General features: G+C 60.4%; 52 protein-coding genes (1 of these 52 cut by a window edge). 25 read left to right on the top strand and 27 right to left on the bottom strand.

The genetic code is table 11. The annotated features are described in order from the left end of the window. The 4 genes from ABTV87_RS26635 to rpsU form a co-directional block, all read right to left on the bottom strand. Window positions 1-641 carry the 5' end (the start) of a bifunctional diguanylate cyclase/phosphodiesterase gene (locus ABTV87_RS26635; protein WP_007959886.1) on the bottom strand. It extends 3106 nt beyond the left edge of the window, so only the first 641 of its 3747 coding nucleotides appear in the window; it begins with the start codon at window positions 639-641; its stop codon lies beyond the left edge, outside the window. Between the two features lie 126 nt (window positions 642-767). Then, on the bottom strand, window positions 768-2615 hold the full coding sequence (gene rpoD, locus ABTV87_RS26630) for an RNA polymerase sigma factor RpoD (RefSeq protein ID WP_007959889.1): 1848 nt from the start codon (window positions 2613-2615) through the stop codon (window positions 768-770). 67 nt (window positions 2616-2682) lie between these two features. Continuing rightward, window positions 2683-4650, bottom strand: coding sequence for a DNA primase (dnaG, locus tag ABTV87_RS26625; RefSeq protein ID WP_433898606.1), 1968 nt, complete (start codon window positions 4648-4650; stop codon window positions 2683-2685). Window positions 4651-5130: 480 nt separating this feature from the next. Next, window positions 5131-5346, bottom strand: a complete 216-nt coding sequence (gene rpsU, locus ABTV87_RS26620) for a 30S ribosomal protein S21 (RefSeq protein WP_002551877.1) — start codon at window positions 5344-5346, stop codon at window positions 5131-5133. A 199-nt stretch (window positions 5347-5545) separates the two neighbouring features. Between rpsU and tsaD the strand changes: the two genes are divergently transcribed. Then, the gene (gene tsaD, locus ABTV87_RS26615) at window positions 5546-6571 is read left to right on the top strand and encodes a tRNA (adenosine(37)-N6)-threonylcarbamoyltransferase complex transferase subunit TsaD (protein ID WP_039768071.1); all 1026 of its coding nucleotides are present in this window, start codon (window positions 5546-5548) and stop codon (window positions 6569-6571) included. Window positions 6572-6594: 23 nt separating this feature from the next. Here tsaD and plsY read toward each other — a convergent pair whose 3' ends face one another. After that, window positions 6595-7164, bottom strand: a complete 570-nt coding sequence (gene plsY, locus ABTV87_RS26610; protein ID WP_007959895.1) for a glycerol-3-phosphate 1-O-acyltransferase PlsY — start codon at window positions 7162-7164, stop codon at window positions 6595-6597. Window positions 7165-7238: 74 nt separating this feature from the next. On the opposite strand from plsY, the gene folB reads away from it, so the two are divergent. Both folB and folK read left to right on the top strand, forming a co-directional pair. Next, window positions 7239-7595 carry a dihydroneopterin aldolase gene (gene folB / locus ABTV87_RS26605; protein WP_085697719.1) on the top strand — a complete coding sequence of 119 codons (357 nt, stop codon included), beginning with the start codon at window positions 7239-7241 and terminating at the stop codon, window positions 7593-7595. Further along, the gene (gene folK, locus ABTV87_RS26600) at window positions 7586-8104 is read left to right on the top strand and encodes a 2-amino-4-hydroxy-6-hydroxymethyldihydropteridine diphosphokinase (RefSeq protein WP_433898605.1); all 519 of its coding nucleotides are present in this window, start codon (window positions 7586-7588) and stop codon (window positions 8102-8104) included. Before folB ends, folK begins: the two co-directional genes overlap by 10 nt. 39 nt (window positions 8105-8143) lie before the next feature. On the opposite strand, the gene ABTV87_RS26595 is transcribed toward folK, so the two are convergent. The 11 genes from ABTV87_RS26595 to ABTV87_RS26545 form a co-directional block, all read right to left on the bottom strand. Next, window positions 8144-9373, bottom strand: coding sequence for a multifunctional CCA addition/repair protein (locus ABTV87_RS26595; protein ID WP_221534128.1), 1230 nt, complete (start codon window positions 9371-9373; stop codon window positions 8144-8146). A 63-nt stretch (window positions 9374-9436) separates the two neighbouring features. Further along, window positions 9437-11008, bottom strand: coding sequence for a SpoVR family protein (locus ABTV87_RS26590; protein WP_007959904.1), 1572 nt, complete (start codon window positions 11006-11008; stop codon window positions 9437-9439). Next, complete coding sequence (locus ABTV87_RS26585; protein ID WP_007959907.1) at window positions 11005-12276, bottom strand: YeaH/YhbH family protein; 1272 nt, start codon at window positions 12274-12276, stop codon at window positions 11005-11007. The genes ABTV87_RS26590 and ABTV87_RS26585 overlap by 4 nt, the downstream gene beginning before the upstream one ends. Window positions 12277-12482: 206 nt before the next feature. Beyond that, window positions 12483-14405, bottom strand: a complete 1923-nt coding sequence (locus ABTV87_RS26580) for a PrkA family serine protein kinase (RefSeq protein ID WP_007959909.1) — start codon at window positions 14403-14405, stop codon at window positions 12483-12485. A 297-nt stretch (window positions 14406-14702) separates the two neighbouring features. Next, on the bottom strand, window positions 14703-15032 hold the full coding sequence (glpE, locus tag ABTV87_RS26575) for a thiosulfate sulfurtransferase GlpE (RefSeq protein WP_007959911.1): 330 nt from the start codon (window positions 15030-15032) through the stop codon (window positions 14703-14705). Window positions 15033-15065: 33 nt separating this feature from the next. After that, window positions 15066-15947 carry a symmetrical bis(5'-nucleosyl)-tetraphosphatase gene (locus tag ABTV87_RS26570; protein ID WP_433898604.1) on the bottom strand — a complete coding sequence of 294 codons (882 nt, stop codon included), beginning with the start codon at window positions 15945-15947 and terminating at the stop codon, window positions 15066-15068. Beyond that, complete coding sequence (gene apaG, locus ABTV87_RS26565) at window positions 15947-16327, bottom strand: Co2+/Mg2+ efflux protein ApaG (protein ID WP_064380341.1); 381 nt, start codon at window positions 16325-16327, stop codon at window positions 15947-15949. Before apaG ends, ABTV87_RS26570 begins: the two co-directional genes overlap by 1 nt. A 116-nt stretch (window positions 16328-16443) precedes the next feature. Then, the gene (gene rsmA, locus ABTV87_RS26560; protein WP_007959916.1) at window positions 16444-17262 is read right to left on the bottom strand and encodes a 16S rRNA (adenine(1518)-N(6)/adenine(1519)-N(6))-dimethyltransferase RsmA; all 819 of its coding nucleotides are present in this window, start codon (window positions 17260-17262) and stop codon (window positions 16444-16446) included. Further along, window positions 17259-18248 carry a 4-hydroxythreonine-4-phosphate dehydrogenase PdxA gene (gene pdxA, locus ABTV87_RS26555; RefSeq protein ID WP_433898603.1) on the bottom strand — a complete coding sequence of 330 codons (990 nt, stop codon included), beginning with the start codon at window positions 18246-18248 and terminating at the stop codon, window positions 17259-17261. Before pdxA ends, rsmA begins: the two co-directional genes overlap by 4 nt. Continuing rightward, window positions 18245-19561, bottom strand: coding sequence for a peptidylprolyl isomerase (locus ABTV87_RS26550; protein ID WP_433898602.1), 1317 nt, complete (start codon window positions 19559-19561; stop codon window positions 18245-18247). The genes pdxA and ABTV87_RS26550 overlap by 4 nt, the downstream gene beginning before the upstream one ends. Then, window positions 19542-22340, bottom strand: coding sequence for an LPS-assembly protein LptD (locus ABTV87_RS26545; RefSeq protein WP_433898601.1), 2799 nt, complete (start codon window positions 22338-22340; stop codon window positions 19542-19544). Before ABTV87_RS26545 ends, ABTV87_RS26550 begins: the two co-directional genes overlap by 20 nt. Before the next feature lie 130 nt (window positions 22341-22470). On the opposite strand from ABTV87_RS26545, the gene ABTV87_RS26540 reads away from it, so the two are divergent. From ABTV87_RS26540 to ABTV87_RS26530, 3 genes are read left to right on the top strand one after another with little or no spacing between them, the layout of a single operon-like run. Continuing rightward, a complete protein-coding gene (locus ABTV87_RS26540) occupies window positions 22471-23490 on the top strand; it encodes an aminoglycoside phosphotransferase family protein (protein WP_433898600.1) in 1020 nt (339 codons plus the stop codon). Continuing rightward, window positions 23487-24158 carry an N-acetylmuramate alpha-1-phosphate uridylyltransferase MurU gene (murU, locus tag ABTV87_RS26535; RefSeq protein ID WP_262159016.1) on the top strand — a complete coding sequence of 224 codons (672 nt, stop codon included), beginning with the start codon at window positions 23487-23489 and terminating at the stop codon, window positions 24156-24158. The genes ABTV87_RS26540 and murU overlap by 4 nt, the downstream gene beginning before the upstream one ends. Window position 24159: 1 nt before the next feature. Next, window positions 24160-24927 carry a TerB family tellurite resistance protein gene (locus ABTV87_RS26530; protein ID WP_433898599.1) on the top strand — a complete coding sequence of 256 codons (768 nt, stop codon included), beginning with the start codon at window positions 24160-24162 and terminating at the stop codon, window positions 24925-24927. A 60-nt stretch (window positions 24928-24987) separates the two neighbouring features. On the opposite strand, the gene ABTV87_RS26525 is transcribed toward ABTV87_RS26530, so the two are convergent. Then, entirely contained in the window at window positions 24988-25977 is a 990-nt protein-coding gene (locus ABTV87_RS26525; RefSeq protein WP_433898598.1) for an alpha/beta hydrolase family protein, read from the bottom strand. A gap of 73 nt (window positions 25978-26050) precedes the next feature. Between ABTV87_RS26525 and ABTV87_RS26520 the strand changes: the two genes are divergently transcribed. From ABTV87_RS26520 to trpE, 10 genes are all read left to right on the top strand, one after another. After that, window positions 26051-28450, top strand: a complete 2400-nt coding sequence (locus tag ABTV87_RS26520; protein WP_433898597.1) for a PAS domain-containing sensor histidine kinase — start codon at window positions 26051-26053, stop codon at window positions 28448-28450. Then, complete coding sequence (locus tag ABTV87_RS26515; protein WP_007959929.1) at window positions 28451-29080, top strand: response regulator; 630 nt, start codon at window positions 28451-28453, stop codon at window positions 29078-29080. Between the two features lie 218 nt (window positions 29081-29298). Beyond that, a complete protein-coding gene (locus tag ABTV87_RS26510) occupies window positions 29299-30423 on the top strand; it encodes an ABC transporter ATP-binding protein (protein ID WP_007959931.1) in 1125 nt (374 codons plus the stop codon). A gap of 48 nt (window positions 30424-30471) precedes the next feature. Continuing rightward, complete coding sequence (locus tag ABTV87_RS26505) at window positions 30472-31515, top strand: ABC transporter substrate-binding protein (protein ID WP_007959933.1); 1044 nt, start codon at window positions 30472-30474, stop codon at window positions 31513-31515. 141 nt (window positions 31516-31656) lie between these two features. Then, window positions 31657-32904, top strand: coding sequence for an ABC transporter permease (locus ABTV87_RS26500; RefSeq protein ID WP_433898596.1), 1248 nt, complete (start codon window positions 31657-31659; stop codon window positions 32902-32904). 12 nt (window positions 32905-32916) lie between these two features. After that, window positions 32917-33741: an ABC transporter permease gene (locus ABTV87_RS26495; RefSeq protein ID WP_011336198.1), complete on the top strand. Its 825-nt coding sequence runs from the start codon at window positions 32917-32919 to the stop codon at window positions 33739-33741. A 195-nt stretch (window positions 33742-33936) separates the two neighbouring features. Further along, window positions 33937-35085, top strand: a complete 1149-nt coding sequence (locus ABTV87_RS26490; protein ID WP_011336197.1) for an iron-containing alcohol dehydrogenase — start codon at window positions 33937-33939, stop codon at window positions 35083-35085. 114 nt (window positions 35086-35199) lie between these two features. Next, complete coding sequence (rpe, locus tag ABTV87_RS26485) at window positions 35200-35874, top strand: ribulose-phosphate 3-epimerase (RefSeq protein WP_007918813.1); 675 nt, start codon at window positions 35200-35202, stop codon at window positions 35872-35874. Beyond that, window positions 35871-36689, top strand: coding sequence for a phosphoglycolate phosphatase (locus tag ABTV87_RS26480; RefSeq protein ID WP_085609099.1), 819 nt, complete (start codon window positions 35871-35873; stop codon window positions 36687-36689). The genes rpe and ABTV87_RS26480 overlap by 4 nt, the downstream gene beginning before the upstream one ends. Before the next feature lie 71 nt (window positions 36690-36760). Continuing rightward, window positions 36761-38239 (top strand): anthranilate synthase component I, encoded by a 1479-nt coding sequence (gene trpE / locus ABTV87_RS26475; protein ID WP_007956307.1) that lies wholly within the window; start codon window positions 36761-36763, stop codon window positions 38237-38239. Between the two features lie 69 nt (window positions 38240-38308). Here trpE and estP read toward each other — a convergent pair whose 3' ends face one another. After that, window positions 38309-40219: an esterase EstP gene (gene estP / locus ABTV87_RS26470; RefSeq protein WP_433898595.1), complete on the bottom strand. Its 1911-nt coding sequence runs from the start codon at window positions 40217-40219 to the stop codon at window positions 38309-38311. Between the two features lie 403 nt (window positions 40220-40622). Between estP and ABTV87_RS26465 the strand changes: the two genes are divergently transcribed. The 4 genes from ABTV87_RS26465 to ABTV87_RS26450 all read left to right on the top strand — a co-directional run bounded on the left by ABTV87_RS26465 (window position 40623) and on the right by ABTV87_RS26450 (window position 43942). Beyond that, window positions 40623-41216 (top strand): aminodeoxychorismate/anthranilate synthase component II, encoded by a 594-nt coding sequence (locus tag ABTV87_RS26465; protein ID WP_007956309.1) that lies wholly within the window; start codon window positions 40623-40625, stop codon window positions 41214-41216. A gap of 9 nt (window positions 41217-41225) precedes the next feature. Continuing rightward, the gene (gene trpD, locus ABTV87_RS26460; protein WP_007956310.1) at window positions 41226-42275 is read left to right on the top strand and encodes an anthranilate phosphoribosyltransferase; all 1050 of its coding nucleotides are present in this window, start codon (window positions 41226-41228) and stop codon (window positions 42273-42275) included. Next, window positions 42272-43108 carry an indole-3-glycerol phosphate synthase TrpC gene (gene trpC, locus ABTV87_RS26455; RefSeq protein ID WP_007956311.1) on the top strand — a complete coding sequence of 279 codons (837 nt, stop codon included), beginning with the start codon at window positions 42272-42274 and terminating at the stop codon, window positions 43106-43108. Before trpD ends, trpC begins: the two co-directional genes overlap by 4 nt. A 135-nt stretch (window positions 43109-43243) precedes the next feature. Continuing rightward, window positions 43244-43942, top strand: a complete 699-nt coding sequence (locus ABTV87_RS26450) for a lipoate--protein ligase family protein (protein WP_258712428.1) — start codon at window positions 43244-43246, stop codon at window positions 43940-43942. 10 nt (window positions 43943-43952) lie between these two features. Here ABTV87_RS26450 and crp read toward each other — a convergent pair whose 3' ends face one another. Then, the gene (crp, locus tag ABTV87_RS26445; RefSeq protein ID WP_007956313.1) at window positions 43953-44597 is read right to left on the bottom strand and encodes a cAMP-activated global transcriptional regulator CRP; all 645 of its coding nucleotides are present in this window, start codon (window positions 44595-44597) and stop codon (window positions 43953-43955) included. A gap of 236 nt (window positions 44598-44833) precedes the next feature. On the opposite strand from crp, the gene ABTV87_RS26440 reads away from it, so the two are divergent. Both ABTV87_RS26440 and speD read left to right on the top strand, forming a co-directional pair. After that, window positions 44834-45256: an OsmC family protein gene (locus ABTV87_RS26440; RefSeq protein ID WP_003228794.1), complete on the top strand. Its 423-nt coding sequence runs from the start codon at window positions 44834-44836 to the stop codon at window positions 45254-45256. 237 nt (window positions 45257-45493) lie between these two features. Continuing rightward, a complete protein-coding gene (gene speD / locus ABTV87_RS26435) occupies window positions 45494-46288 on the top strand; it encodes an adenosylmethionine decarboxylase (RefSeq protein WP_007956315.1) in 795 nt (264 codons plus the stop codon). Window positions 46289-46349: 61 nt separating this feature from the next. Here speD and coq7 read toward each other — a convergent pair whose 3' ends face one another. The 6 genes from coq7 to hemJ form a co-directional block, all read right to left on the bottom strand. Further along, window positions 46350-46997: a 2-polyprenyl-3-methyl-6-methoxy-1,4-benzoquinone monooxygenase gene (gene coq7, locus ABTV87_RS26430; RefSeq protein WP_007956317.1), complete on the bottom strand. Its 648-nt coding sequence runs from the start codon at window positions 46995-46997 to the stop codon at window positions 46350-46352. A 107-nt stretch (window positions 46998-47104) separates the two neighbouring features. Beyond that, window positions 47105-47443, bottom strand: a complete 339-nt coding sequence (locus tag ABTV87_RS26425; RefSeq protein WP_007956318.1) for a histidine triad nucleotide-binding protein — start codon at window positions 47441-47443, stop codon at window positions 47105-47107. A gap of 81 nt (window positions 47444-47524) precedes the next feature. Further along, window positions 47525-48313, bottom strand: coding sequence for an SDR family NAD(P)-dependent oxidoreductase (locus ABTV87_RS26420; RefSeq protein ID WP_007956321.1), 789 nt, complete (start codon window positions 48311-48313; stop codon window positions 47525-47527). 61 nt (window positions 48314-48374) lie between these two features. Continuing rightward, on the bottom strand, window positions 48375-49325 hold the full coding sequence (locus ABTV87_RS26415) for a DUF805 domain-containing protein (protein ID WP_221534143.1): 951 nt from the start codon (window positions 49323-49325) through the stop codon (window positions 48375-48377). A 70-nt stretch (window positions 49326-49395) separates the two neighbouring features. Beyond that, window positions 49396-50364, bottom strand: a complete 969-nt coding sequence (locus ABTV87_RS26410) for an NAD(P)H-dependent flavin oxidoreductase (RefSeq protein WP_007956326.1) — start codon at window positions 50362-50364, stop codon at window positions 49396-49398. 33 nt (window positions 50365-50397) lie between these two features. Next, on the bottom strand, window positions 50398-50826 hold the full coding sequence (hemJ, locus tag ABTV87_RS26405; protein ID WP_007956328.1) for a protoporphyrinogen oxidase HemJ: 429 nt from the start codon (window positions 50824-50826) through the stop codon (window positions 50398-50400). 135 nt (window positions 50827-50961) lie between these two features. Here hemJ and argC point away from each other — a divergent pair, with 135 nt between their 5' ends. Then, the gene (gene argC / locus ABTV87_RS26400) at window positions 50962-51996 is read left to right on the top strand and encodes an N-acetyl-gamma-glutamyl-phosphate reductase (protein WP_115079390.1); all 1035 of its coding nucleotides are present in this window, start codon (window positions 50962-50964) and stop codon (window positions 51994-51996) included. 168 nt (window positions 51997-52164) lie between these two features. Then, window positions 52165-52515 (top strand): iron-sulfur cluster insertion protein ErpA, encoded by a 351-nt coding sequence (gene erpA / locus ABTV87_RS26395; RefSeq protein ID WP_003228776.1) that lies wholly within the window; start codon window positions 52165-52167, stop codon window positions 52513-52515. A gap of 72 nt (window positions 52516-52587) precedes the next feature. On the opposite strand, the gene ABTV87_RS26390 is transcribed toward erpA, so the two are convergent. Together ABTV87_RS26390 and ABTV87_RS26385 are read right to left on the bottom strand one after the other, a co-directional pair. Then, on the bottom strand, window positions 52588-53679 hold the full coding sequence (locus ABTV87_RS26390) for an anhydro-N-acetylmuramic acid kinase (RefSeq protein WP_433898594.1): 1092 nt from the start codon (window positions 53677-53679) through the stop codon (window positions 52588-52590). 3 nt (window positions 53680-53682) lie between these two features. Next, window positions 53683-55107 (bottom strand): peptidoglycan DD-metalloendopeptidase family protein, encoded by a 1425-nt coding sequence (locus ABTV87_RS26385; RefSeq protein WP_433898593.1) that lies wholly within the window; start codon window positions 55105-55107, stop codon window positions 53683-53685. Between the two features lie 210 nt (window positions 55108-55317). On the opposite strand from ABTV87_RS26385, the gene tyrS reads away from it, so the two are divergent. After that, window positions 55318-56517, top strand: coding sequence for a tyrosine--tRNA ligase (gene tyrS, locus ABTV87_RS26380; RefSeq protein WP_433899877.1), 1200 nt, complete (start codon window positions 55318-55320; stop codon window positions 56515-56517). Window positions 56518-56649 lie beyond the last annotated feature (132 nt).

Raw genomic sequence — 56649 nt, 5'->3', positions numbered from 1 at the left:
GTCTCGCCGCTGACGTATAAGCCGTCGAGCTTGAGCTGACGCAGGCTCCAGACACTGGAGGCCAGATCGCCGACCACCGCGTCGACTTCATCGGTGGCCAGGGCCTGCAACGCGGAGCTGACGTTGGGCATTGCCACCAGGTTCAGGTCAGGATGATGGGTGCGCAGCAGTTCATGGGGCGCGTAGTTTTCGACAACGGCGATTTTCAGGCCGTAAAGATCCTCGAGCTTGCGCGGTTGTGGGCCGCCGACGTGGGCGAGGATGACGATCGGAAAGTCGAGATAAGGGCGGGTGAACGACAAATAACTCTGGCGCTCCGGGGTGGACATGATGCCCGGAAGCAGGTCCAGCGTGCCGTTTTTCGCCTGTTCGAGCACGACGGTCCAGCTCACCGGCTCGATGGGGGTGAGTTTGATCGCCAGGCGTTGGCGAATCACATCGATATAGTCCGCTGCCAGGCCCTGATAGCGGTTCTGGTCGTCGCGGAACTCGAAGGGCGGCCACGACGCATCCACACCCAGGCGCAAGTCCGGGTGAGCCGCCAGCCAGCTACGTTCTTCATCGGTCAGAGTCAGCGCGTCAGCCGTTGCGGTCCAGATCATCAGTGACAGCAAAAAAAGCACGGACGCCAGTCTGGGCATAACGGTCTCGTTATGGCTCGGGGGAATGTTTCGAGTGTAGACGGGCTGTGCGCGGGGGGAGGGTGGAGCGGGGTATTTAATCTGCCCTATAAACAAAACCCCCGGCCTGGGCCGGGGGTTCTGGTATCACTCGTCGAGGAAGGAGCGCAGATGCTCGCTTCGCGTCGGGTGGCGCAGCTTGCGCAGCGCCTTGGCTTCGATCTGACGGATCCGCTCACGGGTCACGTCAAACTGTTTGCCGACTTCTTCGAGCGTATGGTCGGTGTTCATGTCGATACCGAAACGCATGCGCAGTACCTTGGCTTCACGGGCAGTAAGGCCGGACAGCACTTCGCGGGTCGCTTCTTTCAGGCTCTCAACAGTGGCGACATCGATTGGCGACTGCATGGTCGAGTCTTCGATGAAGTCACCCAGATGGGAGTCTTCGTCATCACCGATCGGGGTTTCCATGGAGATCGGCTCTTTGGCGATCTTCAATACCTTGCGGATCTTGTCCTCAGGCATTTCCATGCGTTCACCCAGCTCTTCCGGGGTCGGTTCGCGACCCATTTCCTGCAGCATCTGGCGGGAAATACGGTTGAGCTTGTTGATCGTCTCGATCATGTGCACCGGAATACGGATGGTGCGGGCCTGGTCGGCGATCGAGCGAGTGATCGCCTGACGGATCCACCAGGTGGCATAAGTCGAGAACTTGTAACCACGACGGTATTCGAACTTGTCCACCGCTTTCATCAGGCCGATGTTGCCTTCCTGGATCAGATCGAGGAATTGCAGGCCGCGGTTGGTGTACTTCTTGGCGATGGAGATCACCAGACGCAAGTTCGCTTCAACCATCTCTTTCTTCGCGCGGCGGGCTTTCGCCTCACCGATCGACATGCGACGGTTGATGTCCTTGATCTCGGCGATGGTCAGGCCGGTCTCGGTTTCCAGCGCAGTCAGCTTCTGCTGGCAACGGATGATGTCCGGTTGCACGCGGGCAATGGCTTCGGCGTACTTGCTCTTGCCTTTGGCCAGGGCGTCGGACCAGCTTTCGTCGACTTCGTTGCCAGGGAACTGACGCAGGAAGTCGGCGCGCGGCATACGTGCATCACGTACGCACAGTTGCATGATCGCGCGCTCTTGCTGACGCAGACGATCCAGGGCACTGCGAACACGCTCGACCAGGGCTTCGAATTGCTTCGGCACCAGTTTGATCGGCATGAACAGCTCGGCCAGGGCCAACAGTTCGGCAATCGCCGCCTTGTTGTTGCGACCGTGCTTTTTCAGGGCCTTGCGGGTGATTTCCATCTGATCGGCCACGGCGCCGAAGCGCTGTGCGGCAATGACCGGATCCGGACCGCTTTCGGCTTCTTCTTCGTCATCGGAAGCTTCGGCGTCATCGTCCTCGGAATCGTCGTCCGCTTTCGCGGCTTTCGCGTCGATCGGTGGCGGGACTTCGGCGGCAGGCGGCGTGATGCCGTCGTCCGGGTCGATGTAACCGCTCAGAACGTCGGACAGGCGACCACCTTCGGTGGTGACGCGAGTGTACTCGGAGAGAATATGGTCAACCGTGCCAGGGAAGTGCGCGATGGCGCTCATCACTTCACGGATGCCTTCTTCGATACGCTTGGCGATTTCGATTTCGCCTTCACGAGTCAGAAGCTCGACCGTACCCATTTCACGCATGTACATGCGCACCGGGTCAGTGGTGCGACCGATATCGGTCTCCACCGCCGCCAACGCAGCGGCTGCTTCTTCCGCAGCGGCCTCGTCGGTATCGGCGTCGGCCAGCATAAGGGCGTCCGCATCCGGAGCACTCTCGTGTACGGGGATCCCCATGTCGTTAATCATGCGGATGATGTCTTCCACCTGCTCCGGATCTGAAATATCCTCGGGCAGGTGGTCGTTGACCTCGGCGTAAGTCAGATACTTCTGCTCACGACCCAGTTTGATCAACTCAATAATACGAGACTGCTGTTGCGCTTTTCCGGACATAACACCCTATCCACTGAAGGTCTTGGCGGGCAAAAAACAAGCCGAGGATTATACCTGAGCTATGACCTCACGCGCCAGTTGAGGTCGGGTTTGATGCGGAAACATTGCGACTTAAAAGGTCGCGCAGTTGATTTTTCTCTTCGGCGCTCAGTTCGCTTTGACGCGCTTTCCTGAGCAGTTGTTCCAGATTTCGCTCGCGTTGGCGGGCTGACAAGCTAGTAATGGTGTCGAAAAACTGTTGTTCAAGGTTGTCTCCGTCAATCAGCCATTCCTTTTCCGCCAGCGCCTTGAGCAAGCGGCCCTGTTCGGTTCCGTGCCATCGCGCGATCAACTGAAATGAGTTTAGCTTGGGATTCTTCTGTACGGCTTCGAGCAGTGCCACCAGCAGTTGTGCGTTGGTCTGGTTCTCGTCCGCGAAGTGCCCGGCATCCTCGACCTTTTCCGCCAGTTGCGGGTGATGCAGCAAGGTTCTCAGGGCGGCGAGGGTCGGTGGTTCGACGGCGGCCGGCACGCGTGGGGCACGCGGTTGATCGCGATCACCGCCACGTTTGCCATTCTTGTCCCACGGTTTCTTGTCCCATTTCTTGCCGCCGGCGCCGGATTTCTTCGGCGTCCATTCCTGCTGCGGCACATACATGTCCTGTGCCTGCGGCTGATGGTAGTCGCTGTAGTCCGGCATGGCGTCGTAATCGATGCCCGGGTCGTAGGCCGGCGGCGCTTCCTGCGGAGCGCTCTGGGCCAGCTGGCTGACGCTTTCGCTGCTCAGGCCGGTGATCTCGGTCAGGCGCTGGCGCATCAGGATGCGCAGGTTGGCGCCGGGGACCTTGTCGATCAGCGGTGCCGCGAGCGTGGCCATATGGGCCTTGCCCTCCAGCGAGCGCGGGTCGGCTTCTTCGGTCAGTTGCTGGAAGAAGTAGTCCGCCAGCGGTTGTGCGTGCTGATTGATCCGGGCGCGGAAGGCATCAGTGCCCTCGGCGCGAATCAGCGTATCCGGGTCTTCGCCTTCGGGCAGAAACAGGAAGCGTGCACGACGCCCGTCCTGCAGGCTGGAAAGCGTTGCTTCCAGCGCACGCCAGGCGGCGTTGCGACCGGCCTGGTCGCCGTCGAAGCAAAACAGTACGTTCGGCACGACGCGAAACAGGCGCTTGAGGTGTTCTTCGCTGGTCGCGGTGCCCAGTGTCGCGACGGCATTGCGCAGGCCTTGCTGGGCGAGGGCGATGACGTCCATATAGCCCTCGACGACGATGATTTCGTCGAGGTTGCGATTGTTCTTGCGGGCTTCATAGAGGCCGTAGAGTTCCTGGCCTTTATGGAAGACCGGGGTTTCAGGCGAGTTCAGGTACTTTGGCTTGTCGTCGCCGAGCACTCGGCCACCGAATGCGATGATTCGTCCACGGGTGTCGCGAATCGGGAACATCACGCGATCGCGGAAGCGGTCATAGCGTTTGCCGGTTTCGGCGTTCTCGATCAGCAGGCCGGCGTCGATCATGGCTTTCTGCTGCAAGGTGTCGCTGCTCAAGTGTTTGAACAGGTTGTCCCAGCCCGGCGGTGCGAATCCGAGACCGAAGTCCCGGGCGATTTCGCCGGTCAGGCCGCGACCCTTGAGGTAATCCACTGCTGCCTTGCGTGCCGGATGGCTCTTGAGCGCCTGCCGGTAAAAGTCGGCAGCGGCGGTGAGCAGCGGGTACAGCGGTGAATCGGTCGGCTGGCGCGGTTTGTTCGAGCGGCCGCCTTCTTCACGCGGCACTTCCATGCCGGCGGCTTTGGCCAGATCTTCGACAGCCTGGGGGAAGTCCAGGTTGTCGTGATCCATGAGAAAGCCGAGGGCGTTGCCGCCGGCGCCGCAGCCAAAGCAGTAATAGAACTGCTTGTCGGGGCTGACGCTGAACGACGGGGTTTTCTCTTTGTGGAACGGGCAGCAGGCGGTGTAGTTTTTACCGGCCTTCTTCAATTGCACGCGCGAGCTGACCACATCGACGATGTCGGTGCGGTTCAGAAGGTCGTCAATGAAGCTCTGGGGAATCAGCCCGGCCATGGCGTTCTCGTCTGCGCTGTAATGGATCCGATGCGAAAGGCGGCCGGACGCGGGTCATTGAGTGATGCGCGCACGTGAGGCGGCTCGACCGGTGTCGTTTGCGTAATCGCTGTCGGGAAGTGTATCTGCCGAAAATCCACTGACGTTAGTACTCATCAGTTTTCGACTATTCGAAAATGTTGCGCTGAATCCGCTGACGGCCTGTAATCGGCCTCGGATAGCTCATGAAGCGGGCACGCAAGCAGGTGCCTTGGGCTGATCGTCGTAAGAGGAATCAGTGGGTGTGCTCGTCAGTAGCCTTGAAAGGCTCGTCAGAAAAGACGTGCACCGCTGGCAAAAGAGCCAGGCCTGACGCGGTGAAGCGGGTTTGTCTCGGTCGCATCTGCGGCTTCGACGGTGAAGCATCAAGCGTTTTACGCAAATGCCATTAGCCCGGCTGAGGGCCGGGCTTGGCAGAAGCTTGCTACGATCGTCTGTGTATTAGTACAGACGAACGGCGCGGCGCTGTTCGCGCTGAACTTTCTTGGCGTGACGCTTAACAGCAGCAGCTGCCTTGCGCTTACGCTCAGAAGTTGGCTTCTCGTAAAATTCGCGGCTACGAACTTCAGCCAGTACACCGGCTTTTTCGCAGGAGCGCTTGAAACGACGCAGAGCTACGTCGAAGGGTTCGTTCTCTTTAACTTTGACGGCTGGCATCCAGAGCTACCTTCATTCATTACCGGGGTCAACATCCTCGCGGCAAAAGAGCACTTGAAGACGTCGGTTTTTAAGGGTTGCGGATGTTAACCCCTCATCGCTCGGAATGCAAAGCCTCTGATCGAAAACCGCTGGTCGGGGCATCACGCGGCGACTATTATGCGCGCCTTCGAATTCAGCCTAAACAAGGCGCAAACCCATGCTAGTACTGGGATTAGAAACTTCCTGCGACGAAACCGGCGTCGCTTTGTACGACAGCGAACGCGGCCTGCTGGCCGACGCGCTGTTCAGTCAGATCGACCTGCACCGCGTCTATGGCGGCGTGGTACCGGAGCTGGCTTCGCGCGACCACGTCAAGCGCATGCTGCCCCTGATCCGTCAGGTGTTGGCCGAGGCCGACTGCGTACCGACCGAGATCGACGCCATCGCCTACACTGCGGGTCCCGGCCTGGTCGGCGCGCTGTTGGTGGGGGCTTCCTGCGCCCAGGCGCTGGCGTTTGCCTGGGGCATTCCGGCCCTTGGCGTGCACCACATGGAAGGCCACTTGCTGGCGCCGATGCTGGAGCCAAAACCGCCGGAATTCCCGTTCGTCGCTTTGTTGGTCTCCGGTGGTCATACGCAGCTGGTTCAGGTCGATGGCATCGGCCAATACAGCCTGCTCGGCGAGACGCTGGACGATGCCGCGGGCGAAGCTTTCGACAAGACTGCAAAAATGATGGGCCTGAATTATCCGGGCGGACCGGAAATCGCCAAGCTGGCAGAGAAGGGCGTCGCAGGACGTTTCACCTTCCCGCGTCCGATGTGTGATCGCCCGGGCCTGGATTTCAGCTTCAGCGGCCTGAAGACCTTCGCCCTCAATACCTGGCAGCAATGCGTCAGCGCCGGGGACGACAGCGAGCAAGCCCGTTGCGACATCGCGCTGGCGTTCCAGCAGGCCGTGGTGGAGACTTTGACCATCAAGTGCAAGCGTGCCCTCAAGCAGGCCGGCATGAAGCGTCTGGTGATCGCCGGCGGCGTCAGTGCCAACAAGGCGCTGCGTGTTTCGCTGGAGAAGATGCTCGGCGACATGAAGGGCGATGTGTTCTATGCCCGTCCCGAGTTTTGCACCGATAACGGCGCGATGATTGCGTTTGCCGGCTGCCAGCGTTTGCAGGCCGGTCAGCAGGAGAGTCTGGCGATCAGCGTGCAGGCGCGCTGGCCGATGGAGCAGTTGTCGGCGCTGTGATGAGCGGCGCTCACGTGCGGTATTTAAAAATGCCGTTCGCGCCCGGCGAACAGGTCGCGTAGATTGCCCCGGTGGCGCCAGACGATCAGCAGTGTCAGCGTGCTCATCGGCAACAGCGCCGCCGGTTCCTGCCAGGCCAGCAACGGCAGGGTCAGCGGAGTGGCGATCAGCGCCGCCAGCGAGCTGGTGCGGGTCAGGTAGAAGGTCAGCAGCCAGGCGCACACGGCCAGCAGCGCGGCGGGTGGATACAGCCCCAGCAGCATGCCGGCCGCCGTGGCAACGCCCTTGCCACCGCGAAAGCGGAAGTACAACGGGAACAGGTGACCGATCACGGCGCAGACGCCGATCCACGCCTGATCCTGCAGCGAAAGGCCCATTGCCGAAGCGATCAGCACCGGTAGCAGGCCTTTGCACAGATCACCCAGCAGGGTCAGGATCGCGAGTTTGCGTCCGGCCAGGCGCAGCATGTTGGTGGCGCCGGCATTACCCGAGCCACTCATTCGCGGATCCGGATTTCCGGTCAGGCGGCTGAGCAAAATGGCGAAGGACAGAGAGCCGAGCAGGTAGGCGAGGATCGCCAGTAACCAAAACATGCTAACTATTCCGGGCGAGGACGCCCTGATTCTAACGGCGCATTGCGCCCTTGTCGTGCAGCGGAGAAAAGTGCTTGGACAGAGTGTTTATCGAGGGCCTGGAAGTCGACACCGTGATCGGTGCCTACGACTGGGAGCGCGGCATCCGACAGTGCCTGCGTCTTGATTTGAGCTTCGCCTGGGACAATCGCCCGGCCGCCGCCGGTGACGATCTGACCCTGGCGCTCGATTACGCCAGTGTGTCCACACGGATCCAGGCCTTCGCCGAGCAATCCCGGTATCAACTGGTCGAGACCTTCGCCGAGCGTCTGGTTGAAGTGCTGATGAATGAATTCAAGATCACCTGGGTGCGCCTGAAGCTGACCAAGCCAGGTGCCGTACCGGCCGCCAAGGGTGGTGTGGGTGTGGAGATCGAGCGCGGATGCCGCTGACCCAGGTCTATCTCGGGCTCGGTAGCAATATCGAGCGCGAAACCCATTTGCAGGCCGGTCTGGATGCCTTGTCCACGTTTCTGGTGGATATCCGCTGTTCGCCTGTGTTCGAAAGCCAGCCGGTGGGAATCAAGAGCGGGCCGTTCTTCAACTTCGTGGTATCGGCGTTCACCGATCTGCCGTTGATCGAGCTGGATCGCCGCTTGAAGTTCATTGAAGCGGACAACGGTCGCTATGCGCCGGATCGCAAGGGCTTGCCGCTGGATATCGACGTGTTGCTGTACGGCGATCTGGCGGGCAACTTCGACGGGCTGATCCTGCCTCGTGCGGAAATCCTGAAAAATGCCTTTGTGCTGTGGCCGCTGTCTTTGATTGCGCCGGATCGGGTACATCCCGGTGCAGGAAAAAGCTTTGCCACATTGTGGGCCGAAGCGCAGATCGATCAAGTGCTGGCACCGGTCGGATTTGAGTGGCGCGGTACTCAGCTCACGCCTTCAGATCTGTCTTGAACAGTTTGATCCGCCCTCGCGAGGGCGGATCAGGTGTTTTCAGGACGCCGCCGATTCCTTGTAAACCTTCAACGCCTTGAGCCGTTCGCGCTTGAGTGCCTCGCCCAGTTCCGGGCCTTTGAATCCCTTTTCCAGCAACGGCTGCACCGCCACGCCGCGTGCCACATTGGCCGCCCCGCGCAGGTAATCCGCCTGTGGATAACTGCGTTGCTCGAGCCCTTTGCGGCCTCGGGCGTCCATCTCACACGCGACGATGAATTCTTCGAAACGCTGCGGACGACGGTAAACGTCAAAGCTTTGCAGCAACTCCAGCAAGGTCGAAGCCTTCAGCTCCAGAGCGCGATGTCCGTGGGTGTGATATTGGCCGACCAGCAAGGCCAGCTCCTGACAGTCCTTCGGTGCCTTGAAGCGCTCGTTGACCGCTTTGATCAGCTTCAGGCCTTTGTGCTCATGGGCGATGTGCCTTGGCCATTCCTCCTTTGGAGTCAGGCCTTTGCCGAGGTCGTGCAGCAGGCAGGCCCAGCGCACGGTCAGCGGTTGATTGTGCAGGGCTGACTGCTCAAGCACGCTCAGGGTGTGAATGCCGCTGTCGATTTCCGGGTGATGGGCTTCCGGTTGCGGCACGCCGAACAAGGCATCGACCTCTGGCATCAGCACCTTCAAGGCGCCGCAATCGCGCAGTACTTGAATGAACACTTGGGGCTGATCTTCCATCAGTGCGCGGGAAATCTCCTTCCAGCTACGTTCGGCCGTAAGGGCTTCCAGTTCACCCGATTCGCAGAGCTGACGCATCAGCTCCAGAGTTTCGGGCGCCACCTTGAAACCAAGCTCTGCGTAGCGGGCGGCAAAGCGCGCAACACGCAGAACCCTGAGCGGATCTTCGGCAAACGCGGGGGAAACGTGGCGTAGAATCCGCTCTTCGAGATCGCGCTGGCCGTGGTAGGGATCGGTCAGATTTTGCTGATCGTCTTCGGCCATGGCGTTGATCGTGAGGTCACGGCGGATCAGGTCTTCTTCAAGCGTGACCTCGGGGCTGGCGTGAAAGGTGAAACCGCCATAACCGCGACCGCTCTTGCGCTCGGTGCGGGCGAGGGCGTATTCCTCGCCGCTTTTCGGGTGAAGAAACACCGGGAAATCCGCGCCGACCGGGCGAAATCCCTTGGCGAGCATTTCTTCTGTGGTTGCGCCGACCACCACCCAATCGATATCGGTGACCGGTTTGCCCAGCAGGCGATCACGTACTGCACCGCCGACCTTGTAAATCTGCATAAAAAACCTCCGTTGGCCCGACAGGATAACCCTTGCGCCGGACTTTCGGAGGCCTGAACGGGATCAAAGATGAATGACGGCCAGGTCGAGTCGACCGTAATCCCCCTCACTGTGTTCGCTGCGGGGTGGAACATGATGGGTCTTCATGATCTGGTCGCCCTGCAGGGTTTCCAGGTGAATGTCGAAACCCCACAGCCGATGCAGGTGTTTCAGAACCTCCTCGGTGGAATCGCCCAGCGGTTTGCGGTCGTGCTGCTGGTGGCGCAGGGTCAGTGAGCGATCGCCGCGGCGGTCGATGCTGTAAATCTGCACGTTCGGTTCGCGATTGCCGAGGTTGTATTGCGCTGCGAGCGTTTCGCGAATGATCCGGTAGCCGCCCTCGTCATGGATCGCGGGCACCAGCAGATCGTCTTTCTGATCGTCATCGAGAATGCTGAACAGCTTAAGGTCGCGGATCACCTTGGGTGACAGGTACTGCAGGATGAAACTCTCATCCTTGAAGCTGCTCATGGCGAACTTGATGGTCGACAGCCAGTCGCTGCCGGCGATTTCCGGGAACCAGCGGCGGTCTTCTTCCGTGGGCTCTTCGCACATGCGGCGGATGTCGCGATACATCGCAAAACCCAGCGCATACGGGTTGATGCCGTTGTAATAAGGGCTGTCGAACCCCGGCTGGAACACCACGCTGGTGTGGGACGTCAGGAACTCCATCATGAAGCCGTCCGTCACCAGGCCTTCGTCGTACAGGTCGTTCATCAGGGTGTAGTGCCAGAACGTCGCCCAGCCTTCGTTCATCACCTGGGTCTGGCGCTGTGGATAGAAATACTGGGCGATCTTGCGCACGATCCGCACGATCTCGCGTTGCCAGGGTTCCAGCAGCGGGGCGTGTTTCTCGATGAAATACAGGATGTTTTCCTGTGGTTCAGCCGGGAAGCGCGCGTTGTCCTTGTCGCTGTACTTGTCCGCGCCTTTGGGAATGGTGCGCCACAGGTCGTTGATCTGTTTCTGCAGGTGTTCTTCGCGATCCTTCTGCCGGCGCCGCTCTTCCTCGGCGGAAATCGGATACGGACGTTTGTAACGGTCGACACCGTAGTTCATCAGGGCGTGGCAGGAATCGAGCAGATCCTCCACGGCATCAATCCCGTGGCGCTCCTCGCACTGCATGATGTACTGCTTGGCGAACACCAGGTAATCGATGATCGAACTGGCGTCGGTCCAGGTGCGGAACAGATAGTTGCCCTTGAAGAAGCTGTTGTGGCCGTAGCAGGCATGCGCGACCACCAGTGCCTGCATGCAGATGGTGTTTTCCTCCATCAGGTACGCGATGCACGGGTCCGAGTTGATCACGATCTCGTACGCCAGCCCCATCTGTCCGCGGCTGTAGGATTTCTCGGTGCTGAGGAAGTGCTTGCCGTAGGACCAATGGTGATAGCCCAGCGGCATGCCGACCGAAGCGTAGGCGTCCATCATCTGTTCGGCGGTAATCACTTCGATCTGGTTGGGGTAGGTGTCCAGGGCGTAGCCGGCCGCGATACGGGCGATTTCGCGGTCGTACGTCTGGATCAGCTCGAATGTCCATTCCGAGCCGGTGGAAATGGGTTGGCGCTTCTGCTCTTTGGCGGTCTTGGCAGTCATGTCACTAACCTGCGCTGGAAGAGTTCACGGAAGACCGGATAGATATCCCCGGCCGAGACCAGTTGTTGCTGGGCAAAAGTGTCGGAAAAGGCTTCGGCGATGCGCTCGTACTCGTACCACAAGGCCTGATGTTCGCGCGGGGTGATCTCCACGTAAGTGTAGTACTGCACAAAAGGCATGATCTGGTTGATCAGGATGTCGCGGCAGATCGGCGAGTCGTCGTTCCAGTTGTCGCCGTCGGAAGCCTGGGCGGCGTAGATGTTCCATTCATTGCTCGGGTAGCGCTCGGCCATGATCTCCTGCATCAGTTTCAGGGCGCTGGAAACGATGGTGCCGCCGGTCTCGCGGGAATAGAAAAACTCCTCTTCGTCCACTTCGCGGGCGCTGGTGTGGTGGCGGATGAACACCACGTCGATCTTGTCGTAGTTGCGCTTGAGGAACAGGTACAACAGGATGAAGAAGCGCTTGGCGATGTCCTTGGTCGCCTGGGTCATGGAGCCGGAAACGTCCATCAGGCAGAACATCACGGCTTTCGAGCTGGGGTTCGGTTGCTTGATCAGCAGGTTGTACTTGAGGTCGAAAGTATCGAGGAACGGCACCCGATGGATGCGCGCACTGAGCTTCTCGATTTCCGCTTCGAGATCCTGAATGTCGCCGAAGTTGTCGGGTTCTTCGCGTTTGAGTCGCGCCAGTTCCTCTTTGACCTCGCGCAGTTTGGCGCGGCTGCTGCCCGATAGCGCAATGCGCCGGGCGTGGGCCGAGCGCAGGGTGCGGATGATGTTGATCCGCGACGGGTTGCCCTCGTTGCTGATCCCCGCACGCACGGTCTTGAAGGTATCTGTGCCGGTCAGGTTGCGCTTGACCAGGTTGGGCAGTTCGAGATCCTCGAACATGAATTCGAGGAATTCTTCCTGGGTGATCTGGAAGACGAACTCGTCCATGCCTTCGCCGGAGTTGCCGGCCTTGCCCGGCCCACGGCCTCCGCCACCTCCCGGCGGACGGGCGATGTGTTCGCCTGCGGTGAATTCCTTGTTGCCGGGGTGAACCACGGTCTGCTTGCCGCCGCGACCATGGTGAAGCACCGGTTCGTCGATATCGCGACCGGGAATGCTGATCTGCTCGCCGTGCTCCATATCAGTAATGGAACGCCGGCTGACCGCCTCTTCGACAGCCTTCTTGATGTGGTCACGGTAACGCCGCAGGAAGCGCTGACGGTTCACCGTGCTCTTGTTCTTGCCATTGAGACGTCGGTCGATCACATAGCTCATGACTGCTCCTTAGAAGCTGTCCTGCAAAGGGGCGAGCGGTCATGCAGCATTGAACCGAATGCCAAGGGACGTACACGCTCCCCCAAGCGCTTTGGGTGCTGCCTGAACCTCGCTACCGCCTTTCGAACACCTTCCAGAGGCCTGTGTAGCAGAAAATGCGCGCACAGGCCTCGGGCTGACGACAACCGGTCTGACCGGCCGCGGTTTTACTGTGATTTTCTGACCCGCAGATACCACTCGGAGAGCAGTCGTACCTGTTTGTCGGTGTAGCCGCGTTCGACCATTCGTGTAACGAAGTCGTTGTGTTTCTGTTGATCCTCTTTGCTGGCCTTGGCGTTGAAGCTGATGACTGGCAGCAGGTCTTCGGTATTCGAGAACATTTTCTTCTCGATGACCACACGCAGTTTTTCGTAGCTGAGCCAGGTCGGGTTCTTGCCGTTGTTGTTGGCCCGGGCGCGCAACACGAAGTTGACGATTTCGTTGCGGAAATCCTTCGGATTGCTGATGCCGGCCGGTTTCTCGATTTTTTCCAGCTCCTCGTTGAGGGCAACGCGGTTGAGGATCTCGCCGGTTTCCGGGTCGCGGTATTCCTGATCCTGAATCCAGAAGTCCGCATACAGCACGTAGCGGTCGAAGATGTTCTGGCCGTACTCGCTGTAAGACTCGAGGTAGGCGGTCTGGATCTCCTTGCCGATGAATTCGATATAACGCGGTGCCAGGTACTCTTTCAGGTAACGCAGATAGCGCTCGCGGGTCTCGGCCTGGAACTGTTCCTGTTCGATCTGCTGTTCCAGCACGTATAGCAGGTGTACCGGGTTGGCAGCGATTTCATGCGGATCGAAGTTGAAGACCTTGGACAGGATCTTGAACGCGAACCGGGTTGACAGACCGTTCATGCCTTCGTCGACGCCCGCCGCATCGCGGTATTCCTGGATCGACTTGGCCTTCGGATCGGTGTCCTTGAGGTTTTCGCCGTCATACACCCGCATCTTGGAGTAGATGTTGGAGTTTTCCGGCTCCTTCAGGCGTGACAGCACGGTGAACTGCGCTAGCATCTTCAGGGTGTCGGGCGCGCAATGCGCTTTGGCCAGGGAGCTGTTGAACAGCAGTTTGTCGTAGATTTTCACCTCGTCACTCACACGCAGGCAGTACGGCACCTTGACGATGTAGATCCGGTCGATGAAGGCTTCGTTGTTTTTGTTGTTGCGGAAGGTGTGCCACTCCGATTCGTTGGAGTGGGCCAGCAAAATCCCGGTGAACGGAATCGCGCCGAGACCTTCGGTACTGTTGTAGTTGCCTTCCTGAGTGGCGGTCAGCAACGGGTGGAGCACCTTGATCGGTGCCTTGAACATTTCTACGAATTCCATCAAGCCCTGGTTGGCCCGGCACAGCGCACCGGAGTAGCTGTAGGCGTCTGCGTCGTTCTGCGGGAATTCTTCGAGTTTGCGGATATCGACCTTGCCCACCAGCGCGGAGATGTCCTGGTTGTTTTCGTCACCCGGTTCGGTCTTGGCCACGGCGATCTGGTTGAGGATCGACGGGTACAGCTTGACCACGCGGAACTGGCTGATGTCGCCGCCGAATTCGGCCAGGCGCTTGGTGGCCCATGGCGACATGATGGTGTTCAGGTAGCGCCGTGGAATGCCGAAGTCCTCCTCGAGGATCGCGCCATCTTCGGTGGCGTTGAACAGACCCAGAGGTGATTCGAATACCGGCGAGCCCTTGATCGCGTAGAAGGGCACTTTTTCGATGAGCTGTTTCAGCTTCTCGGCCAGGGACGACTTGCCGCCGCCGACAGGGCCGAGCAGATAGAGGATCTGTTTCTTCTCTTCCAGGCCCTGAGCGGCATGGCGGAAATACGACACGATCTGGTCGATGCATTCTTCCATCCCGTGGAAGTCTTCAAAGGCCGGATAGCGGCGGATCACCTTGTTGGAAAAGATGCGCGACAGTCTCGAGTTGGTCGAGGTGTCGAGCAGTTCCGGTTCGCCGATGGCCAGCAATAGACGCTCGGCGGCGGAAACGTAGGCACTGCGATCCTTTTTGCACAGTTCCAGGTACTCCTGCAGGGAGAATTCTTCCTGGCGTGTGGACTCGAAGCGTTGTTGGAAGTGGCTAAAGATACTCATGACGTCACCTCGCTCGATACGTGGAGCCGACGCCGGATCACTCAGTCGATGCTGGCAAGCAGCTGCGATGGCAGCTGTTGTTTACCCCCCAGAACACTTTCGCGATCGACAATCGCGAAAGTCACTCCCGATGACCCGTGCGCCGGTGTACCGGCTCTCCCCTGTTTTGGATGGCCTGGGCTTAAGGATAGTTGGGAATTCGGGAGGTAAAGGCGAGATACGTAATTAGTTGTGGCAGACCGTTCGTCTGCCACCGCGCGAGCCCACGGGAGCCGGGGCTTGCACGTTACAAAAAAATTATTCGGAGGTGCCTTGCGCGGTTTCCGAAGGAAAAGTCGTACGCCACAGTTCGAAGCCGCCGTCCATGCTGTAGACGTCGGAGAAGCCCTGGCTCACGAGATACGCGGCGGCACCCTGGCTCGAATTGCCGTGGTAGCAGACCACGACGGTCGGGGCATCGAGGTCGGCGCCCTGGATGAAAGCATGCAGGGAATGATTATCCAGATGCTTCGAGCCGCTGATGTGCAGTGCGGCAAATGTTGCCGGGTCACGGACGTCGACGACCACAGCACCTTGCTCGCGCAGGGCCTGGGCTTGTTCCGGGGGGATACGTTTGAATTCGCTCATGGCGGGCTCCTGTGGCTCGGCTGAAAACGCAGTCTAGCGCGGGGCGCTGACGGGAGAAGATTCGGTGATCAGTGGTGCGACGCTGGGCAGGACGGCCCCGTGTTCGTCGCATTTGCATGACAGGCGTTCGCCGCTGTCGACATTCATCAGGGTCAGGCTGCCGCCCCAGACGCAACCGGTGTCGAGGGCGCAGATGCCGGGTTCCTGGACGTTGCCTTCCAGCGCCGCCCAGTGACCGAAAACGATCCGCAGGCCACGGGTCTTGCGTTCCTTGTGCTGGAACCAGGGCTTGTAGCCCGGCGGCGCGGTGTCGAGGCCTTCCTTGCTCTTGAGGTCGAGCTTGCCTTCGGCGGTGCAGAAACGCATGCGGGTGAAGTAATTGGTGATGACTCGCAGGCGTGTCACGCCTTTGAGGTCGCTGTCCCATTTCGCCGGCTCGTTACCGTACATGCCGTCGAGAAAGGGTGGAAGCAGGTTGTCGTCACGCAGCGCGGTCTCGACTTCTTCAGCGTACTTGAGCGCCTTGCGCAGCGACCATTGCGGCGGGATGCCCGCATGCACCATGGCCACTTCGCGTTGTTCGTCGTAGTGCATGAGTTTCTGCTGACGCAGCCATTCCATCAGTTCGGCGCAGTCCGGCGCTTCAAGGATTTCACGCAGCGTGTCGGACTTCTTCATGCGCTCGATGTTCTTCGCCGCAGCCAGCAGGTGCAGGTCGTGGTTGCCGAGGACGCAGACCAGCGAGTCGCGCATGCCATAAAGGAAGCGCAGGGTTTCCAGCGACTGCGGGCCCCGATTGACCAGATCGCCCACCAGCCACAGGCGATCCAGAGCCGGGTCGAACGCGACCTGCTTGAGCAGGCATTTGAGTGGTTCGAGGCAGCCTTGCAGGTCGCCGACGGCATACGTCGCCATCAGTGCAGGGCTCCGGGAACGGCGAGGCGGAAGGGCTTGATGATCGCATCGAAATGCTTGCCGTCGTCGGCGACCATTTCGTAGGTGCCTTGCATGGTGCCGACCTTGGTAGTCATCACCGTGCCGCTGCTGTAGGTGTGGCTTTTGCCGGCACCGATCAACGGTTGCTGGCCAACCACGCCGGCGCCGCGCACTTCTTCGACATGCCCGTCGCCATCGGTAATCACCCAGTGGCGCGACATCAGGCGGGCCGGTTGCTCGCCATTGTTCTGCACGGTGATGGTGTAGGCGAAGGCAAAGCGCTCGTGCTCGGGTTGCGATTGGTCTGCCAGATAGTGGGTAACGACACTGACATCGACCTGGTAGCGAGGATCGGACATGCAAAAGGCCTTAAAAACGAAGCGGGACGCGGGGCGTAGCTGATTGGGATTCAGTCTAGGCAAGTATCGGGCAGTAGACCAGAGTTGGCGTCCCGCCCGATAGCGATCATTGCCGGTCAGTCGGCTTCAGGTGCTTTCGCCGGCTGTTCGGCGAGCTTGTCGGCCAGGCGCACGAACGCGGCCAGATCGAGTTGCTCGGGGCGCAGGCTGCCATCGACGCCGGCGGCTTCGATTTCGGCGTTGCTCAGCAACTGCTTGAGGGTGTTGCGCAGGGTCTTGCGACGCTGGTTGAAGGCTTCACGCACCACGCGTTCGAGCAGGCGATGATCCTTGGCTGGATGCGGCAGCACTGCGTGCGGTACCAGACGGACGATCGCCGAGTCGACTTTCGGCGGCGGATTGAACGCGCCCGGGCCGACGTTGAACAGATGCTCGACCCGGCAATGGTACTGAACCATGATCGACAGACGGCCCCAATCGCCGCCACCAGGACCTGCGGCCAGACGCTCGACCACTTCCTTCTGCAACATGAAGTGCATGTCGCGGATGATGCCGGCGTTGTTCAGCAGGTGGAAAATCAGCGGCGTGGAGATGTTGTACGGCAGGTTGCCGACCACGCGCAGGCTGTTCGGCGCAGCGTTCAGGCTGTTGAAGTCGAACTTCAGCGCATCGCCCTGATGCAGGTTGAAATTGCTCTTGCCGGCAAACTGCTGGTTGAGGATCGGGATCAGATCCTTGTCCAGCTCTACTACGTCCAGCTGTGCGCCGGAGTTGAGGATGCCGGCGGTCAATGCGCCCTGGCCCGGCCCGATTTCCAGCATGCGGTCGCCGGCCTTGGCACTGATGGAGCGCAGAATGCGGTCGATGACGCCGGCATCGTGCAGGAAGTTCTGGCCAAAGCGTTTGCGCGCCTTGTGTTGGTATTGCTCGGTCATAAACGGGTCTCGGCCATCTGGTAGGCGGTTTCCAGGGCGACTTGCAGGCTGCCGGTGTCGATCTTGCCGCTGCCGGCCAGATCCAGGGCGGTGCCATGGTCGACCGACGTGCGGATGATCGGCAGGCCCAGGGTCACGTTGACCGCAGCGCCGAAGCCTTTGTATTTCAGCACGGGCAGGCCCTGGTCGTGGTACATCGCCAGCACTGCGTCGCAGTGCTCCAGATATTTGGGGGTAAACAGAGTGTCGGCAGGCAGCGGGCCACGAAGGTCCATGCCCTCGCCGCGCAGGCGCTCCAATGTGGGTTCGATGATGTCGATTTCTTCATGGCCCAGGTGTCCGCCTTCACCGGCGTGCGGGTTGAGCCCGCAGACCAGGATGCGCGGTTGGGCGATGCCGAATTTTTGTTGCAGGTCGGCGTGCAGAATTCGCGTGACCCGCTCCAGCCGCTCCGGCGTGATCGCATCGGCGATGTCGCGCAAGGGCAGGTGAGTGGTGACCAGCGCCACGCGCAAACCGCGGGTGGCGAGCATCATCACCACCTGGGCGGTGTGGGTCAGGTCGGCGAGAAATTCGGTGTGACCGGAAAACGCGATACCCGATTCGTTGATCACGCCCTTGTGCACCGGGGCGGTAATCATCCCGGCGAAGTCGCCGTTCAGGCAGCCATTGCCGGCGCGGGTCAGGGTTTCGAGGACGAATGCGGCGTTGGCCTTGTCCAGTTGCCCGGCGATCACGGGGGCGCTGAGCGGGGTGTCCCAGACATACAGGCTGTTGGCGGGCGCCGGCGAGTCCGGCCAGTTGTCAGGCTCAACTTCCAGCAAGCTGACGGCCAGCCCCAGCTGCGCGGCCCGCTCTCGGAGCAGGTCGCGGCTGGTGATGGCAATCAGGGGGTGTGGCTGGGCTTGCGAGGCGAGCAGCAGGCACAGGTCGGGACCGATGCCGGCCGGTTCGCCGGGTGTCAGCGCGAAACGCTTGGGTTTCACTGCGCTGCCTGGTCTGCACCAGGGAGTTTGATCTCTACGTACGCTTCGTCACGGATCTGACGCAGCCAGGTTTGCAGCTCTTCGTCGTATTTGCGGTTACGCAGTACGGTCATCGCTTGCTGCTCACGGGCCTGTTCGGTGCTGTCGGTGGCGCGACGGCCAAGGACTTCCAGAACGTGCCAGCCGTACTGGGTCTGGAACGGCTTGGACAGCTGACCCTGCGGGGACTTGGCCATCACTGCGCGGAATTCCGGTACCAGTGCGTTCGGGTCGATCCAGTTCAGGTCGCCGCCGTTGAGGGCAGAGCCCGGGTCTTCAGAGTATTTTTTCGCCAGTTCAGCGAAGTCTTCGCCAGCTTCGATGCGGTTGTAGAGCGACTGAGCCAGTTCCTTGGTCTTGGCTTCGTCGCGAACCGGACTCGGCTTGACCAGGATGTGGCGCACATGCACTTCGTCGCGCATCTGGCTCCCGCCACCACGTTTTTCGAGCAGTTTCAGGATGATGAAGCCACCCGGAGTGCGTGCCGGTTGAGTGATGTCGCCGGGCGTCATGCTGCTCAGTTCACGGTCGAACGGAGGTGGCAGTTGAGCGGCTTTACGCCAGCCCATATCGCCGCCTTCCAGGGCGTTGTCACTGGCGGAGTTGGCCACGGCCATCTGGCCGAAGTCAGCGCCTTGCTTGAGCTGCTGGTAAACGTCCATCGCCTTGCGTGCAGCACTCTGAATCGCTTCGGAGTTGGCGCTTTCCGGGGTCGGAATCAGGATGTTGGCCAGGTGCAGCTCTTCGGACAGTTGCATCTTGCCCAGGTCGGAGGCGAGGAAGTTCTTCACTTCCTGTTCCGATACCTGAATGCGTTCGGCCACGCGGCGCTGACGCACACGGCTGATGACCATTTCACGACGGATCTGCTCGCGAGCGTCCTCGTAGGACAGGCCATCGCGAGACAGGGCGATGCGGAACTGTTCCGGGGTCATGTTGTTGCGCTGGGCAATGGTGCCGACAGCCTGGTTCAGCTCTTCATCGGTGATGCGGATACCGGAACGTTCGCCGATCTGCAGTTGCAGGTTTTCGACGATCAGGCGCTCGAGCACCTGTTGATCCAGTACGCCCGGAGGCGGCAGACCGCCGCCACGCTTGGCGATGGTTTGCTGAACTTCGTGGACGCGTTGATCCAGCTGGCTCTGCATGACCACGTCGTTGTCGACGATGGCCACCACTTTATCGATGGACTGCACCGCGGCGTTGGCCGCGGTACCCAGGAACAGCGCGCCCAGCATCAGCGGGCGCAGACAATCAGAAAGCTTGGTCTTCACGTTGACGATAACCTTGGATGCCTTTGTCGAGGAAGCTCTCTACCTTGGCGCCAGTGAGGCCGCCGAGTCCCTTCAGAACAATTTGGAGGAAGACGCCGTGGTCGCCTTTTTCGTTTTCCGGGGCGTTCTGACTGAATTCGTCATAGCTGACCCAGTAACGGTTGATCAGGCGCAGTTTCCAGCAGCAGTTGTCATATTCGAAACCACCGAAGGCTTCCAGCGTGCGATTGCGGTTGTAGTCGTACTGCCAGCGGCTGATCGCGCTCCACTGTGGAACGATCGGCCAGATGACCGAGAAGTCATGCTGCTGGATCTTGTAGTAGTCCTTCACGTAGCCAGGCTGGCCCGGAGTGCCGTAGTCACCACCACCCACCGACCATTTACCGGTGTTCTGGTCGTAACGGACCTGGTCGTTGCGATAGCGATAGCCGAGGTTGACCACCTTGTTCGGGTTGTCTTCAGGCTGGTAGTGGAACATCGCGCTGCCGGATCGCGGGCTGCGGCTGTCCGGATCCCAGTTGTAATCGGCAGTGGTGCGCCAGTCGCGGTTCCAGCGGTATTCGTATTCCAGTGCGTAAGGCGAAACATTAGCCTTGGCGTCATCCCGATCGTTGAACGCGATGCCTGGAAGTTGAACCTCGCGATCCTTGAAGTACAGAGCCTGGCCGACGCTGATGCGTTGACGCTCGAAACCGTCGTCTTCGATCCAGCGACTGGTCACGCCCAGCGACAGCTTGTTCTCGTCGCCAACACGGTCGGCGCCGGAGAAGCGGTTGTCACGGAACAGCGATGCGTAGTTGAAGGTGTATTCGCTGGAGTCGAATACCGGAATGTCTTCCTGATCCACCTTGGGTACATAGAGGTAGAACATGCGCGGCTCAAGCGTCTGGCGGTAGTTCTTGCCAAAGAAGGACGTATTGCGGTCGAAGTACAGGCCACCGTCAACGCTGGCGATCGGTACGCCGCGACTCTGGTTGCTGTCGAAGGTGCCGTTGAGTTTGTTTTGCTCGGCATTTTGCGTCGCAATGTCGCGTTTGCCTTGACCATCCAGATCCAGTTGATACTGGGTGTATTGGTACTTCAGCGACGGCTTCAGGAAACCATAGGTCCAGTTCATCGGCAGGCTGACGCCTGGCTTCAGATTCAAACGGTCGCCATTGGCGCGAGCGAGGCCGAAAACGTTCGAGTCGAGACGACGCTCCGATGTTCCATCCTCGTTGATGAAATTGCCACTTTTCAGATCGCGATCAAACCGGACGAGCTCGGTCTCGTAATTGAAGTCCAGGCCTTCCGGGTGATATGGCAGCTTGCCATTGAAGGTGATCTGCGGCAGGCGGTCATACGGTGTGATGTTCGATACGGTTGCCAGCTGGTACGCCTGGGCGTTCAAACGGGCGGTGTAGCTGTCGCCACGATAGGTGACCGAGCCCTGCTGGTTCACGTAGTCGGCACTTTTCACGCCGATCTGGTCGGTCTGCAGATCCTGGAAGTAATAAGGATCGCTGATCTTGGTGTAATCCACCTGGGTGAACACGCGGGAGTCGAGACCGCCCTTGTGTTGCCAGTTGTACATGTAGCGGGTCTTGTCGTAGTCGGTCTGGCCCTTGCGCTCGTCGTCCTCGTCGTTGAGGTACGCCGCACCGAACTGACCTTCGCTCGACTTGGTCAGGTAACGGAACTCGCCTTCCATCAGCATGCCGCGCTTGCTCATGTAGCGCGGATACAACGTGGCATCGTAGTTCGGTGCCAGGTTGAAGTAGTACGGGGTGACCAGCATGAAGCCGGTGTCGCTGCCGGAGCCGATGGTCGGTGGCAGGAAACCCGACTGACGACGATCGTCGATCGGGAAGTAGATGTACGGCGTGTACAGAACCGGAATGTCCTTGACCCGCAGCGTCACGTTGGTCGCGGTACCGAAACCGGTGGCAGGGTTCAGGGTGATGTTGTTGCCCTTGAGCTGCCAGGCGTTGCTGTTCGGTTCGCACGTGGTGTACGTGCCGTCCTTCAGACGGATGATCGCGTTTTCGGCACGCTTGGCGTACAGCGCGTTACCGCGGATGCGCGACTTGTGCATCACGTATTCAGCGTTGTCGACCTTGGCTTCACCGGTGTCCAGCTGTACATCGGCGTGGTCGCCGACGATCAGCGCGCCGTTGTCGCGAATGCGCACGTTGCCCGCCAGTTCGCCACGGCTTTCGGCTTGATACAGGTTGGCCTCGTCGGCTTCGACCTGCATGCTGCCCTGACGCATGACCACGTCACCGGCCAGACTCGCGACCTGCGAATCCTGCTGATAACGCGACGCCTTGGCGCCGATGAAGGTCGGGGCGTCACTTTTATTCGTCTTGTCATTCATGCCAGGACGAATTGGTTCGATATAGGAACCAGAGCAGTAAGGACCGGTCTCGGCCAGTTGGGCGGCGGTGAGCTTCTCGCGCGGAACCCAGTCGAGGTGACTGTAGTCTTCGCTACGGGATTTCAGGCCACGGCCCTTGGACTCGGTAACCAGTACCGGCTTGGGCCCGGACTCCGCAGTGGAGCCGCTCTCGGCCGGGGCTTCGCCGACGGCGCTGACGGCACTGCCGTCATGCACGGGACGCGGCGGCAAGGCAGCGGCCGGCGTCTTCGGCGAGCAGGCCCAGCCTCCCGTTGCCGAGACGGCGCAGTCATACTGCTCGGCGGCAACAACGAATGAACTGGCCAGAGGTTGCATAGCCAGCAGACTGCCGGTTACCAACAACGGAAATTTTTTACGAAACGCGGGGGATTTCAATGCCATCTTATTAGTCCGGGCTTCCTGCGTGCCATCTGCCCGCGGTGTGGGCCGCACGCCTCTCGATGGTCTGAAAAAGATGCTGGATAATAAAGCATGACCCGCTTGACGGCTAGCGCCGTCGGAGACCCTTGCAATGCCTGATCAAGATGTACGCTTGCAACACCTGAAAGTTTGGCTCGATGAACAGCTGGCAACCCTTTTTGCCGATCAGGGCTGGGGAGCCGTACCCCCGGCCACGTTGACCGCGGCCAGCAGCGACGCGAGTTTCCGCCGGTATTTCCGTTGGGAAGGCGCGGGTCGCAGCTTCGTCGTGATGGACGCGCCGCCGCCTCAGGAAAACTGCAAACCGTTCGTGGATATCGCCTTTTTGCTGGCGAAATCCGGCATCAACGTGCCGAAAATTTATGCCGAGGACCTCGAACGCGGGTTTCTTTTGCTCAACGACCTGGGCAACAAGACCTATCTGGACGTGATCGACAGCGAAAATGCCGACGCGTTATTCAGCGATGCCCTGCAAGCGCTGCTGGCTTTTCAGCAGCTGCCGATGGTGGCGCCGCTGCCGAGCTATGACGTCGCGTTGTTGCGCCGCGAGCTGGAGCTGTTCCCCGAGTGGTACGTGAAGCGCGAGCTGGGCGTCGAGTTCGATGCCACCCAACAGCAGCAGTGGCAAAAGGTCAGCGAGCTGCTGATCGACAGCGCCCTGGCCCAGCCGAAAGTATTGGTGCACCGCGACTACATGCCGCGCAACCTGATGCTCAGCGAGCCGAATCCCGGCGTGCTGGATTTCCAGGACGCCGTGTACGGCCCGGTGACCTACGACGTGACCTGCCTGTTCAAGGACGCATTCCTCAGCTGGCCTGAAGAGCGTGTGCGCGGCTGGCTGGAAAGCTACTGGCAGCAGGCGTCGGCGCTGAACATCCCGGTGCAGCCGGACTTCGAAGAGTTCCTGCGTGCCAGCGACCTGATGGGCGTGCAGCGCCATCTGAAAGTCATCGGCATCTTCGCCCGCATCTGCCATCGCGATGGCAAGCCGCGCTACCTCGGTGATGTACCGCGTTTCTTCTCTTATATAGAAGCGGTCATCGCGCGTCGTCCCGAGCTGGCGGATCTGCAGGGATTGCTCGCCAGCCTGCGTGGTGGAGTGACGGCATGAAGGCAATGATTCTGGCGGCGGGCAAAGGCGAGCGCATGCGCCCGCTGACCCTGACCACCCCCAAACCGCTGGTGCGAGCCGGTGGCGTGCCGCTGATTGAATACCACCTGCGTGCCCTCGCGGCGGCCGGTTTCAATGAGATCGTGATCAACCATGCCTGGCTCGGACAGCAGATTGAAGATCATCTGGGCGATGGTTCGCAGTTCGGTGTGTCGATCCAGTATTCGCCTGAAGGTGAACCTCTGGAAACCGGCGGCGGAATTTTCCGCGCCTTGCCGCTGTTGGGCGACGACGCGTTTCTGGTAGTCAACGGTGACATCTGGACCGATTACGACTTCAGCGTGCTGCATCAGCCGATCAACGGCCTGGCACATCTGGTGCTGGCGGATAACCCGGCGCATCACCCGACAGGGGATTTCACCCTGACCGACGGCCAGGTGCGTGATGGCCAGGCCGATGCGGCGACCCTGACCTACAGCGGCATCGCCGTACTGCACCCGCAGTTGTTCGACGGCTGCACTGACGGTGCCTTCAAACTGGCGCCGCTGCTGCGAAAAGCCATGGCGAACGGGCAGGTAACCGGCGAGCGGTTGAAAGGTCACTGGGTCGATGTCGGCACGCACGAGCGTCTGGCCGAAGCCGAAGCCTTGATAGAAGCGAGTCGCTGATATGTTGTGGCCAGGGACTCTGATTGGAGCCGGAGCGGGTTTTGCGATCGCCAGCATTCCGGGGGCCATGCTTGGTGCTTTGTTGGGACAGGCGCTGGATCGGCGCCTGCATTTACAGAGCTGGGGGCATTTGCGGGAAAAACTCGGCGGACGGCCGATGCTGCGCAACGACGAGTTGTTGTTCGTGTTGCTCGGTCGTCTGGCCAAGAGCGACGGGCGGGTCACGGACGGTCACATCCAGCAGGCGCGTCAGGAGATGCGCTCGCTGGAAATGAGCGAACCGGCACAGCGCCGGGCGATTGCCGCGTTCAATCGCGGCAAGTCCGGCAACGACAATCTGCGCGGTTATCTGCGTCGCTTGAGTGCTCAACCCCATGCGGCCGAAGGCGTGTTGCGCGCCTGTTGGCGAATGGTCTGGGCAGATGGCCGGGCCGGCGTCAGTGAGCGTGAATTGCTGGCGCAGTGGGGCAAGTGGCTGGGCTGGACGACCCACCAGATCCGAGCGTTGGCGGCGGACTACGAGCCGCACAAGCGTCCGATCGTCAGCGCGGCGGTGAGCTATCAGGAGGCGATGCGCCTGCTCGGCGTATCGGCCACCAGTGAACCGGCGCAGATCAAGCGTGCCTATCGACGTCTGCTCAGCCGGCATCACCCGGACAAGGTGGCCGGGACGGGTGCCACGCCGGCGCAGGTGCGCGAGGCCACCGAGAGGACTCGCGAGTTGCACAGTGCCTACACGTTGATTCGCGAACGGCGGGATTTTCGCTAGGCATAAAAAATCGCAGCGTCGGGCTGCGATTTTTTTGTCTGCGTTTCCAGTCCGGGCTCTTCAGTCCGGGCTTTGCGGATTCAACCAGCCACGCACCCGTCGGAACAATTGCTCCTGCTCGGCCTTGTTGTCCGGCAGGGCCTTGAGTGCGACCTGACTGAACGCGGACGTTTTCAGCCGCTTGCTCGCCTGCAGGCGTTCCAGTGCCGCGTTGCGGTCCAGCGCCTTATCCATGTAGAAGATGTCCGCCGTCGGCAGCTTCAGGGTCGGCGTCAGTTCCACCAGCTCCGGTTTGGCCTTGGCCGGCGTCTGCGCGGCTACCAGCACCAGCTTCTCGACTTGCGAGCTTTGTCGCTCGCTCATGTAGCGCGCCGCCCAGTAAGCGCCGGTGCCATGACCGAGGACGACGATGCTGCGCGCGCTCTGTTGTTCTGCGTAGGCCAGTGCCGCGTCGATGCGGGCGAAGATTCGCTCGGCGTCGGCCTTGGACTGTTCTTCGGTGGATTCAGCCACGACCTTGTCGGCCACATCGGCTTCGCCACCGGCGGCTTGTTCGATCGGCTCGGCGGTGGTCGAATCCTTGCTGCCCGGGTCGGCGGTTTTCGGCGCGGCGGGTGCTTCGACCACGCGCGGTGCGATGGCATCGCTTTGCAGATCGGGCAGGGTGATACTCAGGCTGCTCCACTCGACGTCCGGCAACTTGCGGCGCAACGGGCCGATCGCCTGGGGCCAGTCTGCGGTTTCGCCGGCACCGGGAATGAGGATCACCGCGCCTTTGGGTTCGGCGGTGTTGGCCGGTTTCCACAGGGCGAGGAAGGTGTCGCTGCCCGCTTGCAGTTGCTGTTGTTCCTGGGCCGGAACCTTGCGTTCGAGTGCCGCGGCTTCTTCCTGACTACGCTCAAGCAGAGGCTGTCGTTCGGCCGGTTTTTCTTCGGCGGCTTTTTCTGCGGCGGGGGTGGGTGCCGGATCCGCGGCTTCGACGGAAAACGCACAAGGCAGGATCAGCGACAGGCACAATGCTGGCATTGCCAGGCGATAGACAGGGGGCATCGGTTATTCCAGGCCAGAAGTTATCCCGGCAGCCTAATGGGTTGGTCAGAATTTGTCAGTGTATGAGACTTCAATGATGCGTTTTTGCTGCCTGTGGGTTATCGGCTGTCTGGCGTTTCCCTTGATGGGCTGGGCGGCGCCTGCGCCACCGAGCCACCTCGCGCGGTTGTCGGCGAGCGAACAACAGTGGCTCGCGCAGCACAATGAATTGCGCGTGGGCCTGGTGTTGCAGGCGCCGTACGCGCAATACGACCGACGCTTGCAGCGGCTGTCGGGGGCCAACGTCGAAGTCATGAAAGCATTGGCCAAGGCGCTGAATGTCGAGCTGAGCTGGCGCAACTTTCAGGATCTGGCACAACTCGAGGCCGCTGCCCGGGACGGCGAGATCGACATCGCCCCGGGCCTGACCCAGACCCCGGGCGGGCTGCGTCTGTGGCAGTTCTCCGACCCGTACATGCGTGTGCCGCAACTGGTGGTCAGCGACCAGAAAAGCAGCGCGACCGTGGAGCTGGAAAAACTCGACAGCCAGACCCGCGTCGCCGTGCGCATGCCCGGCGTCACCGCCGATTACCTGCGCGGCAACTATCCCCACCTGAATCTGCAAGGCGTACCGATGGAGCGCCAGGCGCTGCAACTGTTGCTGAGTCAGCAGGCGTCCTACGCGGTGGTCGATGAGGCGCAGCTCGGTCGGCTGTCGGCGGAACCGGAGTTTGCCGGGCTGGTGGTGGTCGGTGACATTGGGTTGCCGCAACTGCTGCGCATCGGCACCCGCCGCGACTGGCCGGAGCTTGCTGGCATCGTTGAAAGCGCCCTGCGCGCAATTCCGGCCAAGGATCTGGAACGCCTGCATGCGCAGTGGCTGCAACCCAAGTACCCACGGCTCTCCGAGTCGCCGGGCTTCTGGCAGAACCTGAGTCTGTTGTTCGCGGTGCTGCTGCTCAGTTGCGTGGCCATCGTTTTCTGGCAACGCCGCCAGCAACGCAGTCTTGAACAACGCCTGTTCGACGCGCGCGAAGACATCGCCCTGCGTGCCGCCAGCGAAGAGGCCCTGCGTCTGACTCAGTTTTCCATCGATCAAAGCACCGTCGGTATTCTCTGGGTCAACTGGGACAGCCATGTGCGCTACGCCAACCGTGCGGCAGAAAGCATGCTCGGTTATCCACAGGGCGCCATCATCGACCGGCCGTTGATCGACTTCGAACCGGGCCTGCACATGGACCGCTGGCTCAACCTGTGGAAACGCGCCCGGGCCAGCGAAGAGGGGCCGCTGAGTTTTGAAACCAACTGTGTGCGGGCCGATGGCAGTGTGCTGCCGGCGGACGTGTCGCTGAGTTTCCTGCGTTTTCGTGATGGCGAGTATCTGGTGGTTTACCTCACCGATGTCACCGAACGCCGTCGTGCCCTGGCTGCGTTGCAGGAAAGCGAGGCGCGGCTGCAAGGCATCGCGGCCAATGTGCCGGGGCTGGTGTTTCGTCTTGAGCGCGCACCGGTCACCGGGCAGATCGACTTTGCCTACATCAGCGAGGGTAGCGAAAGTCTGGTCGGCTACGCGCCGGCCGCCATCGCCCATCGCGACATGGGCCTGCGCAGTCTGGTGCATCCGGATGACCGGGCCGCTTATCACCAGACCCAGGATCAAGCGCTGGACACCGACAGCGACTGGTCGTGGCAGGGCCGGATCCTCACGCGCCAAGGCGAGCAGCGCTGGGCCGAGATCAAGGCCATCACCCGTCAGCTGGAAGGCGGTTCTTACGTCTGGGACGGCATTGTCTGGGACATCACCGAAAGCAAACGCATCGAACTGGAGCTGGCGGCCTCCCGCGAACAACTGCGCGAATTGTCGGCGCACCTTGAAAGCGTGCGGGAAGAGGAAAAGGCGCGCATCGCCCGCGAGGTTCACGATGAGCTGGGGCAGATGCTGACGGTTCTGAAACTGGAGACGTCGATGTGCGAACTGGCCTACGCGCAACTCGACCCGGGTCTGAACGAACGGCTGAACAGCATGAAACGCCTGATCGCCCAGCTGTTCCAGTTGGTGCGCGATGTGGCGACGGCATTGCGCCCGCCGATCCTCGATGCCGGGATCGCCTCGGCCATCGAGTGGCAGGCGCGGCGGTTCGAGGCGCGCACGCAGATTCCGTGTCTGGTGCAGGTGCCGGACAACCTTGCGCCGCTCAGCGACGCCAAGGCCATCGGCCTGTTCCGCATTCTTCAAGAGGCGCTGACCAACGTCATGCGCCACGCCCAGGCGCATACTGTGGAACTGACGCTGGCGCAGGAAGGCGACGAATTGTGTCTGACGGTCAGCGATGATGGCGTAGGATTCGTCGCCGCTGCCGGCAGGCCCACATCCTTTGGACTGGTGGGCATGCGCGAGCGGGTGTTGATCATGGGCGGGCAGCTGTCACTCGACAGCGAGCCGGGCGAGGGCACCACGCTGAGCGTGCGGGTGCCACTGGATGAGGAGAAGTAAGTGATCCGTGTACTGGTAGCCGAAGACCACACCATCGTTCGTGAAGGCATCAAGCAATTGATCGGCCTGGCCAAGGATCTGCAAGTGGTGGGGGAGGCGAGCAATGGCGAGCAGTTGCTGGAAACCTTGCGCAACGTGCCCTGCGAAGTGGTGCTGCTGGATATCTCGATGCCTGGCGTCAACGGGCTCGAAGCGATTCCTCGGATCCGCGCGCTGAACCATCCGCCGGCGATTCTGGTGCTGTCGATGCACGACGAAGCGCAGATGGCCGCCCGGGCGCTGAAGGTCGGCGCCGCTGGTTATGCGACCAAGGACAGCGATCCGGCGCTGTTGCTGACGGCAATCCGCAAGGTCGCGGCGGGCGGGCGCTACATCGATCCGGAGCTGGCCGACCGCATGGTCTTCGAAGTCGGCCTGACCGATGCGCGGCCGCTGCACTCGTTGCTGTCGGAGCGCGAGTTCTCGGTGTTCGAACGCCTGGCCCAGGGCGCCAACGTCAACGACATCGCCCAGCAACTGGCCCTGAGCAGCAAGACCATCAGTACCCACAAGGCGCGGCTGATGCAGAAACTCAACATCACTTCGCTCGCCGAGCTGGTGAAGTACGCGATGGAACACAAGCTCCTCTGAGCGACATATCCAATAGCGACAGGCGCTTTTGCCGGTTCTGACGGCTTGAGCCCCGACCCATGGGTCGGGTTTGCCAAAACGCGCCATCCTTGTAGGGCAATCCCTACCCCCGGCCTTCCATCCGGCTGAGGCGATTCTCTCCTGCGCCCCGATTTGCGTGACTGCGAGCAGCCACTAGGCTTAATCCCACAGCAGTCATCAATAACAAAGGTGTGGGTATGAGCCAGGTCGAATCAAACGCAGGGGCCAGCGATGTGCTGGTCAGCTTTCGTGGAGTGCAGAAGAGCTACGACGGCGAGAACCTGATCGTCAAAGACCTCAACCTGGACATTCGCAAGGGCGAATTCCTCACCTTGCTCGGGCCGTCCGGCTCCGGCAAGACCACCAGCCTGATGATGCTCGCTGGTTTCGAAACCCCGACCGCCGGTGAAATCCTTCTGGCCGGTCGGGCGATCAACAACGTGCCGCCGCACAAGCGCGACATCGGCATGGTGTTCCAGAACTACGCGCTGTTCCCGCACATGACCGTCGCCGAAAACCTCGCGTTTCCGCTGACCGTGCGCGGCCTGAACAAAAGCGACGTCAGCGACAAGGTCAAGAAAGTCCTGAGCATGGTCCAGCTCGACGCGTTCGCATCGCGTTATCCGGCGCAATTGTCCGGCGGCCAGCAACAACGTGTGGCGTTGGCCCGTGCGCTGGTGTTCGAGCCACAGCTGGTGCTGATGGACGAACCGCTCGGCGCTCTCGACAAACAATTGCGCGAACACATGCAGATGGAAATCAAACACCTGCACCAGCGCCTTGGCGTGACCGTGGTCTACGTGACCCACGACCAGGGCGAAGCCCTGACCATGTCTGACCGCGTTGCCGTATTCCATCAGGGCGAGATCCAGCAGATCGCGCCGCCACGCACCCTCTACGAAGAGCCGAAAAACACCTTCGTCGCCAACTTCATCGGCGAGAACAACCGCCTCAACGGTCGCCTGCTCAGCCAGAACGGCGAGCGCTGCGTGGTCGAGCTGGGACGTGGCGAAAAGGTCGAGGCACTGGCGGTCAACATCGGCCAGACCGGCGAGCCGGTCACTCTGTCGATCCGTCCGGAGCGCGTCAGCCTCAATGGTTCGAGCGACCAATGCGTCAACCGCTTCTCCGGGCGGGTGGCCGAATTCATCTATCTGGGCGACCACGTCCGGGTGCGCCTGGAAGTCTGCGGCAAGACCGACTTCTTCGTGAAACAACCGATTGCCGAGCTCGATCCAGCGCTCGCGGTCGGCGACGTGGTTCCGCTTGGCTGGCAGGTCGAGCACGTTCGCGCGCTCGATCCTCTTCTAGAGGCGCATTAAGCGCCCCGGCAATACCAACACCAACCCTGCACGTGGAGAGAACAATAAATGTTGAGATCCCTGAAGTTCACAGCCCTGACCCTGGGCCTGATGGGTGCGGCAAGCGCAATGGCCGCTGGCCCGGATCTGACCGTGGTGTCGTTTGGCGGGGCGAACAAGGCGGCGCAAGTCAAAGCCTTCTACGCACCGTGGGAAGCGGCGGGCAACGGCAAGATCGTCGCTGGTGAGTACAACGGTGAGATGGCCAAGGTCAAAGCCATGGTCGACACCAAAAGCGTGTCCTGGGATCTGGTAGAGGTTGAATCGCCGGAACTGTCCCGTGGCTGCGACGAAGACATGTTCGAGCAACTGGATCCTGCGTTGTTCGGCAAATCCGAAGACTACGTCAAAGGCGCGATCCAGCCATGTGGCGTGGGCTTCTTCGTGTGGTCGACCGTGCTGGCCTACAACGCCGACAAGCTGAAAACCGCACCGACCAGCTGGGCGGATTTCTGGGACACCAAGAAATTCCCGGGCAAGCGCGGCCTGCGCAAAGGCGCCAAGTACACCCTCGAATTCGCACTGATGGCCGACGGCGTTGCGCCGAAAGACGTCTACAAGGAACTGGCCAGCAAGGGCGGTCAGGATCGCGCGTTCAAGAAACTGGATGAGCTGAAACCGAACATCCAGTGGTGGGAAGCCGGCGCCCAGCCGCCGCAATACCTCGCTTCCGGTGACGTGGTCATGAGCTCGGCCTACAACGGTCGTATTGCTGCCGTGCAGAAAGAATCCAACCTGAAAGTGGTGTGGAACGGCGGCATCTACGACTTCGATGCGTGGGCCATCCCGAAAGGCCTGGACGCCAAGCGCGCGGAAGCGGCGAAGAAATTCATCGCGTTTTCGGTGCAGCCGCAACAGCAGAAGACCTACTCGGAAAACATCGCCTACGGCCCGGCCAACTCTCAGGCAGTGCCATTGCTGGACAAGGCAATCCTGAAAGACATGCCGACCACTCCGGAAAACATCGCCAACCAGGTGCAGATCGACGTCAGCTTCTGGGCTGACAACGGCGAGCAACTGGAGCAGCGCTTCAATTCCTGGGCTGCGAAGTAACCAGAGGGCTCGCCCTCCTGTGGGAGCGAGCCTGCTCGCGATTGCGGTGTGTCAGTCGGCATCAATGTTGAATCCGAAGGCGCTATCGCGAGCAGGCTCGCTCCCACATTCTCGATTGATCAAAGATTTGCGGAGTACGTCATGGCCATCGCCGTTCCCCTGAACGAGGGCAACAGCCCCACCTTGAAGCAGCGGCTCAAGCACGCCGAGCGGGTCAACCGCTGGAAGGCCCAGGCGTTGATCGCGCCGCTGGTGCTGTTTCTGTTGCTGGTGTTCCTGGTGCCGATCGTGGCGCTGCTCTATAAAAGCGTCGGCAACCCGGAAGTGGTCGGCGGCATGCCGCGCACCGTGACCGCGATTGCTGCGTGGGACGGCCGCGGCCTGCCCGCAGAACCGGTCTACAAAGCCGCCAGCGAAGACCTCGCCGAAGCGCGCAAAAACCAGACCCTGGGCGATCTGTCCAAGCGCCTTAACATGGAGTTGGCCGGCTATCGCAGCCTGCTGACCAAAACCGCCCGCTCGCTGCCATTCGCCAGCGAACCGGCCTCTTATAAAGAAGCGCTGGAAGGCCTCGACGAGCGTTGGGGCGATCCGGCCTACTGGCAAGCGGTGAAGCGCAACACCAGCAGCATCACCCCGTTCTATCTGTTGGCGGCGGTGGATCACCGCATCGACGACCTCGGCGAAATTGCCCCGGCCACCCCGGATCAGGCGATCTACCTCGACATCTTCGCCCGGACCTTCTGGATGGGCCTGATCATTACCGTGATCTGCCTGGTGCTCGCTTATCCGCTGGCGTACCTGCTGGCCAATCTGCCGTCGCGTCAAAGCAACCTGCTGATGATTCTGGTGCTGCTTCCGTTCTGGACGTCGATTCTGGTGCGGGTCGCCGCGTGGATCGTGTTGCTGCAATCTGGCGGATTGATCAACAGCGCGTTGATGGCGATGGGCATCATCGATAAACCGCTGGAGCTGGTGTTCAACCGCACCGGGGTCTACATCTCGATGGTGCACATCCTGTTGCCGTTCATGATCCTGCCGATCTACAGCGTGATGAAAGGCATCTCGCCGACCTACATGCGGGCCGCGATTTCTCTGGGCTGCCATCCGTTCACCAGTTTCTGGCGGGTGTACTTCCCGCAGACCTACGCCGGTGTCGGCGCCGGTTGCCTGTTGGTGTTCATCCTCGCCATCGGCTACTACATCACCCCGGCGCTGCTCGGCAGCCCGAACGATCAGATGGTCAGCTACTTCGTTGCGTTCTACACCAACACCAGCATCAACTGGGGCATGGCCACTGCGCTCGGCGGGCTGTTGCTGCTGGCGACCGTGGTGCTTTATCTGATCTACAGCTGGCTGGTGGGCGCCAGTCGCCTGCGCCTGAGCTAAGGGGAATTTGAAATGCTGAGTCCTTATATGTCGCCCGTCGAGCGGGTGTGGTTCTACAGCTTGCGGATCCTCTGCGGCTTGATCCTGTTGTTTCTGATCCTGCCGGTGCTGGTGATCGTGCCGCTGTCGTTCAACTCGGGCAGTTTTCTGGTGTATCCGCTGCAGGGCTTTTCGCTGCACTGGTATCAGGACTTCTTCGCTTCGGCGGAATGGATGCGCTCGCTGAAGAACAGCATCATCGTCGCCCCGGCCGCGACCGTGCTGGCAATGGTGTTCGGCACGCTGGCGGCCATAGGCCTGACCCGTGGCGACTTCCCCGGCAAGCCGCTGGTGATGGCGCTGGTGATTTCGCCGATGGTGGTGCCGGTGGTGATCATCGGTGTGGCGAGTTACCTGTTCTTCGCGCCGCTGGGCCTGGGCAACAGTTTCTTCTCGCTGATTGTGGTGCACGCGGTGCTCGGTGTGCCGTTCGTGATCATCACGGTGTCGGCGACGTTGCAGGGGTTCAACCATAACCTGGTGCGGGCGGCGGCCAGTCTTGGCGCCTCGCCATTGACCACGTTCCGTCGGGTGACCTTGCCGCTGATTGCGCCGGGGGTGATTTCCGGTGCGCTGTTTGCCTTTGCGACCTCGTTCGATGAAGTGGTGGTGACGCTGTTTCTTGCAGGTCCCGAGCAGGCGACGTTGCCTCGGCAAATGTTCAGCGGGATTCGCGAGAACCTGAGTCCGACGATTGCGGCGGCGGCGACTCTGCTGATTGCCTTCTCGGTGATTCTGTTGCTGACGCTGGAATGGTTGCGTGGACGTAGCGAGAAACTGCGTACCGCTCAGGTCTGAACCCCCTCGATGATTGTTCCCTCGCTCCGCATTCCAGCTTCCGAATGGAACGCGGAGCGTCCCTGGCTGCATTCCCACGCAGAGCGTGGGAACGATCATCCGGGTTGTCTGCCATTCATGCGCTGAATGACAGACAACCCGAATTCCCCAGCTACGCTTGTGCTCAGCTCCCACATCTATAAGAGGCTGCGCACGATGAGTCTTTCCTCGTTCAAGATTGCTCACAAACTGATCACCGGCGCCGGGGCCATCGAGCAACTCGCGGCCGAGCTCACGCGGCTGGACATCGACAACCCGCTGATCGTCACCGATGCTGCGCTGGTCAAGTCCGGCACGGTGGAGCTGGCGCTGGCGCAAATCGGTGAGCGCGAGTACGAAATCTTCGACCGGGTACTGCCGGATCCGGAGATCGCCATCGTCGAGGACTGCATGCGCGTTTACCGAGAGGGCGGGCATGACGGGCTGATCGGTCTCGGTGGCGGCAGTGCGATCGACATCGCCAAAAGTGTCGCGGCGTACGCCGGTTATCACGGCGCGCTGGAAGACCTGTTCGGCGTCGATCAGGTGCCGCGCAAAGGCCCGCCGCTGATCGCCATCCCGACCACGGCCGGCACCGGTTCTGAAGTGACCAACGTCGCCATCCTCTCGGACAAGGTCGCCCAACTGAAGAAAGGCATCGTCAGCGATTACCTGTTGCCGGACGTGGCGCTGGTCAGCCCGCAAATGACCCTGACCTGCCCGCGCAGTGTCACCGCCGCCAGTGGCGTCGATGCGCTGGTGCACGCCATCGAGTCCTATCTGTCACTGAATGCCTCGCCGATCACCGATTCGCTGGCCATCGGCGCGATCAAGTTGATCGCCCGGTCATTGCCCAAGGCCTACGCCAACCCCTCCAACCTGCAAGCCCGGGAAGACATGGCCACCGCCAGCCTGATGGCCGGCATGGCGTTCGGCAATGCCGGGGTCGGCGCGGTGCATGCGCTGGCGTATCCGCTGGGCGGGCGTTTCAACATTGCCCACGGCGTCAGCAATGCCTTGCTGCTGCCGTATGTCATGACCTGGAACAAGATGGCCTGCGTCGAACGGATGCAGGATATTGCCGAAGCCATGGGGGTGAAGACCGCTCATCTGAGTCTCAATGAAGCGGCCGATAGCGCCGTCGCGGCGATGACCGAACTGTGCGCGGCGGTAGAAATCCCGCTGGGTCTGCGCAGTTTCGGCGTGCCCGAAGAGGCGATCCCGGCCATGGCCGTGGAGGCCGCCGGGATCGAGCGCCTGATGCGCAACAACCCGCGCAAGCTCAGCGCTGCCGACATCGAGAAGATCTACCGGGCGGCCTACTGAGAATCTGCCAGCCGCCGGTCATGGCACAACCCAATCATCGCGGTCACGGTGCGCGCGCGGAAACTTGAGGTATACAATGCGCGCCATCGTGATTTAGCTCAGAAAAGGTGCGTCATGCAGCCCTTCGTTATTGCTCCGTCGATTCTCTCCGCCGACTTCGCCCGCCTGGGCGAGGAAGTGGACAACGTTCTGGCCGCCGGTGCCGACTTCGTCCACTTCGATGTCATGGACAACCACTACGTACCGAACCTGACCATCGGCCCGATGGTCTGCGCCGCGCTGCGCAAGTACGGCGTGACCGCGCCGATCGACGCGCACCTGATGGTCAGCCCGGTGGATCGCATCGTCGGCGACTTCATCGAAGCCGGCGCGACTTACATCACCTTCCACCCGGAAGCCACGTTGCACGTCGATCGTTCGCTGCAACTGATCCGTGAAGGCGGCTGCAAATCCGGCCTGGTGTTCAACCCGGCGACCCCGCTGGACGTGCTCAAGTACGTGATCGACAAGGTCGACATGGTCTTGCTGATGAGCGTCAACCCGGGCTTCGGTGGGCAGAAGTTCATTCCCGGCACCCTCGATAAGCTGCGCGAAGCGCGGGCGATCATCGATGCGTCGGGCCGTGACATCCGCCTGGAAATCGATGGCGGCGTCAACGTCAACAACATCCGTGAAATCGCTGCCGCTGGCGCCGACACTTTTGTGGCCGGCTCCGCGATCTTCAATGCGCCGAACTATCAGGAAGTCATCGACAAGATGCGTTCCGAACTGGCGCTGGCTCGCCCATGAGCGGTTTTGAGCAGCTGTTCCCGGGGCAACTGCCGCGGTTGGTGATGTTCGATCTGGATGGCACGCTGATCGATTCGGTACCCGACCTGGCGGCGGCAGTGGATAACATGCTGCTCTCCCTCGGGCGCAAGCCTGCCGGTATCGAGTCGGTGCGCGAGTGGGTCGGCAACGGTGCGCCGGTGCTGGTGCGCCGCGCGTTGGCCGGCGGCATCGATCATTCCTCCGTGGATGACGTCGAAGCCGAGCATGCGCTGGAGGTTTTCATGCAAGCCTACGGCGCCAGCCATGAGCTGACCGTGGTCTATCCCGGCGTGCGCGATACCCTGAAATGGCTGCACAAGCAGGGCGTGGCCATGGCGCTGATCACCAACAAGCCGGAGCGCTTCGTTGCGCCGCTGCTGGATCAGATGAAGATCGGCCGCTACTTCAAGTGGATCATCGGCGGCGACACCCTGCCGCAGAAGAAGCCCGATCCGGCGGCGCTGTTCTTTGTCATGAAGATGTCCGGTATCCCGGCCTCGCAATCGCTGTTCGTCGGCGATTCGCGCAGCGACGTGCTGGCGGCGAAAGCAGCGGGGGTCAAATGCGTCGGGCTGAGTTATGGCTACAACCATGGCCGGCCGATTGCCGAGGAATCCCCGGCGCTGGTGATCGACGATCTGCGCAAGCTAATTCCCGGTTGCCTGGATACGGCCGCTGAGATAACGTTGCCCGACGCTTCTCAATCCCCTTCTGGAAACGCCATCGTGGTGGTCACCCGCAAACTCTGGATGAAAGTCATCAAGGCCCTGGCCCGCTGGCGTTGGCGCGCCTGACTTGTTCCTGGCCGGCCTGCCGGCGCGTTTGCACACCTGACTGATTTGCCCCTCACACCACGAGGCACCCTATGATCCGCGAAGAATTCCTGCGTCTGGCCGCTGACGGCTACAACCGCATCCCGCTGGCCTGCGAAACCCTGGCCGACTTTGACACGCCGCTGTCGATCTACCTGAAACTGGCCGACCAGCCCAACTCCTACCTGCTCGAATCGGTGCAGGGCGGCGAGAAATGGGGCCGTTACTCGATCATCGGCCTGCCGTGCCGCACCGTGCTGCGGGTTCACGATCATCACGTCAGCATCACCGTCGATGGCGTCGAGACCGAAAGCCACGACGTTGAAGACCCGCTGGCCTTCGTCGAAACCTTCAAGGCCCGCTACAACGTGCCGACCATTGCCGGTCTGCCGCGCTTCAACGGCGGCCTGGTCGGCTACTTCGGTTACGACTGTGTGCGTTATGTAGAGAAGCGCCTCGGCAAATGCCCGAACCCGGATCCGCTGGGCGTGCCGGACATTTTGCTGATGGTCTCCGATGCGGTGGTGGTGTTCGACAACCTCGCCGGCAAGATGCACGCGATCGTGCTGGCCGACCCGGCACAGGCCGATGCCTACGAGCAGGGCCAAGCGCAATTGCAGCAACTGCTGGAAAAACTGCGTCAGCCGATCACCCCGCGTCGTGGCCTGGATTTCAGCAAGCAGCAGGCGGCCGAGCCGGTGTTCCGCTCCAGTTTCACCCAGGACGACTACGAAAAAGCTGTCGACACCATCAAGGAATACATCCTCGCCGGTGACTGCATGCAGGTCGTGCCGTCCCAGCGCATGTCGATCGACTTCAAGGCGGCGCCGATCGATCTTTATCGCGCACTGCGTTGCTTCAACCCGACGCCGTACATGTACTTCTTCAACTTCGGCGATTTCCACGTCGTCGGCAGTTCGCCGGAAGTGCTGGTGCGGGTCGAAGACAACCTGATCACCGTGCGCCCGATTGCCGGCACCCGTCCTCGCGGGGCGACCGAAGAGGCGGACGTGGCGCTGGAAGAAGACCTGCTGTCCGACGACAAGGAGATCGCCGAGCACCTGATGCTGATCGACCTCGGTCGCAACGACACCGGGCGCGTTTCGGAAATCGGTTCAGTGAAACTTACGGAGAAGATGGTCATCGAGCGTTATTCCAACGTGATGCACATCGTGTCCAACGTCACCGGTCAATTGAAAGCCGGGCTGACGGCGATGGACGCGCTGCGGGCGATCCTGCCGGCGGGCACCTTGTCCGGCGCGCCGAAGATCCGCGCGATGGAAATCATCGACGAACTGGAGCCCGTCAAGCGTGGCGTGTATGGCGGCGCGGTCGGTTACTTCGCCTGGAACGGCAACATGGACACCGCGATTGCGATCCGTACCGCCGTGATCAAGAACGGCGAGCTGCACGTGCAGGCCGGTGGCGGCATCGTCGCCGACTCGGTGCCGGCGCTGGAGTGGGAAGAAACCATCAACAAGCGTCGGGCGATGTTCCGTGCCGTTGCATTGGCCGAGCAAACCCCGGACTGAGTGATTGATGACTCAGCCATAAAAAAACGCGGCGCCTGTGAGGGCGCCGCGTTTTTTATGGCCTGCGAATCAGAAGTCGAGCGCTACGCCGACGTTGATCCCTTGCTGGGTAAAGTCGTCATCCTTGCGGATGTCGTAGCTGGCGCGCAATGCCAGATCCTTGGTGAGGTTGTGGCTCACGCCCAGGTTCAGGCGGTTCAGGTTGGTTTGAGGGGCATAGCCGGCCAGGGTGTAGCGGTTGTTCGGCAGGCTGTTGAGGTTCATCGTCACATTCTGGGTGTCGTCGTTGTACTCGCGCTCATGGGCCAGTTCGCCGAACACCTGGGTCTGCGAGGTGATCTGGTACTTGCCCTGGATCCCGAGACCGAGACGGCGGGAGATGCGCGACTGGTCATCGAACGTCAGTGCGGTGGAGTCGGCGCCATTTTCCGAGTAACCATCGACTTCAACCTTGGCGAAATCCGCACTGACGAATGGAGACAGGTGCCATGGGCTGCTCGCTTCTGGCGCAATGTCGTAACCCACGCGTCCGCTGAAGGCCAGAACATAGCCGTCGGTGTCGCCTTTTTCGCCGCGTTCGTTGACCCCCAGCTGGAATTTGCGTTTGAGGCTGTCGTAATCCAGATGCCCGGCGGTCACGGCGGCGTCACCCCACCAGCGGTTCTGCTGGTACTGGGCGAATGCGGTGCCCAGATAAGTGTTCAGCTTGTAGTCCGAGTCGTTGTCGCCGGCCTCGAGTTTCTGATTGTAGAAACCGGCCGCCACACCCACGCGCCATGCGTCGTTGAGACGGTAGCTGCCGCCGATGTTCAGGTTGTAACCGTTGCCGTCGGCGCTGGCGCCGCTGCGTTGGCTGTCGAAATCCTGATGCTGGCCGCCACCGGCGACAATTGCCCGCCATTGGCCAACGGCCTGCCAGTTTTCCCAATCCGCCAGCAACTGATTGCGCAGTTCATCCTGATGCGAGCGCAGGGTGCCTTGAGCCATTTGCGGCAACAGGGTCGCTTCCCATGGCGCGGCCAGCAACGAGTAGGCGTAATCGGCAATCAGGCGCTGCCCGGCTTCGGTCGGGTGGACGGCATCGTTGTAGATCAGCTTGGTCGGATCCGGGGTGGCGCTGTTGATCCCGTACCGCGCGTTCTCCGTGCAGTTGTTGCCGCTGAAGCAGGTACCGACCAGGTTCTGGTCAGTGGCCAGGCCGAACTGCGCCGGATTGGCGAATGCCTCTTTGAGCAGAACCGGGACGTTCAGCGGGATGACGTTGGCATTGACGCTCTGCAACTGGCTGACCAGCTCGGTGTTGAACTGGGCGCTGAGTTGCGAGGTGAAGGCTTGTAGCGGCGAGCCGTTGATGGCCGGGGTCAGGCCGATGTCCGGCAACAGCCAGACCATGATGTAGCGGGCGCCGGCGCCTTGCAGCGTGCGTACGCTGTCGACCAGTCGATCGGCGGCGGCATTCGCCTGAGGAAGACTGGTGACGCGGCCCTGGAGGAAGTCGTTGCCACCCCCGGTCAGGTAATACAGGGCATTCGGGTCGGCGCGGAAACCGTTCGACGGCAGATAACCGGCGCGGGTGCGTTCGCCGGTGGCGGACTGGCTGGTGATCGAGTCGAGAATCTGGTCGGTGCGGTAACCGCCGACAGCCCAGTTGTTGCCATCCGGCAAGCCTTGGTCGGGGCGTACTGTAGAAGACGAGGAGGCGGTCTGGTCCGGGGTGAAGCCGAGACGGCCGCCGAGCAATTGGGTGGCGTTGAGGGAGTAGAACTCACCGCTGCCGTCCTGATAGTTCGGGCCCGTGCGGTTGGTGAAGCGTTCGCCCGACCCGGCGGGACCGCCGCTGTCGGTGAAGGTCCCCGCGTCGCTGAGGCTGTCGCCGAAGACCACGAAATTCGAATAGGGATTGGGTGCGGCGTTCGCCTGGGCGCAGGCCATCGCGAGCAGGCATCCGGCGAGCGGTACAAACAACGTCTGTTTGATCATGAGCAAGTCCGTTTATTTATTGTTGTAGTGAACGAAACGACAGTACCAAAAACTTCCGGCGTTTTGCCATCGGTCGTCAACCCTCCCATTGTTTTATCCCCCACGGCCCCGGCCATATTGCACGCTCCGCCCAGCTAAGTTACTGTGCCGAAACGTATGAACGAGACCTTCCCCGTGTTGATCACCAGCAAACTTCTGGATCAAGTCATCAAGGCACACGCCCGCTGGCGTTGGCGCGCCTGAATCTTTTCTGCCGGCCCCGCCGGATCTGTATCGCTTTGCCTTCCTTGCCCGTTTGAAATGCCGCTGTGCCGATGCGACCTGCGCGTCCGCCAGTGTGCAGCGCCCTGGCAAGTCATTCGAAGGCTGTCTTCATGTCAGAATTCAAGAGGTTCGAAACGCCATGTTGCTGATGATCGACAACTACGACTCCTTTACTTACAACGTTGTGCAATACCTCGGCGAGCTGGGTGCCGAGGTCAAGGTGGTGCGCAACGACGAACTGACCATCGCCGAAATCGAAGCGCTCAACCCTGAGCGGATCGTGGTTTCCCCGGGCCCGTGCACACCGACCGAAGCCGGCATTTCCATCGAAGCCATCAAGCATTTCGCCGGCAAACTGCCGATCCTCGGTGTCTGCCTCGGTCACCAGTCCATCGGCCAGGCTTTTGGCGGCGATGTCGTCCGCGCTCGCCAGGTGATGCACGGTAAGACTAGTCCGGTATTCCACGAGGACAAGGGCGTGTTTGCCGGGCTGAACCGCCCGCTGACCGTCACCCGCTATCATTCCCTGATCGTCAAACACGAAACGTTGCCCGATTGCCTGGAGCTGACGGCGTGGACCCAGCACGATGACGGTTCGGTCGACGAAATCATGGGCCTGCGTCACAAGACCCTGAACATCGAGGGCGTACAGTTCCACCCGGAATCGATCCTCACCGAGCAGGGCCATGAACTGTTCGCCAACTTCCTCAAACAAACCGGCGGCACGCGCTAAGGACTTTCCATGAATATCAAGACAGCCCTGAGCCGTATCGTCGATCACCTCGACCTCAGCACCGATGAAATGCGCGACGTGATGCGCGAAATCATGACCGGCCAATGCACGGACGCGCAGATTGGCGCGTTCATGATGGCGATGCGCATGAAGAGCGAGAGCATCGACGAGATCGTCGGTGCCGTGTCGGTAATGCGCGAGCTGGCGGACAAGGTCGAACTCCAGACCCTCGACCGCGTGGTCGATGTGGTCGGTACCGGCGGTGACGGGGCAAACATTTTCAACGTGTCGACCGCATCTTCCTTTGTGGTCGCTGCGGCTGGCTGCACCGTGGCCAAGCACGGTAACCGCGCGGTATCGGGCAAGAGCGGCAGTGCCGATCTGCTGGAAGCCGCCGGCATCTACCTCAACCTGACCCCGGTTCAGGTGGCGCGCTGCATCGACAACGTCGGCATCGGTTTCATGTTTGCCCAGACTCACCACAAAGCCATGAAGTATGCCGCCGGCCCGCGTCGCGATCTCGGCCTGCGCACGCTGTTCAACATGCTCGGCCCGCTTACGAATCCGGCCGGTGTGAAACATCAGGTGGTGGGCGTGTTCACCCCGGCGCTGTGCCGGCCGTTGGCTGAAGTCTTGCAGCGTCTGGGCAGCAAGCACGTGCTGGTGGTGCATTCGAAAGACGGTCTGGACGAATTCAGTCTGGCGGCGCCGACGTTTGTCGCCGAGCTGAAGGACGATCAAATCACCGAATATTGGGTCGAGCCGGAAGATCTGGGCATGAAGAGCCAGAGCCTGCACGGCCTGTCGGTCGAAGGCCCGGAAGCGTCGCTGGCGCTGATCCGCGATGCACTGGGCAAGCGCAAGACCGAGAACGGTCAGAAGGCTGCAGAAATGATCGTGCTCAATGCCGGTGCGGCGCTGTACGCCGCCGACCTGGCGACAAGTCTGAAAGAGGGCGTGGCACTGGCCCACGACGCTCTGCACACCGGTCTTGCTCGGGAAAAACTCGAGGAGTTGGGTGCCTTTACCGCGGTATTCAAAGTGGAGAATGAGGGATGAGTGTACCGACGGTTCTGGAAAACATTCTGGCCCGCAAGGTTCAGGAAGTCGCCGAGCGTAGCGCCCGTGTGAGCCTGAGCGAGCTGGAAAGTCTGGCCAAGGCGGCCGATGCACCCCGTGGTTTTGCCCAGGCACTGCTGGCGCAGGCCAAGAAGAAACAGCCGGCAGTGATCGCCGAGATCAAGAAGGCGTCGCCGAGCAAGGGCGTGATCCGCGAGAATTTCGTGCCTGCCGACATCGCCAAAAGCTACGAGAAGGGCGGGGCGACCTGCCTGTCGGTGCTGACCGACATCGACTACTTCCAGGGCGCCGATGCTTACCTGCAACAGGCCCGCGCGGCGTGCTCGCTGCCGGTGATCCGCAAGGACTTCATGATCGATCCGTACCAGATCGTTGAAGCCCGTGCGCTGGGCGCCGATTGTGTGTTGTTGATCGTCTCCGCACTGGATGACGTGAAAATGGCCGAACTGGCGTCGGTCGCCAAAGACGTCGGCCTCGATGTGCTGGTGGAAGTGCACGACGGCGATGAGCTGGAGCGCGCGCTGAAAACCCTCGACACGCCGCTGGTCGGGGTCAATAACCGCAACCTGCACACCTTTGACGTGAGCCTGGAAACCACTCTCGACCTGCTGCCGCGCATTCCGCGCGATCGTCTGGTCATCACCGAGAGCGGCATCCTCAACCGTGCCGATGTCGAGCTGATGGAAATCAGCGACGTTTACGCGTTCCTGGTCGGCGAAGCGTTCATGCGCGCCGAAAGCCCTGGCATCGAACTGCAGCGTCTGTTCTTCCCTGAGCGCGGCGTTCCGGTGAGCGGTTCGACCCTCGACTGATTCATTCAGACCGAGTCGAATCATTCGCGGGCAAGCCCGCTCCCACAGGAGAACTGCATTCCTGATGTGGGAGCGGGCTTGCTCGCGAAGAGGCCATAAGATTCACCACAGACTAATCGTCTAACGGACTTCTTTATGACTCCAGTTTCCCTGACCATCGAAGCCGGCCTGCAAGCCGAACAGGATCTACTGGCCTCGGTCTGCGCCGGTGATGCCGAATTTGGCCTGCTGTTCTGGCAGCCCAGCGATCGCGCTTTGGTCATGCCGCGCCGTTTGAACCGCTTGCCCGGATTCGATCACGCCTGCGAAGTCTCCGCTGCTGCCGGTTGGCCGGTGTTGCTGCGTGAAACCGGCGGCGAACCGGTTCCGCAATCGGCTTCCACCATCAATATTGCACTGGTCTACGCACCGCCTCGCAGCGAAGGTGATCTGAACCGCATCGAAACCGGTTACCGGCGGCTATGCGATCCGATCTGTGAGTTGCTGGATGAGTTGGGTGGCACTTCGTCGCTGGGGGAAATCGACGGTGCATTCTGCGACGGTCGCTTCAACGTCAATCTCGACGGTCGCAAGATGGTCGGCACCGCTCAGCGCTGGCGCCAGAGTCAGGGGGGGCAGCGTCCGGTGGGGTTGGTGCACGGGGCGATGCTGGTGGATGACGAACGTGAGTCGATGGTTGCGGCGGTCAACCGCTTCAACGAAGCATGTGGTCTGGAGCAACGGGTACGTGCCGCCAGCCACATCGCTCTGCATGAGAAATTCCCGGCGCCCCATGCACTGGCGCGTCTCGATGAACTCTTTCGTTTGATGCTGGCGCAGGTCTACGCCTGCTGAGCTTTGGAACTCAGCGAGTGCCGAAGACCACCATGGTCTTGCCTTTCACATCCACGAGGTTGCGTTCCTCAAGATCCTTGAGCACGCGACCGACCATCTCTCGCGAACAACCGACAATCCGGCCGATTTCCTGACGGGTCACCTTGATCTGCATGCCGTCCGGGTGGGTCATCGCGTCCGGTTGTTTGCACAGCTCCAGCAGGCAGCGAGCAACACGACCAGTGACGTCGAAGAACGCCAGGTCGCCGACTTTGCGTGTGGTGTTGCGCAGGCGTTGTGCGATTTGTCCGCTGAGGACGTAAAGAATGTCTGGATCCTGTTGCGACAGTTCGCGGAACTTGGTGTAGCTGATTTCCGCCACTTCGCATTCAACCTTGGCCCGCACCCAGGCGCTGCGCTGCTGTTCCTGGCCGGCTTCTTCGAACAGACCCAGCTCGCCGAAGAAGTCCCCGGCATTCAGGTAGGCGATGATCATCTCGCGGCCGTCGTCGTCCTCGATCAGGATCGTGACCGAACCGCGGATGATGAAGTACAGCGTGTCGGAGCGATCCCCGGCGCAGATGATGTTGCTCTTGGCCGCGTGACGCCGGCGCTGGCAATGCATCAGCAGCTTGTCGAGGTTCTTGATTTTGGGTGTGGGGGTAATACCAACCATGGTTGTATCCCGAAAAGACTGCACGGTTATATTTGGTTTTTATATGAGGCGCTGAGGCGGTCGCTACACAGTCTGGCGAAGGCGCCAGTGAATTGGCGCCAGCTTACCAGACACTTCGTCGAAATTTCGAGAAATCACCTACGTTAAAGGTGCATTCGTCTCAGGAACGTGCTCGCTGTCCGGGCAGGGCCCTGTGCTAAGCTGGCGACCCTTTTTTCTACAGTGGAGTCTTGGCGATGAAGGCACGCATCCAATGGGCTGGCGAAGCCATGTTCCTCGGCGAATCCGGCAGCGGTCATGTCGTGGTCATGGACGGTCCGCCGGACGCCGGTGGTCGTAACCTGGGTGTCCGCCCGATGGAAATGCTCCTGCTGGGCGTCGGCGGTTGCAGCAATTTCGACGTGGTCAGCATTTTGAAGAAGTCCCGTCAGGCCGTTGAAAGCTGCGAAGCCTTTCTGGAAGCCGAGCGTGCGACCGAAGATCCGAAAGTGTTCACCAAGATCCACATGCACTTCGTGGTCAAGGGCCGTGGCCTGAAAGAAGCCCAGGTCAAACGCGCCATCGAACTGTCTGCCGAGAAGTATTGCTCGGCCTCGATCATGCTCGGCGCGGCCGGCGTAGCGATCACCCACGACTACGAAATCGTTGAACTCGGCTGAGCCGACATTCAACTATCATAAAAGCAGTGCAGACTCTGGCGATCCCCCGCTGACGTCTGCATAATGCGCCACTTTTTTCAGGGCCGTGATCAGTCAACCGACGGGTCATCCGCCTGAACAGATAACCAAAATCGCCATCGCGAAGAGGTGTTAACCGTCCTACGCAGGTGCGTTGTTCGCACTTGACGGGCATGCTTGATCACGCGGCCGTGCCGCATACATAGAGAGTTTTTAACGGTGAAAAGCAAACTCAAGCTCCACGGGTTCAATAACCTGACAAAGACCTTGAGCTTCAACATCTATGACATCTGCTACGCGGAAACCCCGCAAGACCAGCAGGCATACGTCGAGTACATCAATCAAGAGTACAACGCCGAACGCCTGACGCAGATCCTCACGGAAGTTGTCGAAATCATTGGTGCCAACATTCTGAACATTGCGAGTCAGAACTATGAGCCTCAGGGTGCCAGCGTCACGATTCTGATCTCGGAAGAGCCGGTGACCCCGACCGAAAGCCAGATCGAAGAGTCCCCGGGCCCGTTGCCCGAAATCATCCTGGCCCACCTCGACAAGAGCCACATCACGGTGCATACCTACCCGGAAATCCATCCGGACGCCGGTATCGCGACCTTCCGTGTGGACATCGACGTGTCGACCTGTGGTGTCATTTCACCGCTCAAAGCGCTCAACTTCCTCATTCACCAGTTCGATTCGGACATCGTGACCGTGGATTACCGTGTGCGCGGCTTCACCCGTGACGTTGAAGGCAACAAGCACTTCATCGACCACGAGATCAACTCGATCCAGAACTACCTCTCCGAAGACACTCGCGACGCGTACCAGATGACTGACGTGAACGTGTACCAGGAAAACCTGTTCCACACCAAAATGCTGCTGAAGAACTTCGAACTGGACAACTACCTGTTCGGCGATGCCACCAGCAACCTGTCGTCTGAGCAACGCGCTCAGGTGACCGAGCGTGTGAAACACGAAATGCTGGAAATCTTCTACGCGCGCAATATGCCGAGCTAAGAAGTCCGGGCACAAAAAAAGGCGACTGCTTTGCGGCAGTCGCCTTTTTTATGGGCGTTTTTCAGATCCGGTAAGTGCTCTTGGTCATCACTTTGGCCAACAGGCTCATGCCGAACTTCACTGGCGCCGGGAAGCGGAAACCTCCGGCCTCCAGTGCGCTTTCCGCGTGATGTTCTTCATCTATACGCATCTGCTCCAGAATTGCCCGGGATTTTTCGTCCTCGGCCGGCAGTTGTTCCAGATGCTCGTTCAGGTGTTTGCAGACTTGATGCTCTGTGGCGGCAACAAATCCGAGGCTGACCTTGTCGCTGATCAGCCCGGCGACAGCGCCGATGCCGAACGACATACCGTAGAACAGTGGGTTGAGCACACTGGTGTGGCTGCCCAACTGGTGAATGCGCTGCTCGCACCAGACCAGATGATCAATCTCTTCTTCGGCCGCATGCTCCATGGCCTCGCGCACCTGTGGCAGCTTGGCGGTCAGCGCCTGGCCCTGATACAGCGCCTGGGCGCAGACTTCACCGGTATGGTTGATGCGCATCAGACCGGCTACGTGGCGGGTGTCTTCATCGCTCATCTGCACATCGGGCTGCACGATCGCCGGCGACGGACGGTACGGCTGACCGCTGAAGGGCAGCAAGGTACGCATCGCGGCATCGGCTTGCAGCAGAAGACGATCAATGGGCGAGTAGTGACGTTGGGTAGTCATGCTGACCTCCGGGAAGAATCTCGGCGGCCAGTTTAACCGAATCGGCCGGGGAAGGTTTGCGCTGGGTCATGTGGGAGCAGGGCGCTCCCACCGATCTCTGGGTTCAATCAGCCCGGAGGCCAGTTCATCTGGCGTTGACCGAGCACGTGCATGTGAATGTGGTAGACCGTCTGCCCGCCCATTTCATTGCAGTTCATCACCACCCGGAAGCCTTCCTCGCACCCCAGTTCCAGCGCCAGACGCTGGGCGGTGAACAGGATATGCCCGGCCAGTGCCTTGTCGTCTTCGGTCAGGTCGTTGAGGGTACGCACCGGTTTCTTCGGGATCACCAGAAAATGCACCGGTGCCTGTGGGGCGATGTCGTGGAACGCCAGAACCTGGTCGTCCTCGTAGATGATCTTCGCCGGGATTTCCCGGTTGATGATCTTGGTGAACAGAGTATCCACAGCTGTTTTCTCCGTTGTTTGGGCTGGTCTGAGTGTACTCATAGGAGGATTAGCCCGCCCAGTGTTTTGCCGTAGGGCTTTTCAGCGCGGGCAGTAAGCCTTGTTGACCATGCCGACAATCGTGCGATTGAGCCAGCGCGAACCGAGCCGAGGCAGAAAGGCGAACCAGCGGTTTCGGCGTCCTGGAATGATGATTGCGCGGTTTTTCTCCAGGGCGCGCACGGTATACAGCGCGACCTCCTCGGGACTCATCAGCAGTTTGCTCGCGTTGAGCTTGTCGTTGTTCAGTTGCGCGGTGCGAAAGAATGCGGTGCGGGTCGGGCCGGGGCAGAGCACCGACACCTTGACCGCACACTTCTTCAATTCCACCCGCAGCGCTTCCGAGAAGTGCAGGACATACGCCTTGCTGGCGTAGTAGGTGCTCATCCAGGGCCCGGGGTTGAAGGCCGCCACCGACGCGACATTGAGAATCTGCCCGCCGCCCTGCAACGCCATGCTGTTGCCGATGGCATGGCAGAGGCGGGTGAGGGCGAGGATGTTCACTTCGATCAGGTCCTGTTCGGTCATCCAGTCCTGGGCCAGGAACGGGCCACAAGTACCGATGCCGGCGCAATTGACCAACAGATCGATCTGCCGGTCGCCTTCTTCAAGCTCCAGCAGAAAACCGGACAGGCGCAGCGGCTCGCCGAGGTCGCAGGCGCGGAACAGCACTTCAACGCCGAAGCGCTGGGTCAGTTCAATCGCAATGCTTTCCAGCTGATCACGCTGGCGAGCCACCAGAATCAGGCTACGGCCGCGGCGCGCCAGGGCTTCGGCCATGGCCAGGCCGATGCCGCTGGAGGCGCCGGTGATCAGAGCGTAACGGGTCATGCAAATCTCCATCGCAACAGCGCCGCGCCGTGGACGCAGGTGTCACGGCGGGGAGCGTTGTTCATTCTTTCGCAGATTCTACAGGGGCGAGGGCGGCTTCGGCTGCATCGTCTGCCGAATTCGCGGCGGGCTCGACTTCCACATCGATTTCATCGGTGGTCACCGAACCGCTCTCGTAGCTGCTTTCAAGACTGCTTTCGTATTCCTGCTGGATGGCTGTGATCCCGCCCAGCATGCCGCCCATGAAAAACAGTCCGATAAACACGATCCACAGCGAGCACAGCACTTTGACTGCCGTGCTGTTCGGCGGAGGTGGTGGGCCATAGCGGTTGGCGCCGGTATTGCCCGGCACGATCATGATCACCAGCGGGAAGAAACTGCCCACGAACGGCACCAGCGTCAGCAGCCAGAGCCACCCGGACCAGCCGATATCGTGCAGGCGCTGGATGCTGAACAGGATCCCGACAATCGCGAAGGCCAGAAACAGGAAGAAAGCGAGGAGACCGCCGATGATCAGGCCGGTCGTCGAGTCGGCGCTCACCAGGCCCAGACCGATCAACGCGAACACGCTGACGATTGGCAGGGCGACCAGGCTCAACACCATCGACCATGCCAGGTAGCGCAAGCGGCCGATCCGGCCTTCAACGCTGAGCGGCTTTAGAGGCGCGAATGCCGGCAGGTTTTCACCGACGGCGGCGCGAGGGGGCGCATAAGGTGAATCGGGTTCGGTGACGGCGGCGCTTTGCTCGTGGACATCCGACAGGTTCAGTTCGATGGGCGTTTCGGTTTCGATCCGGGCATCGATCCCTGTCTTCCCCAGCGCTTGCAGGTAGGTCTGCGCATCGCTGTGGGACAGATCACGCTTGAGCGCGACGGTGCGACCATTGAACAGGCGCTCGATGGCGGCGACATCGCTTTTGAACAGATCGGCCAGGTTGAGCTTGGCCGTGGTGATATCGACGCCGGGCTGGAGCGCGCCGTCGAAAACGATCTTGTAACGGGGTTCGCTCATGGCCGAGGCATCCTTGTCGCGAGATAAATTGAGTCTAAGGCCAGTCAGACAGCGACTGGCCGGGTTTCATTCAACGTGGCCAGCGTTTCGGCAGTTGCGCTGCGTGCTCCAGGGCCTGGCGGTATTCGGCATCTAGACGCGCCACCAGTTGATCCACGCTTGGCAGATCGTCGATCTGGCCTACGCCTTGGCCCGCAGACCACACGGTTTTCCAGGCCTTGGCTTCGTCGTTGATCGGCTTGAGCTTGTCGCCGAAATTCACTTCACCCTTGCCTTGCAGGGCTGCCATGTCGAAACCGGCGGCCTCCAGGCTTTGACGCATGAAACTGGCCGGTACACCGGACACGGCAGGAGTATGAATGATGTCGGCGGCTTTGGCAGTCAGCAGCATCTCCTTATAGGCGTCAGGCGCATGACTTTCAGTAGTACCGATAAATCGCGTGCCGAAGTAGGCCAGATCCGCGCCGAGCAGTTGTGCGGCGAGAATCTCATGTCCATGGTTCAAACATCCTGCAAGCAACAGGGTCTTGTCGAAAAACTCGCGGATCTCGGCGATCAGCGAAAACGGGCTCCAGGTCCCGGCGTGCCCACCGGCACCGGCTGCAACAGCGATCAAACCATCGACACCGGCCTCCGCGGCTTTTTCGGCATGGCGGCGGGTCGTCACATCGTGGAAGACCAGGCCGCCGTAACTGTGCACGGCGTCTACCACTTCCTTCACTGCGCCGAGGCTGGTGATGACGATGGGCACCTTGTGCTCGACGCAGATGTTCAGATCCGCCTCCAGACGCGGATTGCTCTTGTGAACAATCAGGTTTACCGCGTACGGCGCCGGGTTCTCCAATGTCGCCAGCCCCGCTTCGATCTGCTCCAGCCAGGCCTTGAACCCGCTGCTTTCGCGTTGGTTCAGCGCCGGGAAGCTGCCAACTACGCCGTTACGGCAGCACGCCAGCACCAGTTCAGGATTGGAGATCAGAAACATCGGCGCCGCCACTACGGGCAGGCGCAGACGTTGTTCGAGCAGAGCGGGCAGCGACATCGGAAGTACCCCGGAAAGTTGTATTTGTTGAAGTTAGAACGGCTTGACCACGACCAGAATTACGATAGCCAGCAATATCAGAACCGGCACTTCATTGAACCAGCGATAAAAGACATGGCTGCGGGTGTTCTCGCCACGGGCAAAACGTTTTACCTGCGCGCCGCACATGTGGTGGTAACCGATCAACAGCACGACCAGGGTCAGTTTCGCGTGGATCCAGCCACCGCTGCTAAAGATGCTCGGGTTGAGATAGATCAGCCAGCCGCCGAAGATCAGCGCGGCGATCATCGCCGGGCCCATGATGCCGCGATACAGCTTGCGCTCCATGATGCTGAAGCGTTCCTTGCTGATCGTGTCTTCACTTTGCGCGTGATAAACGAACAGTCGCGGCAGATAGAACAGCCCGGCAAACCAGCACACGATGCTGACGATATGAAGCGCTTTGATCCACAGATAGAGCATTTTTGGTTATTCCCTGATTCACGGTAGGCCGGATAGTAGAGGCTTGAGCGTCCGCACGTCACCTTGACGGTTGTCGCAGGGGCGCGCGGCCCCTATTATCGACGGCTTTCCAGTGGGTTCGTTGAGGGCAGGTTTATGGTCAAGGTCGGTATCGTCGGCGGCACGGGTTACACCGGTGTCGAACTGCTGCGTCTGTTGGCACAGCATCCGCAGGCGGAAGTGGTAGTGATTACTTCCCGATCCGAGGCCGGTCTGGCCGTGGCTGATATGTATCCGAACCTGCGCGGCCACTACGACGGTCTCGCATTCAGCGTGCCGGACATCAAGACCCTGGGCGCTTGCGACGTGGTGTTCTTCGCCACTCCGCACGGCGTTGCCCACGCACTGGCCGGCGAATTGCTGGCGGCCGGCACCAAGGTCATCGACCTGTCGGCAGACTTCCGTCTGCAGGACGCCGATGAATGGGCCAAGTGGTACGGCCAGCCGCACGGCGCGCCGGAGCTGCTGGACGAAGCGGTTTACGGCTTGCCGGAAGTCAATCGTGAGCAGATCAAGAAAGCACGCCTGATCGCGGTGCCGGGTTGTTATCCGACTGCGACGCAGCTGGGTTTCCTGCCGTTGCTTGAAGCAGGTATTGCCGACGCTTCGCACCTGATCGCCGACTGCAAGTCCGGTGTCAGCGGTGCCGGTCGTGGCGCTGCGGTAGGCTCGCTGTACTCCGAGACGTCGGAAAGCATGAAGGCCTATGCGGTGAAAGGTCACCGTCATCTGCCGGAAATTCGTCAGGGGCTGCGTCGTGCTGCAGGCAAGGACGTCGGTCTGACTTTTGTGCCGCATCTGACGCCGATGATCCGTGGCATTCACTCCACGCTCTACGCGACTGTAGTGGATCGCTCGGTGGATCTGCAGGCGCTGTTCGAGAAGCGTTATGCCAATGAGCCGTTCGTCGATGTGATGCCGGCCGGCAGTCATCCGGAAACCCGCAGCGTGCGTGGCGCCAACGTCTGCCGCATCGCGGTTCACCGTCCACAGGATGGTGATCTGGTGGTGGTGCTGTCGGTGATCGACAATCTGGTCAAGGGCGCGTCGGGTCAGGCGGTGCAGAACATGAACATCCTGTTCGGGCTGGATGAGCGCTTTGGTCTGTCCCACGCCGGCATGCTGCCGTAACGACTGATCTTGCTTGGTAAAAAGGCCCGTCTAACGGGCCTTTTTGCATTCTGGTCGGTTGATCAGCTTTATTGATATACCGTAACAATAGTTGACCGATTTTCTAGGACAAGCGGATAATGCGCGTCATCACGCATTATGGCGGCGTAACGCCGGGAGATAGTCAGCATGAGCGTCGAATCCTTCACCCCCACGGCTTTGCAATTCACTCAAGGTGCCGCGCACAAGGTGAAGAGCCTGGTCGATGAAGAGGGGAATGATCGCTTGAAGCTGCGCGTATTCGTTACGGGCGGCGGTTGTTCAGGGTTTCAGTACGGCTTCACCTTCGATGAAGATGTGGCCGAGGACGACACCATCGTCGAGCGCGAAGGCGTCAGTCTGGTGGTCGATCCGATGAGCTTCCAGTACCTGGCAGGTGCCGAGGTGGATTATCAGGAAGGTCTGGAAGGTTCGCGTTTCGTGATCAAGAACCCGAATGCCACCACCACTTGTGGTTGCGGCTCCTCGTTCTCGATCTGATCGCGCTTCACCGAACACAATAAAACGCCGCAGAACCTCACGGTTCTGCGGCGTTTTGTTATCTGCGATTTGTCAGTTGGGGTAGATGGCGCCGAGTACGCGCAGACCTTTGGCGCCGGTGACGCTCGGGCGGTTGGCGGCAATGCCTTCCAGACAGCAGTGGGCCAGCCAGGCGAAGGCCATGGCCTCGACCCAGTCCGGATCGACGCCGTGCGTCGCGGTGCTGGCGACCTTGGCGTTGGGTAGCAGGTCGGCCAAGCGCTTCATCAGCATGGCGTTGTGGGCGCCGCCCCCGCATACCAAGAGCTCTTCGGTATTCGATTGAGCGTTTTGCAGCGACTCGACGATGGTCAGCGCCGTCAGTTCGAGCAGTGTGGCCTGTACGTTTTCGGGTGCGAACTCTGGCAGGTGCGACAGTTTCTGTTCCAGCCAGGGCAGGTTGAAAACTTCGCGGCCGGTGCTCTTCGGGCCTTGGGTCATGAAAAACGGATCGCTGAGCAGGGCTTTCAGCAGGGTCGGCTCGATCTTGCCGCTGGCTGCCCACTGCCCGTTACGGTCGTAGTTCTCGCCCCGTTGCTGATGAATCCAGGCATCCATCAGCACATTCCCCGGCCCGCAGTCGAAACCGGCTACAGGCTTGTTCGGCTCGATCAGACTGAGATTGCTGAAACCGCCGACATTCAGGACCGCGCGGTTGCCGGTATGCTCTTCGAATAGCGCTTCATGAAAGGCAGGAACCAGCGGAGCGCCCTGGCCGCCGGCGGCCACATCGCGGCTGCGGAAGTCGCTGACGACTGTGATGCCGGTCAGTTCGGTCAGCAGAGCGGGGTTGCCGATCTGCACAGTGAAACCGCGCGCAGGTTCGTGGCGAATGGTCTGGCCGTGGCTGCCGATCGCGCGAATGGCTTCAGGCTTGAGCTGTTGCTGTTCGAGGAGGGCATGGATCCCTTGCGCGGCGAGCTTCACCCAGTTCTGCTGGGCAATTGCCGAGCGGGCGATCTCGTCAGGGCCGCTGGCGCACAAGCCCAGCAGCTCGGCGCGCAGGGTATCTGGCATGGGAATGTAGTGCGTGGCGACCAGATTGATCGCCGAGGATTGCTCGATCAGGGCGATGTCCAGCCCGTCGAGACTGGTGCCGGACATCACGCCGATATACAGAGCCATGGCTTAACGTTTGCTCGAAGCCAGCATGGTGGCTTTTTCCTGGTCCATGCGAGCCATCAACGGCTGGCTCTGTGCCAGGAAGCGGGCGCGTTCGGATTTGGCGATCGGGTCGGCCATCGGCAGCTTCTGGCCCAATGGATCGACGTGAACACCGTTGACCTGGAACTCATAGTGCAGGTGCGGTCCGGTGGACAGGCCGGTGGTGCCGATATAACCGATCACCTGGCCCTGTTTGACGGTGCCGCCGGTCTTCACTCCCTTGGCGAAGCCCTGCATGTGGCCATACAGCGTACGGTAAGTGTTGCCGTGCTGGATGATCACGGTGTTGCCGTAACCGCCGCGACGGCCGGCCAGCAGTACTTTGCCGTCGCCGGCAGCCTTGATTGGCGTACCGCGTGGAGCGGCGTAGTCGACGCCTTTGTGGGCGCGGATCTTGTTGAGGATCGGGTGTTTACGGCCCATGGAAAACTTGGAGCTGATGCGAGCGAAGTCCACCGGTGTACGGATGAACGCCTTGCGCATGCTGTTGCCATCGGCGGTGTAGTAGCTGCTGTTGCCCTGCTTGTTGGTGTAACGCACGGCGGTGTAAGTCTTGCCGCGGTTGGTGAAGCGGGCGGACAGGATCGGTCCGTTGCCAACGGCTTTGCCATTGACCACTTTCTGTTCATAGATCACATCGAACTCGTCACCCTGGCGGATATCCTGGGCGAAGTCGACGTCGTAGCCAAAGACACTGGCCATGTCCATGGTCAGGCTGTGGGACAGGCCTGCGCGGGCGGCGGACTGCGACAGCGAGCTGTTGATCACACCGTGGACATAAGCAGTGCGAACAGTCGATTTGGCGGTAACGCGGTTGAACACATAACCCTTGTCGTTCTTGGTCAGGGTGATGGTTTCAACGTCGCTGACCTTGCTGTGCAGGTTGGTCAGCTGGCCTTGTGGGTTCAATTCGAATTCGAGTTTCTGGCCATGTTTGAGCTGGCTGAACTGCTTGGCTTGTTTGTCGCTGGCCAGCACTTCATGCACGGCCGCGGCCGGGAGGCCGACTTTCTCGAACAATGTAGAAAGCGTATCGCCCTTGGAGACGATCACTTCCCTGTGATTTGGAGCCTTCTTTTCTTCAGCTACCGGTGTCGGCGCTGGTGCAGCCTGAGCGGTTTCCTGCGTCTCTTCGGCAGTGTTTTCGATCTGTGCGAAAGGGGAGGCTACGGATTCGTTTGTGGCTTGAGCCGCGTCGGCAGCGTCTTGATCTTGTGTCAGTTGTTCAGCAGGACTTTCCAGTTCAAGGCTCAGCGTTGTCTTTTTGGCTTCAACATCACTGGATGGAAACACCAGGAGCGCCAGGCTGAGAAGGGCGGCGATCCCACTTGCGGCGAGCAGGTGGGTCTTCGGGTAAAGCGGTGGCGCTTTAGACGGTTCAGTGGTCATAAGTAATTTGACTTTGAAAAAGATGAATTGGAAAAGATGAATGACATGATGAAGATGAAATAACTGTATAAAATATAACCAAATCATCCCTGAAGCAAGTCTGTGGACGCCCTGTCTGTGGATTGGCGTCCGTGCGCCGGGCAAAACTTGTATTTGGTGCGCGATCTTGTATGGTTGGTTCCCTTTGAATCTGAGCCTTGCGGGTCTGTTATGAAGTCGGTTGAAGAGCAGCTAGCGCTGATTAAACGTGGTGCGGAAGAACTGTTGGTCGAGTCCGAGCTGATCGAAAAGCTCAAGCGTGGCCAGCCGCTGCGAATCAAGGCCGGCTTCGATCCAACTGCGCCGGATCTGCACCTTGGTCACACTGTGCTTATTAATAAGCTGCGCCAGTTCCAGGAGCTGGGGCATCAGGTGATCTTCCTTATTGGTGATTTCACCGGAATGATCGGTGATCCGAGCGGCAAGAGCGCGACTCGCCCTCCGTTGACTCGTGAGCAGGTTCTGGAAAACGCCGAGACCTACAAGACTCAGGTGTTCAAGATTCTTGATCCGGCGAAAACCGAAGTCGCGTTCAACTCCACCTGGATGGATCAGATGGGGCCTGCGGACTTTATTCGTCTGACTTCGCAGTACACCGTTGCTCGTATGCTTGAGCGTGACGACTTCGACAAGCGCTACACCACCAATCAGCCGATCGCCATTCATGAATTCCTCTATCCGCTGGTGCAGGGTTATGACTCGGTTGCTTTGCGCGCTGACGTTGAACTGGGTGGTACCGATCAGAAGTTCAACCTGCTGATGGGGCGTGAGCTGCAGCGTGGTTATGGCCAGGAAGCGCAGTGCATCCTGACGATGCCGTTGCTTGAAGGTCTGGATGGCGTGAAGAAGATGTCCAAGTCGCTGGGCAACTACGTCGGTATCCAGGAAGCGCCGGGTGTCATGTACAGCAAGCTGGTCTCGATTCCTGATGCGTTGATGTGGCGCTACTTCGAGTTGCTCAGCTTCCGTTCGATGGATGAGATCAATGCGTTCCGTGCTGATGTAGAGGCGGGCGCTAATCCTCGCGATATCAAGATCAAACTGGCCGAAGAGATTGTTGCGCGCTTCCACGGTGAAGAGGCTGCGGCCAATGCTCACCGTGGTGCGGGTAACCGTATGAAGGATGGCGAGCTGCCGGATGATCTGCCAGAGGTCGAACTGACTGCTGCCGAGGATATGCCGATTGCTGCTGTCCTTAATAAGGCTGGTCTGGTGAAGAACTCGGCAGCTGCTCGTGATCTGCTGGCCTCCGGCGGTGTGCGTATAGATGGTGATGTGGTTGATCGTTCCTTTATATACGTACTGGGCGCTACTCACGTTTGCCAGGCGGGCAAGAAGGCTTTTGCGCGGATTACGCTGAAATCTGAGTAAATTTGAAATAAGGGGTTGACGGCGAATTCCAGAGGTCTATAATTCGCCCCACTTCCGGCGCAGTCGAAACGGAAAACTCCTTGAGATTCAATGAGTTAAGTAGGTTTCGAAGGTGGGTCGCTTCAGTTCATC

This window comes from Pseudomonas sp. PSE1(2024), assembly GCF_050990555.1.
GTDB classification, from domain to species: domain Bacteria; phylum Pseudomonadota; class Gammaproteobacteria; order Pseudomonadales; family Pseudomonadaceae; genus Aquipseudomonas; species Aquipseudomonas aphyarum.
The sequence above is the reverse complement of the archived record's forward strand: the minus strand, read 5'-3'. Positions and strand labels throughout refer to the sequence as shown.

Bases quoted from the DNA above. Each gene is read 5' to 3' on its own strand.
- plsY (WP_007959895.1), bottom strand. From the start codon at position 7,164: ATGTTTTGGTTACTGGCGATCCTCGCCTACCTGCTCGGCTCTCTGTCC.
- erpA (WP_003228776.1), top strand. From the start codon at position 52,165: ATGAGCGTCGAATCCTTCACCCCCACGGCTTTGCAATTCACTCAAGGT.
- coq7 (WP_007956317.1), bottom strand. From the start codon at position 46,997: ATGACTACCCAACGTCACTACTCGCCCATTGATCGTCTTCTGCTGCAA.
- ABTV87_RS26570 (WP_433898604.1), bottom strand. From the start codon at position 15,947: ATGGCGACGTATGCCGTCGGCGACCTGCAAGGCTGCCTCGAACCACTC.
- ABTV87_RS26500 (WP_433898596.1), top strand. From the start codon at position 31,657: ATGGCCATCGCCGTTCCCCTGAACGAGGGCAACAGCCCCACCTTGAAG.
- estP (WP_433898595.1), bottom strand. From the start codon at position 40,219: ATGATCAAACAGACGTTGTTTGTACCGCTCGCCGGATGCCTGCTCGCG.
- rpoD (WP_007959889.1), bottom strand. From the start codon at position 2,615: ATGTCCGGAAAAGCGCAACAGCAGTCTCGTATTATTGAGTTGATCAAA.
- ABTV87_RS26520 (WP_433898597.1), top strand. From the start codon at position 26,051: ATGATGCGTTTTTGCTGCCTGTGGGTTATCGGCTGTCTGGCGTTTCCC.
- ABTV87_RS26490 (WP_011336197.1), top strand. From the start codon at position 33,937: ATGAGTCTTTCCTCGTTCAAGATTGCTCACAAACTGATCACCGGCGCC.
- ABTV87_RS26390 (WP_433898594.1), bottom strand. From the start codon at position 53,679: ATGGCTCTGTATATCGGCGTGATGTCCGGCACCAGTCTCGACGGGCTG.
- ABTV87_RS26505 (WP_007959933.1), top strand. From the start codon at position 30,472: ATGTTGAGATCCCTGAAGTTCACAGCCCTGACCCTGGGCCTGATGGGT.
- ABTV87_RS26480 (WP_085609099.1), top strand. From the start codon at position 35,871: ATGAGCGGTTTTGAGCAGCTGTTCCCGGGGCAACTGCCGCGGTTGGTG.
- folK (WP_433898605.1), top strand. From the start codon at position 7,586: ATGCCGCTGACCCAGGTCTATCTCGGGCTCGGTAGCAATATCGAGCGC.
- ABTV87_RS26420 (WP_007956321.1), bottom strand. From the start codon at position 48,313: ATGACCCGTTACGCTCTGATCACCGGCGCCTCCAGCGGCATCGGCCTG.
- ABTV87_RS26450 (WP_258712428.1), top strand. From the start codon at position 43,244: ATGACTCCAGTTTCCCTGACCATCGAAGCCGGCCTGCAAGCCGAACAG.
- rpsU (WP_002551877.1), bottom strand. From the start codon at position 5,346: ATGCCAGCCGTCAAAGTTAAAGAGAACGAACCCTTCGACGTAGCTCTG.
- hemJ (WP_007956328.1), bottom strand. From the start codon at position 50,826: ATGCTCTATCTGTGGATCAAAGCGCTTCATATCGTCAGCATCGTGTGC.
- dnaG (WP_433898606.1), bottom strand. From the start codon at position 4,650: ATGGCCGGGCTGATTCCCCAGAGCTTCATTGACGACCTTCTGAACCGC.
- trpC (WP_007956311.1), top strand. From the start codon at position 42,272: ATGAGTGTACCGACGGTTCTGGAAAACATTCTGGCCCGCAAGGTTCAG.
- argC (WP_115079390.1), top strand. From the start codon at position 50,962: ATGGTCAAGGTCGGTATCGTCGGCGGCACGGGTTACACCGGTGTCGAA.
- crp (WP_007956313.1), bottom strand. From the start codon at position 44,597: ATGGTTGGTATTACCCCCACACCCAAAATCAAGAACCTCGACAAGCTG.
- ABTV87_RS26530 (WP_433898599.1), top strand. From the start codon at position 24,160: ATGTTGTGGCCAGGGACTCTGATTGGAGCCGGAGCGGGTTTTGCGATC.
- rsmA (WP_007959916.1), bottom strand. From the start codon at position 17,262: ATGACCGAGCAATACCAACACAAGGCGCGCAAACGCTTTGGCCAGAAC.
- ABTV87_RS26385 (WP_433898593.1), bottom strand. From the start codon at position 55,107: ATGACCACTGAACCGTCTAAAGCGCCACCGCTTTACCCGAAGACCCAC.
- ABTV87_RS26510 (WP_007959931.1), top strand. From the start codon at position 29,299: ATGAGCCAGGTCGAATCAAACGCAGGGGCCAGCGATGTGCTGGTCAGC.
- ABTV87_RS26465 (WP_007956309.1), top strand. From the start codon at position 40,623: ATGTTGCTGATGATCGACAACTACGACTCCTTTACTTACAACGTTGTG.
- ABTV87_RS26410 (WP_007956326.1), bottom strand. From the start codon at position 50,364: ATGTCGCTGCCCGCTCTGCTCGAACAACGTCTGCGCCTGCCCGTAGTG.
- tsaD (WP_039768071.1), top strand. From the start codon at position 5,546: ATGCTAGTACTGGGATTAGAAACTTCCTGCGACGAAACCGGCGTCGCT.
- trpE (WP_007956307.1), top strand. From the start codon at position 36,761: ATGATCCGCGAAGAATTCCTGCGTCTGGCCGCTGACGGCTACAACCGC.
- ABTV87_RS26595 (WP_221534128.1), bottom strand. From the start codon at position 9,373: ATGCAGATTTACAAGGTCGGCGGTGCAGTACGTGATCGCCTGCTGGGC.
- ABTV87_RS26545 (WP_433898601.1), bottom strand. From the start codon at position 22,340: ATGGCATTGAAATCCCCCGCGTTTCGTAAAAAATTTCCGTTGTTGGTA.
- glpE (WP_007959911.1), bottom strand. From the start codon at position 15,032: ATGAGCGAATTCAAACGTATCCCCCCGGAACAAGCCCAGGCCCTGCGC.
- ABTV87_RS26525 (WP_433898598.1), bottom strand. From the start codon at position 25,977: ATGCCCCCTGTCTATCGCCTGGCAATGCCAGCATTGTGCCTGTCGCTG.
- rpe (WP_007918813.1), top strand. From the start codon at position 35,200: ATGCAGCCCTTCGTTATTGCTCCGTCGATTCTCTCCGCCGACTTCGCC.
- ABTV87_RS26580 (WP_007959909.1), bottom strand. From the start codon at position 14,405: ATGAGTATCTTTAGCCACTTCCAACAACGCTTCGAGTCCACACGCCAG.
- apaG (WP_064380341.1), bottom strand. From the start codon at position 16,327: ATGTCCGATCCTCGCTACCAGGTCGATGTCAGTGTCGTTACCCACTAT.
- ABTV87_RS26440 (WP_003228794.1), top strand. From the start codon at position 44,834: ATGAAGGCACGCATCCAATGGGCTGGCGAAGCCATGTTCCTCGGCGAA.
- murU (WP_262159016.1), top strand. From the start codon at position 23,487: ATGAAGGCAATGATTCTGGCGGCGGGCAAAGGCGAGCGCATGCGCCCG.
- tyrS (WP_433899877.1), top strand. From the start codon at position 55,318: ATGAAGTCGGTTGAAGAGCAGCTAGCGCTGATTAAACGTGGTGCGGAA.
- ABTV87_RS26415 (WP_221534143.1), bottom strand. From the start codon at position 49,325: ATGAGCGAACCCCGTTACAAGATCGTTTTCGACGGCGCGCTCCAGCCC.
- ABTV87_RS26590 (WP_007959904.1), bottom strand. From the start codon at position 11,008: ATGACTGCCAAGACCGCCAAAGAGCAGAAGCGCCAACCCATTTCCACC.
- ABTV87_RS26540 (WP_433898600.1), top strand. From the start codon at position 22,471: ATGCCTGATCAAGATGTACGCTTGCAACACCTGAAAGTTTGGCTCGAT.
- trpD (WP_007956310.1), top strand. From the start codon at position 41,226: ATGAATATCAAGACAGCCCTGAGCCGTATCGTCGATCACCTCGACCTC.
- ABTV87_RS26585 (WP_007959907.1), bottom strand. From the start codon at position 12,276: ATGAGCTATGTGATCGACCGACGTCTCAATGGCAAGAACAAGAGCACG.
- ABTV87_RS26495 (WP_011336198.1), top strand. From the start codon at position 32,917: ATGCTGAGTCCTTATATGTCGCCCGTCGAGCGGGTGTGGTTCTACAGC.